47 protein-coding genes (2 of these 47 running past the window's edge) are annotated in these 57671 nt (G+C 39.8%); 6 read left to right on the top strand and 41 right to left on the bottom strand.

The genetic code is table 11. From position 1 onward, the window contains the following. The 13 genes from FDK13_RS17930 to FDK13_RS17870 form a co-directional block, all read right to left on the bottom strand. Nucleotides 1-311: the start of a glycosyltransferase gene (locus tag FDK13_RS17930; protein ID WP_137341390.1), read on the bottom strand. It extends 580 nt beyond the left edge of the window; 311 of the gene's 891 nt are visible here — the first part of the coding sequence; the start codon lies at nt 309-311; its stop codon lies beyond the left edge, outside the window. A gap of 516 nt (nt 312-827) precedes the next feature. Next, a complete protein-coding gene (locus FDK13_RS17925; RefSeq protein ID WP_137341389.1) occupies nt 828-2063 on the bottom strand; it encodes a M57 family metalloprotease in 1236 nt (411 codons plus the stop codon). 908 nt (nt 2064-2971) lie between these two features. Further along, on the bottom strand, nt 2972-3895 hold the full coding sequence (locus FDK13_RS17920; protein ID WP_137341388.1) for a phosphatase PAP2 family protein: 924 nt from the start codon (nt 3893-3895) through the stop codon (nt 2972-2974). Next, nucleotides 3888-4523 (bottom strand): sterol desaturase family protein, encoded by a 636-nt coding sequence (locus FDK13_RS17915; protein ID WP_137341387.1) that lies wholly within the window; start codon nt 4521-4523, stop codon nt 3888-3890. Before FDK13_RS17915 ends, FDK13_RS17920 begins: the two co-directional genes overlap by 8 nt. A gap of 9 nt (nt 4524-4532) precedes the next feature. Next, nucleotides 4533-5102 carry a DUF4833 domain-containing protein gene (locus FDK13_RS36140; RefSeq protein ID WP_137341386.1) on the bottom strand — a complete coding sequence of 190 codons (570 nt, stop codon included), beginning with the start codon at nt 5100-5102 and terminating at the stop codon, nt 4533-4535. Continuing rightward, nucleotides 5080-5811, bottom strand: coding sequence for a CDP-alcohol phosphatidyltransferase family protein (locus tag FDK13_RS36135; RefSeq protein ID WP_137341385.1), 732 nt, complete (start codon nt 5809-5811; stop codon nt 5080-5082). Before FDK13_RS36135 ends, FDK13_RS36140 begins: the two co-directional genes overlap by 23 nt. A gap of 16 nt (nt 5812-5827) precedes the next feature. Next, nucleotides 5828-8386, bottom strand: coding sequence for a DUF5686 and carboxypeptidase-like regulatory domain-containing protein (locus tag FDK13_RS17900; protein WP_137341384.1), 2559 nt, complete (start codon nt 8384-8386; stop codon nt 5828-5830). A gap of 74 nt (nt 8387-8460) precedes the next feature. Next, nucleotides 8461-8832: a GtrA family protein gene (locus FDK13_RS17895; protein WP_137341383.1), complete on the bottom strand. Its 372-nt coding sequence runs from the start codon at nt 8830-8832 to the stop codon at nt 8461-8463. A gap of 1 nt (nt 8833) precedes the next feature. Next, nucleotides 8834-9292 (bottom strand): phosphatidylglycerophosphatase A family protein, encoded by a 459-nt coding sequence (locus FDK13_RS17890; RefSeq protein WP_137341382.1) that lies wholly within the window; start codon nt 9290-9292, stop codon nt 8834-8836. Nucleotides 9293-9492: 200 nt separating this feature from the next. Beyond that, nucleotides 9493-10485, bottom strand: coding sequence for an NAD-dependent epimerase/dehydratase family protein (locus tag FDK13_RS17885; protein WP_137341381.1), 993 nt, complete (start codon nt 10483-10485; stop codon nt 9493-9495). Beyond that, nucleotides 10482-11609: a GNAT family N-acetyltransferase gene (locus FDK13_RS17880; RefSeq protein WP_137341380.1), complete on the bottom strand. Its 1128-nt coding sequence runs from the start codon at nt 11607-11609 to the stop codon at nt 10482-10484. The genes FDK13_RS17885 and FDK13_RS17880 overlap by 4 nt, the downstream gene beginning before the upstream one ends. Next, on the bottom strand, nt 11606-12814 hold the full coding sequence (spt, locus tag FDK13_RS17875; protein ID WP_137341379.1) for a serine palmitoyltransferase: 1209 nt from the start codon (nt 12812-12814) through the stop codon (nt 11606-11608). The genes FDK13_RS17880 and spt overlap by 4 nt, the downstream gene beginning before the upstream one ends. A 754-nt stretch (nt 12815-13568) precedes the next feature. After that, a complete protein-coding gene (locus tag FDK13_RS17870) occupies nt 13569-14168 on the bottom strand; it encodes a TetR/AcrR family transcriptional regulator (protein WP_137341378.1) in 600 nt (199 codons plus the stop codon). Nucleotides 14169-14605: 437 nt separating this feature from the next. Between FDK13_RS17870 and FDK13_RS17865 the strand changes: the two genes are divergently transcribed. After that, on the top strand, nt 14606-14794 hold the full coding sequence (locus tag FDK13_RS17865; protein WP_137341377.1) for a hypothetical protein: 189 nt from the start codon (nt 14606-14608) through the stop codon (nt 14792-14794). 1134 nt (nt 14795-15928) lie between these two features. Beyond that, a complete protein-coding gene (locus tag FDK13_RS17860; RefSeq protein ID WP_229216091.1) occupies nt 15929-16750 on the top strand; it encodes a DNA-3-methyladenine glycosylase family protein in 822 nt (273 codons plus the stop codon). 13 nt (nt 16751-16763) lie between these two features. Here the strand turns inward: FDK13_RS17860 and FDK13_RS17855 are convergent, their stop codons facing one another. Beyond that, a complete protein-coding gene (locus FDK13_RS17855; RefSeq protein ID WP_137341375.1) occupies nt 16764-17039 on the bottom strand; it encodes an Ada metal-binding domain-containing protein in 276 nt (91 codons plus the stop codon). 206 nt (nt 17040-17245) lie between these two features. Between FDK13_RS17855 and FDK13_RS17850 the strand changes: the two genes are divergently transcribed. Continuing rightward, a complete protein-coding gene (locus FDK13_RS17850; RefSeq protein WP_137341374.1) occupies nt 17246-17767 on the top strand; it encodes a DinB family protein in 522 nt (173 codons plus the stop codon). 72 nt (nt 17768-17839) lie between these two features. Here the strand turns inward: FDK13_RS17850 and FDK13_RS17845 are convergent, their stop codons facing one another. From FDK13_RS17845 to FDK13_RS17830, 4 genes are all read right to left on the bottom strand, one after another. Next, nucleotides 17840-18841 (bottom strand): PAS domain S-box protein, encoded by a 1002-nt coding sequence (locus tag FDK13_RS17845; RefSeq protein ID WP_137341373.1) that lies wholly within the window; start codon nt 18839-18841, stop codon nt 17840-17842. Beyond that, the gene (locus FDK13_RS17840) at nt 18841-19278 is read right to left on the bottom strand and encodes a response regulator (protein WP_137341372.1); all 438 of its coding nucleotides are present in this window, start codon (nt 19276-19278) and stop codon (nt 18841-18843) included. Before FDK13_RS17840 ends, FDK13_RS17845 begins: the two co-directional genes overlap by 1 nt. After that, nucleotides 19275-23762, bottom strand: coding sequence for a PAS domain-containing protein (locus FDK13_RS17835; RefSeq protein WP_137341371.1), 4488 nt, complete (start codon nt 23760-23762; stop codon nt 19275-19277). The genes FDK13_RS17840 and FDK13_RS17835 overlap by 4 nt, the downstream gene beginning before the upstream one ends. A 497-nt stretch (nt 23763-24259) precedes the next feature. Next, nucleotides 24260-24712, bottom strand: a complete 453-nt coding sequence (locus FDK13_RS17830) for a hypothetical protein (RefSeq protein ID WP_137341370.1) — start codon at nt 24710-24712, stop codon at nt 24260-24262. Nucleotides 24713-25259: 547 nt separating this feature from the next. On the opposite strand from FDK13_RS17830, the gene FDK13_RS17825 reads away from it, so the two are divergent. Then, the gene (locus FDK13_RS17825; protein ID WP_137341369.1) at nt 25260-25535 is read left to right on the top strand and encodes a hypothetical protein; all 276 of its coding nucleotides are present in this window, start codon (nt 25260-25262) and stop codon (nt 25533-25535) included. A 124-nt stretch (nt 25536-25659) separates the two neighbouring features. On the opposite strand, the gene FDK13_RS17820 is transcribed toward FDK13_RS17825, so the two are convergent. The 5 genes from FDK13_RS17820 to FDK13_RS17800 are packed head-to-tail and all read right to left on the bottom strand — an operon-like array spanning nt 25660 to nt 30306. Further along, nucleotides 25660-26916: a hypothetical protein gene (locus FDK13_RS17820; protein ID WP_137341368.1), complete on the bottom strand. Its 1257-nt coding sequence runs from the start codon at nt 26914-26916 to the stop codon at nt 25660-25662. 36 nt (nt 26917-26952) lie between these two features. Beyond that, the gene (locus FDK13_RS17815) at nt 26953-28263 is read right to left on the bottom strand and encodes a hypothetical protein (RefSeq protein ID WP_137341367.1); all 1311 of its coding nucleotides are present in this window, start codon (nt 28261-28263) and stop codon (nt 26953-26955) included. A 25-nt stretch (nt 28264-28288) separates the two neighbouring features. Further along, nucleotides 28289-29200 carry a hypothetical protein gene (locus tag FDK13_RS17810; protein ID WP_137341366.1) on the bottom strand — a complete coding sequence of 304 codons (912 nt, stop codon included), beginning with the start codon at nt 29198-29200 and terminating at the stop codon, nt 28289-28291. A gap of 9 nt (nt 29201-29209) precedes the next feature. Beyond that, the gene (locus FDK13_RS17805; RefSeq protein ID WP_137341365.1) at nt 29210-29785 is read right to left on the bottom strand and encodes a hypothetical protein; all 576 of its coding nucleotides are present in this window, start codon (nt 29783-29785) and stop codon (nt 29210-29212) included. 11 nt (nt 29786-29796) lie between these two features. Further along, nucleotides 29797-30306: an RNA polymerase sigma factor gene (locus FDK13_RS17800; RefSeq protein WP_137341364.1), complete on the bottom strand. Its 510-nt coding sequence runs from the start codon at nt 30304-30306 to the stop codon at nt 29797-29799. A 266-nt stretch (nt 30307-30572) separates the two neighbouring features. Between FDK13_RS17800 and FDK13_RS17795 the strand changes: the two genes are divergently transcribed. Both FDK13_RS17795 and FDK13_RS17790 read left to right on the top strand, forming a co-directional pair. Next, complete coding sequence (locus FDK13_RS17795; RefSeq protein WP_137341363.1) at nt 30573-31076, top strand: RICIN domain-containing protein; 504 nt, start codon at nt 30573-30575, stop codon at nt 31074-31076. Nucleotides 31077-31079: 3 nt separating this feature from the next. Continuing rightward, nucleotides 31080-31313, top strand: coding sequence for a PQQ-dependent sugar dehydrogenase (locus FDK13_RS17790; protein ID WP_137341362.1), 234 nt, complete (start codon nt 31080-31082; stop codon nt 31311-31313). A 199-nt stretch (nt 31314-31512) separates the two neighbouring features. Here the strand turns inward: FDK13_RS17790 and FDK13_RS17785 are convergent, their stop codons facing one another. The 18 genes from FDK13_RS17785 to FDK13_RS17700 all read right to left on the bottom strand — a co-directional run. Further along, nucleotides 31513-33624 carry an outer membrane protein assembly factor BamB family protein gene (locus FDK13_RS17785; RefSeq protein ID WP_229216090.1) on the bottom strand — a complete coding sequence of 704 codons (2112 nt, stop codon included), beginning with the start codon at nt 33622-33624 and terminating at the stop codon, nt 31513-31515. A 144-nt stretch (nt 33625-33768) separates the two neighbouring features. Next, on the bottom strand, nt 33769-34713 hold the full coding sequence (locus FDK13_RS17780; RefSeq protein ID WP_170982833.1) for a DUF4380 domain-containing protein: 945 nt from the start codon (nt 34711-34713) through the stop codon (nt 33769-33771). Nucleotides 34714-34717: 4 nt separating this feature from the next. Further along, nucleotides 34718-36283 (bottom strand): RagB/SusD family nutrient uptake outer membrane protein, encoded by a 1566-nt coding sequence (locus FDK13_RS17775; protein ID WP_137341359.1) that lies wholly within the window; start codon nt 36281-36283, stop codon nt 34718-34720. 33 nt (nt 36284-36316) lie between these two features. Beyond that, a complete protein-coding gene (locus FDK13_RS17770) occupies nt 36317-39817 on the bottom strand; it encodes a SusC/RagA family TonB-linked outer membrane protein (protein WP_137341358.1) in 3501 nt (1166 codons plus the stop codon). A gap of 3 nt (nt 39818-39820) precedes the next feature. After that, the gene (locus FDK13_RS17765) at nt 39821-40816 is read right to left on the bottom strand and encodes a FecR family protein (RefSeq protein WP_137341357.1); all 996 of its coding nucleotides are present in this window, start codon (nt 40814-40816) and stop codon (nt 39821-39823) included. Nucleotides 40817-40864: 48 nt separating this feature from the next. Then, complete coding sequence (locus FDK13_RS17760; protein WP_137341356.1) at nt 40865-41512, bottom strand: RNA polymerase sigma-70 factor; 648 nt, start codon at nt 41510-41512, stop codon at nt 40865-40867. Nucleotides 41513-41768: 256 nt separating this feature from the next. Next, a complete protein-coding gene (locus FDK13_RS17755) occupies nt 41769-45230 on the bottom strand; it encodes a PVC-type heme-binding CxxCH protein (protein WP_137341355.1) in 3462 nt (1153 codons plus the stop codon). 112 nt (nt 45231-45342) lie between these two features. Next, complete coding sequence (locus FDK13_RS17750; protein WP_137341354.1) at nt 45343-46575, bottom strand: GDSL-type esterase/lipase family protein; 1233 nt, start codon at nt 46573-46575, stop codon at nt 45343-45345. A gap of 96 nt (nt 46576-46671) precedes the next feature. After that, nucleotides 46672-47850 carry an FG-GAP repeat domain-containing protein gene (locus FDK13_RS17745; protein ID WP_229216089.1) on the bottom strand — a complete coding sequence of 393 codons (1179 nt, stop codon included), beginning with the start codon at nt 47848-47850 and terminating at the stop codon, nt 46672-46674. Between the two features lie 58 nt (nt 47851-47908). Further along, nucleotides 47909-48853 (bottom strand): sugar ABC transporter substrate-binding protein, encoded by a 945-nt coding sequence (locus FDK13_RS17740; RefSeq protein WP_137341570.1) that lies wholly within the window; start codon nt 48851-48853, stop codon nt 47909-47911. Nucleotides 48854-48918: 65 nt separating this feature from the next. Beyond that, the gene (locus FDK13_RS17735; protein WP_137341353.1) at nt 48919-49869 is read right to left on the bottom strand and encodes an ABC transporter permease; all 951 of its coding nucleotides are present in this window, start codon (nt 49867-49869) and stop codon (nt 48919-48921) included. Between the two features lie 76 nt (nt 49870-49945). Next, on the bottom strand, nt 49946-51439 hold the full coding sequence (locus FDK13_RS17730) for a sugar ABC transporter ATP-binding protein (protein ID WP_137341352.1): 1494 nt from the start codon (nt 51437-51439) through the stop codon (nt 49946-49948). 189 nt (nt 51440-51628) lie between these two features. Further along, nucleotides 51629-52081 (bottom strand): IS200/IS605 family transposase, encoded by a 453-nt coding sequence (tnpA, locus tag FDK13_RS17725; protein WP_137341351.1) that lies wholly within the window; start codon nt 52079-52081, stop codon nt 51629-51631. Nucleotides 52082-52275: 194 nt separating this feature from the next. Then, nucleotides 52276-53439, bottom strand: coding sequence for a Gfo/Idh/MocA family protein (locus FDK13_RS17720; RefSeq protein ID WP_137341350.1), 1164 nt, complete (start codon nt 53437-53439; stop codon nt 52276-52278). Between the two features lie 33 nt (nt 53440-53472). Beyond that, nucleotides 53473-54507, bottom strand: coding sequence for a sugar phosphate isomerase/epimerase family protein (locus tag FDK13_RS17715; RefSeq protein ID WP_137341349.1), 1035 nt, complete (start codon nt 54505-54507; stop codon nt 53473-53475). A gap of 111 nt (nt 54508-54618) precedes the next feature. Further along, nucleotides 54619-55836, bottom strand: coding sequence for a hypothetical protein (locus FDK13_RS17710; RefSeq protein WP_137341348.1), 1218 nt, complete (start codon nt 55834-55836; stop codon nt 54619-54621). A gap of 45 nt (nt 55837-55881) precedes the next feature. After that, the gene (locus FDK13_RS17705) at nt 55882-56931 is read right to left on the bottom strand and encodes an aldose 1-epimerase family protein (protein ID WP_137341347.1); all 1050 of its coding nucleotides are present in this window, start codon (nt 56929-56931) and stop codon (nt 55882-55884) included. 87 nt (nt 56932-57018) lie between these two features. Next, nucleotides 57019-57671 carry the 3' portion of an alpha/beta fold hydrolase gene (locus FDK13_RS17700; RefSeq protein ID WP_137341346.1) on the bottom strand. Its footprint extends 166 nt past the window's final position, so 653 of the gene's 819 nt are visible here — the last part of the coding sequence; the start codon falls outside the window, past its right edge; it ends in the stop codon at nt 57019-57021.

The raw sequence follows: 57671 nt of genomic DNA, 5'->3' as shown, positions 1-57671 counted from the left end.
CTGGAAGGTACCACAGATTTATAACCACTGCCGGCTACTCCTATTAAGCCAAGCTTTGTATTTTCAGCAAATAGCTCAACTAGTTTTATACCCCAATCCATCGTCTTAAACGCTATGTCTTCATGCATAAAACAAAGGATCTCATTCTTTGCCTTATGTGCACCTTCATTGTAAATTTCACATATTCCTCTTTTTCCATCACTATTATCAACAGCGATGATTTCATAAGGAACACCAACTGTTTCGTCGATATTTTTTGTTACTGTTAATAGATCCTTTGCATCTGCCGAACAGATTATAATTGAAATCATTTGAAAAAGCTATGGTACTAACTTACCTCCAATTAACAAGATATCTCATAAGACCTTCAAAAATCCTTATATAAATGCAAATGGACGCGGGATTAAACACAAAATTATTGAACCTAGTAAACATCAAAGACAAAGACTGTCCTTCATCAGTATTCTTCTCCATGTCGTCGAACTAATCCGACCTTATTTCTCTGAAATTATCCAGATACGATTTGTAAATGCAACTCATCCCAAATAGATAATAAATCGCTATGTTCAAACAATTAAGTAGTTGCAACTCTTAGTCAGATCACACAACATTCATTGCTAAACAAATCCTAACCTGCCAACAAGTTACTAATTATTGTTTGTAATTTATATGACGATAGCGGGCAGACATTAATATTCAGTGTAGTAAAACAAACTTTGATTAGATCGCAAAACATTTTTCAGCAGCTTAAATGTCAAATCGATATCAAATGCTATTTTATCCTTACTATCGAGTTTTCACTGCATGTTAAAGTTCAGTCAGAAGAACTAATGGGCAAAAAATACAACGTCTTCGTAGGAATAATTACCTGCCATTCCCGTAACTTCATTTTGATTTTTTGTGTAAAAATGATCATCGTAGGAACTGCTCCAGTATCTATGAACAGGTACTGAATTATTTAGCGGTTGAGAATATACATAAAATGCAATACCTTCGAACAAATAAGTTGGATCACTTGAAACATCACTCTGATTGAGTGTATAGAAATGGTCTCCCAATGAGATACCAGGTTTGGTGTGAAAGTATCGATAAAGAGGTACGGTACCCGTTACCTGCGTAGGATAAGCAAAAAATGCCACTCCTTCGAAAATGTAATCATTGTTTGATCCATTTCCAAGATCATTTGCAATCCAAGTATAATAATGATCTTGCGTAGTAGTTCGACTGAAATACCGAAAAACTGGTATGGTTCCTGCTACTGGCGGATTTTCTGGATACATGAATTGTACGGCTACAATATCTAAACTTGATAGTGCGGTCGCCCCTATTCCACATTCACCTCCGTTCATTAGCGAATTTGCATCGGTTCCTACTGGAGTACCTAATATATTTTTAGCATCATAATAGGCTTGATTACCATAAGTGCCGGTCCGGGACTCTCCAGTATTCATCCAATTAGTATGGAAAAATCCAATAGCATGCCCAAGCTCATGTGCGATAGTTCGTTGTCTCTGTGCAAAACTATTGTTGGCTATTAAAATATTATTAATATAAACCTGCCCACTTGGTAGTCCATTAATGGGAGTATACGAAGCACCACAGATTTGAGACCCTAAATCACTATTGTATATAGTTATATTTGCATCATTTGCAGTTGAAAGAGTAAAATTAACTCTGCAATTGGTGACACTGTTCCAGATAGCAATCGCGCCGGCAATTTCACTTGCATAGACATTCATTGATGGATCAATGCGAACCGTTATATTTGGCTGTACGTTATAGCCAACATAATTACTAACACCATACTGCTGCACCCGACCATTTTTAACTTTTGAAGAATCAGGAACAACAGATTTGTCGAATAACATATCTCCATCAACTAAATAGTCTTTACCTAAATCCTTTATCTCATCATCCTTAAATCCCAATGATTTAATGTATTCATAAACTTGATCGGATTTTTCAACCTGAGCTTCTTCATTTTTGATAGATTGAATCTCAGATTGCTGGCAGGAAACTAACGCTGTTAGCATCATTACAAATAATAATAGTTTTTTCATCATTTTTTTTGTGAGTATAAGAGAACTATTTCTACATCTCCAATGTAGAAATAATATTACATATCTTTTAACTCTTCAAATAATATTTTATTTAATGGCTGAGTATGCTTTAACGAGTCAGATCAAAACCTAGTTAAAATTCGGAAGAACCTATTGTGATCATGCTCCGCACGTTAATGTAACAAAGGTTCTCATACATCTTTCGCGTAAATATACTATGTGTGGGTACCTGTAGGATTAGGTTTTACTTTCAGAAGAAGCTAGACGATTTGCCTCTTATGAAAGTAAAAACCTTGTTCTAGTTATCAAACGCTTCAAAGCCTAAATGAATCAAATTATTCTGCATATGTGAGTGGTGGATGGTGGATTGCTTATACAAAAGCATATCAACTTCACTCGGATCAATATTTCTTCTGGTATTTGTGCAGCACTTCTTTCAGAGGATCTTTTTCCGCAACCGATGTTCCAACATCAAATTGCTGCCAGGATCCAAGCCTTGCAATCGGAAGTTTTTATCCCGAAACAGGAATTGTCCTGGTTAACATAGATTGATCTTTTCGAGCAAATGATATATTTAAATTCGTCAATCCCGCGCTACGAGCTAATCCCAATAATTTCATAAGCGACGCCTATGGTTTCGTCAATATTCTTTGAAACTTCTCTTAATTCTTCGGCGTTGGCTGAGCAGATTATTATCGATATCATTAATTTTTCAGGTATTTTCAAAAAAAGCAACTAGTATTGAAACGGAATATTTCCCGTTTTCTTATCAATTTGATGACAACCAAACTATCATCAAGGTTGGAAACACTATTCTATTTCCAAAAAAAACTTCTTTGTTCAAAAAACAAAAAGTTGGAAACATCTCCTGTGTCAAGACGTTTCCAACTTTCATTTTTTCTTTTTCAGGTTTATTTACTCAATCTTTTAGCTGCAATCAGGTTTACTATTATAATTCCAGTAGTTGCACAGGCAACGCCGGCAATGACATCAAGCACATAATGATGACTTGTGTAAACAGCCGCAAACCAGATCCCCGGCATTGTAATTCCAATTACAATCGCCAGGCCGGCATTAATTTTACTTTTGACAGCGTAATACAGAGCAATAAGTGGATAAGAGGAATGTAAAGAAGGCATTGCAGCAAATACATTCGAACTTTTCTCGTAAATCGATTTAAAAATACCCACATTGAAAAACGCGTCAAACCTGGAAAGTCCAGCGGTATTTCCTCTTGTATTTGCAATGAATTCAAAACCATATTGCTGGCTGTACCAGGGCGGTGCGGCCGGATAAAGGTAATAAATCACGAAACCGATCATATTGACCAGTAAAAATGTAAAGGCGAAATTGAAAAACTGTGTTCTGTTTTTGTAAAAAAGATATCCCGCCAAAGACAAAGGAAGTGGAATCCAGGTCAGATAAAATACGCCGGACATCACATCCAGAAAAGAATGCTGATGCAAAATCCAGTACTCATTCGGTGTTATAATCGATGTTCCGGCATTGATCCCAAAAATCGATTTTTCCAGATCGTACAGACTTTTAATATGTACTGTGTTATAACTATAATTCGGGAATGCCTTCATATAATCAAACAAAATCCAATAGACGATGAAGATCGAAAATGCAGTTATGAATTTACGTGTTGTTTCGGAAAAAAAGTAAAAACTATTTGTAATAACCAATAACACAACCTGATCACTCCGAAATCCCACGAGATAAGCAGACAACACCAAATAAGCAACCGATATCAGCAACATGGTGATGATCGGTTTTAACCCATAAAAATCGGTTTTTGGAATGCTTACCGCACTTTCTAAATTGTCAATCATTTTTATTTTTTAAAAAATCGGAGCTGAAAACTTTGTCCCACAGCGGTGAACTGACTCCGTATCCTTTTGACGCGTCGTCGTAATGGTGTAACATGTGATGTTTTTTCAGCTTTTTCCAGAATTTATTTTTAAAGTTAGCATGATGCAACGCATAATGTGTCATATCATAAAATAAATATCCAGTCATAAAAGCAGAAAAAAATGCTGCCAACGGACCTGTTCTCAAAAAAAGAGAAAACAGATAATAAAATGCCGCTGCCAGAGGAATACTTACTGAAGGCGGCATTACCAGTCGGTGCGCATCACTTGGATAATCGTGGTGAACACCGTGGAAAACAAAATGGATACGTTCCAGTGTTTTATTCCCTTTTTTTGGTTCAAGATGAAAAATGAACCTGTGCAAAACGTATTCTGTCAAAGACCAAACAAAAAGTCCTAACAGGTAATATCCGGAAAATTCAACCGGGGAAAGCTCCTGCTGCCAGATTGCCTTCCAGCCGAAATAAAGAATTACAGGAATGAAAATGAAAAGAGGCACTGAGAAGTGCACTTTTGAAACCGATTCGAGGATATCGCTTTTGAACATCCGAACCGATTCTTTGGAGTTGGATACATAGTTCTTGGCCATGACGAAACATCAGGAAAATTTACTAATTCTTTCTACTACTGTTTTACCTGTTGCGGGATCCGTTCCCGTAACTTCAATATACCTGACATTCGGGACCCAGAAAGTTCCGCCTTCGATCCTGACAAAAATCTTTGTCAAAACACATTGTTTCTGGTTGATTGCCATGTATACCTGGTACTTGTTGTTTGTACCTTTTTTAAGATATAGCGGCGTTTTTGAATAAGCGACTGACTTTAACTGAAAATAATCCTTGCCCGCTTTTTTTACAATGATTCCGTAAGCGAATTTTTTTTGCAAATAATTAAGTTCTTTACGACCTCCTCCTTCCGGATATCTGATCCAAAACGGATGAACAGGATTTTCTTCGTCCAGTTGCCCTTTATCATTTACATTTAATTCATAACAGATCGTATTGGTATTCGGGTCTCTCTGAATATAAAAAAGGAGGTTGGGCAATTTTGGTACAGGAAAAGTATCAACTGCTGCTACTGCCAGATTTTCCTTACTTTTTTTGTCTGCGAAAGTGTTGCTGCCTGTTGCAAGAATTGCAATCAGACTAGCGATTAATAGAAATCTCATCGGAATCTTTTTTATCCAATATTTTTTTTACACTTAATAAACGGTTTACCGCGGTGATATTGGTCAGAACAGCCATGACGGTAATCGGGATTGTAAAAATTGACATCGTTTCAAAAACATGAAAAGGGATGCCAGGAATAAACAATTTATAATCACCACCAATGTAATTAGACGCCACACCACAGGAAATAGCCGAAATACCAACCAAAACCACACGTTCCGGCCTTTGCATTAATCCTTCCTTGCATTCAACCCGAAGACCTTCCGCTCTGGCTCGTGTGTAACTTACCATAACAGAACCGATCAGCGCTATAAATGCAAAGAGTGAACTGAAAAAATAATGATGGCCAACGAGATAATAACATATCCCCAAAAACATCACCATTTCACTGTATCTGTCTAAAACAGAATCGTAGAAAGCTCCAAAAGTTGAGCTCATATTGCCAAGCCTGGCCACCTGCCCGTCGAGCATATCAAATATTCCGGCAAAAAGTACCAGAAAACCTGCCCAGCCCACATAAGTCAAATCTCCGCGATTACCTTCTTCAACACCGATTATAAAAATTACGGCCACACCAATATTTAACACCAAACCGATGGTAGTCACCATATTTGGTGTTAATCCGGCTTTGATAAGAAACCTTACAAATGGATTGATTACCTTATAAATGCCTCGCTGTAAAGCAACGCGAAACTCGTCTTTGTTCATTTTAAACTCTTTTAAACTAGAAATCCAACTTAACCCTCGCCCTGACTCCCCACTCTGCAACATTAGGATTGTCAAGATAGTTGAACCGTTTAACCAAATCAACTCGTAATAACTTAAAAATGTTCGCGATCCCGACACTTCCTTCCATGTAAGGTTCTTTATTCAGCGAATAAGTAGCCGATGTTCCATCGGGATTTGTCAAAAACTTATACAAATTCGGATTATAAGCAGGGTTATTTTCATTTCTTAAACCACCATACAGTCCTCTGAATGCTACAACTTCTCTAAGTTTCAGTCTTTTCAATAACGGTATTTTGTTAAAAACAAATCCGTTCAAATAGTATTCCACACTCATGCTGGCGTAATGGTCACTGACAAATTCCAGGAAGTTCATTAAGTTATACGAACTTAACTGATACGCATAACTCTGGTTGGCTCTGTGAATGGTAAGCAAAGGAAATGGAATGTTTTTCCCAACTATATAGCCGCCTTCCGCAGTCACGTCAGCATATCCGAACTGTGACAGGAAAAATCTTTTTGCCACATTACCCGTAATATTCTGATAATTGGTTTCTCCCTGCAAAAGCCCTTTAATGCCTTTGCTGTATCGCATCGTGAAAATCGGATATTTATTAGGAATCGGCGTGCGATACAATTTCCCCTGATAATATTGTTCATGCGGGGCATATCTCAATTCGAGACTTACTTCCGCATTTGACAATGAATTAATATTGATCAAACCATCACTTCCAGCATCATAACGCTGGTAAACCAAAGCACCAGCCGGGGCTTGTTTCCATTGTGTAAATCCAAATTTGTAAGACACTCTGCTTGGAAATTCCCGAACGTATTCGAATTTATAGATATCATTATAGAGCCACTTGTCATTATTTCCTCTTTTGAAAGATAAAAGGAAATTGTCTTCCTGCACAAACTGCAATTCCTGACCGGGAATTTTGGTATCATGCTGATAGCTCAACCTGAAATAATGCAGCGGGAAATGGTAAATGGATTTATTGTTCAATGAATAAGTACCGCTGGCAAAGTATTTCCATTTCTGATCTTTAAAACCATACGCGGCATAAGTTTCAAAATAAACACGTTTGCTGAAAATTGGCGTAGTTCTGCCGCCGAAACGTAACCTCAAACCTTCCACCGGATTGAAACTGTAAAACGTATTTACAGGCCCAATTTCAACCGGGCCAAGTGCTTTATAACCTGCCAGTAAAAGCGTTCCGATATCCATTGTACGTCGGAAAGACTTTATTGTCTGTAACGTATCAACATTTTTATAAATCTCGACTTCACGGTGTTCCAAAGGAATGTGACGGGAGTTAGTCCAAAAGTCGGGACTTTTCTTTTCACCTTCCTTATAAACTATTTCCTCCGAAGGTCCCTTGTAAATACTGTCATTCTGAGCTTTATTGATTTCATAATCTTTAAACGTCACCGTTCGCTGACCATAAATCCCGCCACCTTTATCTCCAAAGGCGAATTCCATTCCCAGCGTACTTTTGCTAAGGTGATATCTTCCATCCGAACTTTTTTCGAATTCAAGTTTCGCTTCAAGATCACGCATGAAGTTCAGGTTGATATCTTTGTTGACCGTCAGATAAGCATGCTGAACGCCATAATGGCCATCCAAAGTAATATACAATTTCCCCTGAAAAAGGAGATCTGTTTTATTTCTTGGAATAAAACTCAATTCAATAAGCCACGGCTGCTGTGTTTTTACAGTGTCTGTGATAAAGAATTTGTAAAAAGTAGGTGCAGAGCCAGCAATGGGGCTAAGCAAAAGATTGGTTACAACCGAAATATTATTGTTGTAGATATTTATATCTTCATAAAGTCTGTTGAAATAAGTGCTTAAACCGTCGTTATCGATGAACCGTGAATCATATTCTGCACGCTGGTCTGCCAATACGCGCTGTTTCTTTTTGTAGGGATCTTTACGGAAATAAATCTGTGAAAGTCGTTCTCTTAAATAGGCCGGAAGCATGTTTTTCCCTCCGATCGTACTGGAATCCTGCTCTGTGAACAGAAACTGGTAATTTCTAAAAATCCGCTTTTCCCGAAATTTGTCAGATAAATTACTCAGCGCCAGAGAAATTTTCTCGTACTGTTCGTACTGAACAAAATCATTGGCATCCATCTGATTTTCCTTTTTGTGGTCGATCACTTTTTGGATCAGTTCAACGGCAGGATTGTTCCGGTTGCGGTAACGTGCTTTTCCTTTAATGACAACTTCTGTCAGCATCGATGCATTTACACTAAGCTTTACGTTAATTACCTGATCAATACCTGGCGTAATGCTTTTGACAGAAGTATTATAGCCAATGTAACCGAATTGAATTTTGGAATAACTACCATCCAGTTTGATTGAATAACGGCCTTCGTCATCGGCGAGTGTTCCAATCGTGGTACCTGGTATCTGCACATTGGCATAAGGCAAAGTTTCCTTCGAAGCAGAGTCCGTAAGTACTCCTCTGATAATTGTAGTTTGCGCACGGACAATGCCTGAGCCAAACAGAATCAGAAAGAATAGTATACCTGCTATTTTAAATTTTACTAACATTTTTTATTTTTTTTAGCTTCCCTGGGCTGCTGAGTTAATTAAGCCAGGAAAAACTCATTTAAGTTCTGTGACGATCACCTGAAAACCAGTTTTTTCTGAAACATATAATTGTATCCAAAACCAACAATAATGGCTACCATAACTTTGGATATAACATAATTAAAATTTGTTTTTTCCAACAGCAAATACATTCCTCCTGCATTTAAAATCAGATTTCCGACCCAGACAACGAAATATTTTAATACTTGTCCACCAATTTTATCCTCTGCCGCGTCGAATACCCAGTATCTGTTAATCGTAAAATTAGCTACCCCACCAAAAAATGTTCCTGCTATACTTGAACTAAACGGTTCCAGTCCAAAAAAGTTCACCAGAACGATTGCAGTCGAAAAGTCGAGAAATGTAGCAATCAATGAAGAGGCCTGCGCCTTGATAAACGTTAACATTTTACAAGAGATTAAATCTGAACGCTATTTGTAGAAGGATGTTTGCACAAATACCGGCAAGCACATCATCAAGCATCACGCCATACCCACCGGGTAATTTTTCTGCTTTTCTGATGTAGAGAGGTTTAACAATATCGAAAAACCTGAACAGTATAAGTCCTGTTATAATATAAGCACCTGTTGAAGGCAGAAATAATAAGCTGATGCACATACCTGCGACCTCATCGATCACTACTTTTTTATCATCTTTTCCCCAAAAAGGCTCAACTGCATCCGAAGAAATTGTCCCAATAATTGTAATAAAGAGTGTTATTCCAAAACCAAACCAGATTGATGGTGTAAAATAAATTTGCCAAAAGTACCAGCAAATACAAGTAAATACAGCTGCGACTGTTCCGCCACCTTTCCCTACATATCCTATCCCAAGGGATGTTGCAATTATTTTATGCAACTGACTCATTATTTTCAGGTTATTTCAATTCTACAAAATCCTGATTTACAAATACATGCAATCGGACCAACTATTTTATCCCTGACCTTTCAATTAATTATTTATACATCACCAGGCTCCAAGTCAGGAAAGCACGATGTTCGTTTTACAATCCTGGCAACCCAACATGCTGATCTTTATCTGTCATAATCTTCAAATTTAGAGGTGATTTAAAGCCACTTTCCCTTTGTATACCACTGCATGGATTCCGCCAAACCTGCTTTTAAATTGTAAGCGGGACTATAATGCAGGTCTTTTTTTGCTGCTTCAATACTACAAGCCCAGTTTGGGGCTGTAAGTTCATTCAGCTTTTCTTTATTAAGAACCGGCGTGTTTTTAGAATTCATGTAAGCCAGTTCTAATACGTTAGCCACTACTTTTACAATGCCTTCGGGAATATGGAAACGTACTGTTTTATTTCCGAGCAGGTCTTTAAAAGTATCAGCAAGCTCGTAACGGCCATAAACATTGCCGTCCGATATATTATAAGTACGTTCTGTTTTATTTTCAGCACTTAATGAAAGCATGATAGCATTCACCAGATCCTGCACATAAACAAAACTGAAACGTTGAGGTTTTTTTCCAATATACATATCCAACCCGTCCTGCAACATTTTGAAAACGATATGTAAATCCTTTTCGCCAGGACCGTACACCGCTGTTGGCCTCAAAATAGCAATTGGCAAAACGCTGTCGGATAAATATTGCTCTGCTAATAATTTACTTTTCCCGTAAGCCGTGACCGGATTGGGCTTTCTGCTTTCTGTAAAAAGTTTTACGTCATCATAATCAGAAGGGCCAATAGCGGCCAGACTGCTGACAAAGACAAACTTTTCAAGAGGAATATTTGCCAGCGTCGCTGCCAGAGCCAGATTTCTGGTATATTCCGCGTTAATCGTATTATATTCTTCTATACTTTTCGCTTTGGTCGCACCAGCCGCATGAATAATATAAGAATATTGCCCTGCTTCCAGATTGCTGACCAACGATTCTTTCGAACCAAAATCAAGCGTTACAAAATCAGGCGCCAAAGCATTCAAATGTGATAACTTGCTCGATGAACGTACTGCGGCATCAACCTCAAATCCGGCTTTTTGCGCAGCCTTTACAAGATGATATCCTATAAATCCACTCGCACCAGTTATCAAAATCCTTTTACTCATATTTCTTTTTCAAGCAATCTGTAACGCTTGTAAATTTCTCCGTTCATCTGATCCAGTGCACGGTTCATCATATGATTATCTTCCAGCATCCACGAGCACTCTCCACCTTTTATTTTAGTCCCCCTTGAATTTTTGATAATTCCACCATACAAACAGGCTTCAATACCCAACTTGCGGTAGCCATCAATAACGCCAAGTGTTAAAATCCGCAGCATGTCAATATTCTTTTTCAGAAAAAGAAGTTTAAAAATCCCTGTAGGCAATAATCTTCCCTTTTTGATTTTGATCAGAATTTGATTGATATCAGGTATCGCCAATACGAAACCTACAATTTTACCTTCTTTCTCTGCAAGCAAACAATAATCCGGATTCAGGATCATCTTTAAATCCTTTGCCAGGTATTCAAACTCATGCTCCGTCATTGGTACAAAACCTAGATTTTCTGCCCAGGCGATGTTATATATTTCCCTGATTTTAGGAACCTCATTTTTAAAATCTTTGATATTTACCTTTCTGATAACGATACCGTTTCTTTCGAGTAATCGCTTCTGAAGCAAATCAAGCATTCTTATCGATTTGTCGTTTACAGTTGCGTGCATCACTTTGTAAGCCAGCAAATCTGTTTTTTTTGTAAAACCGATATTTTCAAGAAGCGTCAGGTAATAAGGAGCATTGTAAGGCATCATCGCAACCGGAGGCGAGTCAAAACCATCAACTAAAAGTCCGCAAACATCATTTGTTGTTGGACTCGCCGGACCCTGAATCCTGTTAAGCCCCTGATCTTTAAGCCACTCCGTCGCCTTTTCAAAAAGCAAATTGGCAGTTTCCTGATCATTAATAGAATCAAAAAAACCAAAAAAACCATCTTTTGCCCCTACAAATTCATTATGATTCTTATTATGTATAGCAGCAATTCTACCCGTTATCTTACCATTTTCGTCAAACGCTAAAAAACACTGCGCTGATGAATGCTCATAAAAAGGATGTTTACCAGGAGAAAGCAAATCTTTTTGCCCAATAAATATTTCCGGAACGTAGTTTACATCATCCTTATACAAGTCATGAGGGAAATCAACAAAACGGTCCAAATCCTTATTAGAGGTAACGGGTAAAACTCGGGTCATACACTTTCAGAAATAATAGGGTAGGAATATATTTGTTTGTAAGCCTTAGTCATTTTGTCTACTGCTTCTTCAATCTGAGCGAAAGTGTGGGTTGCCATTAAAGAAAAACGAATGAGTGATTCCGTAGTATGCACAGCTGGCGATACAACAGGATTTACAAAAACACCGTCTTCATGCAAAATCTTGGTGATCTGGAATGTTTTTTCGTTGTCCCGGATATATACAGGAAGAATTGGACTTTCAGTTCTTCCCAAATCAAAGCCGCTTTCAAGCAATAATCTCTTGGCATAATGTGTATTAGCCCAAAGTTTTTCAATATGCTCAGGTTCATTTTGGACAATTTCAAGAGCAGCTAAAACAGTGGCAACAGATGAAGGTGTCATACTTGCACTGAACATCAAAGCACGTGCACGGTGTTTCAGATATTCAATTGTTACCTCGTCTGCCGCGATAAAACCGCCAAGTGAAGCAAATGATTTGCTGAAAGTACCCATGATAAGATCCGTCTTATGGGTAAGACCAAAATGAGAAGCAGTCCCTGAACCGTTCACACCTATAACACCCAGACTGTGAGCGTCGTCAACCATAATATTTGCACCAAATTCCTCTGCGATAGCGGCCATTTCAGGAAGTTTGACAATGTCACCTTCCATACTGAAAATACCATCCGTAGCAATCAGCTTTATTGCGTCCTCAGGAAGATTTTTTAGTTTATTTCTCAAATCATCCATATTATTATGGCTGTATTTGACCACTTTTGAAAAGGACAAACGGCTCCCATCAATAATAGAAGCATGATTTGCATCATCCAGAATCAGATAGTCATTTCTTCCGGTAATACTGGAAAGTGCTCCTAAATTAGCCTGAAAACCGGTACTGAAAAGAACCGAAGCTTCTTTTCCGGTGTAAATTGCCAATTTCCTCTCTAACTCTTCATGGATATCCAGCGTACCATTAAGAAAACGAGAGCCTGCGCACCCGGTTCCGTATTTGGTAGTTGCCTCACGTGCCGCTTCCACTACCTTAGGATGATTTGTCAAACCTAGATACGAATTAGAACCAAACATCAGCACTTTTTTGCCGTGAATGATTACCTCAGTATCCTGACCTGATTCAATTGGCCTAAAATAAGGGTAAAGCCCCCTTTCCTTAATTACCTTCGAATCTCTGAATTCAGAAACCCGGGCATGTAGTTTATTCCCCATAAATATTTAGTGTCAGAAACATGCACCTACTTCCTGATTTCCAGTTAGTTCCAGTGGGTTATGCATTTTTTTCATCATTAAAAAAGTAATTTAAGCATATTACGGCAATGTTAAAGCATTGTTTCGCCTGCATTACCTAACATGTTAACTTCAATAAAGGTTTTTACTTGAATTAAATTATTTAAAAAAATTTATAACAAAAACAGTTTTTTTAAGTTGAAGCAAGAATTAAAACCTATTCTTATGAAAACTTTATGAAAAACCCGATTTTCTTCCAAACTCTCCGATATTCCTTTTAAAGTTATCAGGCAAGGATATTTCACTGTTTTCAATGGATATACCCTCCTTCTTGAAAATTTAAAAACCGATTTTATTATATTTTTACAAAGATATAAAAATTGTATTTTTAAAACTTTCTTTCCTTAAAAACAGTCAGCTTTTTGTCTTAAATAGAATTATTATTTCCACCAACCATTAGAGTCTGGCAAAGAAAATATTTTTCTGCTAGTTCTTCACCCCTTCTTTTTCAATATCTGCTTATTTTAATCTTTATTTAATTTTTTGTTATTTTTTTGTGAAGTCAGGATTCCTCATAACAACAAACATGCCTGGTTATTCTAAAATGATGTCAGGTTGTATTAAGTGATACAATTCCTTAATTTTCTGACAGTTATTACGACAGTTCAGATTCCAGAACAGGCTTATTTAAAATTAAGGACTAATAACGTATCAGAGTCGATGTATGATCCCAACATTATTTTTTCAGTCCGTTCATCACCAGCTGCATAAGCAATTGCAGATAGTCATGCATCTCATCAAGTTTATCATACATGATAAGATCAAACTCAATACTCCTTTGGGCACTCGTCAGAACAAATGCCAGTCTGTTAAGTTCGCTGTCCGATAATATCCTGAACTCCCCACTGATCATACCATATTCCAGGATACTTTTCAAAATCACAATCTCCTTTTCGTCATATTTTTTCCGCCAATGACAGTCCCCTCCGGTCGCAAACATTGCTTCCCGGGTTTCTGATACCAGTACAGTGTAGAGATTTGCCATTTTTTTCATCATTTCAAAACGCTTAAGATAAAAGGTCTTGAATTTTTCCCAGGCTGTTGGAGATTTGGCAATTTCGCCTTGGAGCATCAGAAAAAAGTCATCCTTTTCTCTGCTGATGATGGCTTGAAAAATTTCTTCTTTACTTTTAAAATAATAATAAAGCGTGCTTTTCCCCTTCCCCGCATCCTTGGCAATATCTTCCATGGTTGTTTTATTCAAACCATATCTCTGAAAAAGTTTGTTAGCCCCTTCCAGAATTTTTGCCTTAATTATTTCATCTTTATTTAACATCTTCTATTAATTATTTTTCGACTAAAATCGAATAATGGTCCAAAATTAACCTATGCTCTTTGTACAACAACATTTTATTCCAAATAATTTTAATATTCAGAATAAAATACCAAACCATCTTAATTAATTTAAATACTGATGCATAGATTATTCCAATAAATGCCTTATTTACAAAGGGATCTTTATTTGTTATTGAGAAAACGACAGAGACTTGCGCTTTATGAAGGATATAAAAGGCGAGAATTAACTGTTAATAAAAAAATCAGGATAATACATGATTTTTTTATGTAAAAATAAAGAACTTATACTTGTATTTATTTAACGGTTAGGGCTTTAAATTTAATTCAAATATCATTGGCCCGTTATTTAAATTCCTCAGTATGGTTGTATACACCAAGAATTCAATAACTATTTTCACACATATTTAACCCAGCATCATGCAAACCGATTCAGAATCATTAACGGAAATCAGCCGGCTGCTCGACATGTATATCAACGAGATACAGTCGTCAGAATTAAAACCACTGGCAGCCAACATTTATCTTACCCATGCCAAAAACTTCGTCCGATGGATTGAAGGAGAATTTGTACCAGGAGGCCGGCTGGAAAAAAACAAAGCCAGGTAACAGACCACATTTCCACAGGGTCTAAATCCGAAGTACCCAACAATCCGGTTTTTCAGCACTACTTCACACACTATTAGTTCTTCACTAAAATTTCCTATAAGCTTTTCTTCTACACTCAATTGATTTGCTCCCGCAATCACGTAAACTGGTTTTTTTTAATTTAATAGCTCTCGCCACAACTGATCAAAACATCAACTTCTTTTTTAACTTAATTATAACAAAATATAAACCATACCGATATAGTTTGTGTTCTCCACACCTACTTTTAAGGTCTGCGTAAGCAATTTTTAAAAGCTGATTTGAAATGATACATGAGAAACGACGGACCATTGATGGTCGGCAATGAGCAGCAAGTAATTGACAAGATCATGTACCAATACGAAATATTTCAAAATACCAGGTTCCTTGCACAATTAGTTACAGGATATACCTCATCAAAAAGTATTAAAAGCAATTGAGCTTTATGGAACCAAGATAGCGTCCGGTCATCCGAAAGGAAACAGGAGGAAATTAAGGAATTGGCAGAGTTAAAAAAGTGATCAATTGAATATCTTCTTCAAAAATCGTGACATGTAAGAAATATTCAACAGTTCGAGACAAACTTAAATCCAAACCTAATAATTTTAGGGATTAACGACAATTCCCAAAATAAAAATCTCAACCTACTTCAGGAAGTAAAGCAATTTTTCCCCGCAACCAGAATTATTATTTATGATGAAATAGTTTATGATTTTAAAACTCTTCCATACCTTGAATTTGGAATTGATGGCTATTTGTTGAAAAACAAATAGCCAGACGAACTTATCAGATGTATTGAGATTGTATTAAGTAGCAAACTGTACATTTGTAATGAAGTATTGCAAAATCTATTTAATGGATTCTTATTGGAGAATACAGCCTTGGCAAGAAAACAATTGTTATTCAATTTGAGGAATCCTGTTTGAATGGTTTTTCAAAAATCAGCAAGATCCGGATTGTTTGTAAAATTAGCCTCTGCTACTTTTACATTCTTTCAATATCCTGAAAGCCTTATCCGAAATCATAATGGGCGACAATATTATTTCATTAGCCATAAATTCAACTTTCAGTTTCAGCGAATGCCTATGGTTTCTCAATCGTAATTATGATGACTGCATGCATTCAATCGTTGATAACAGAATATTGAAAGCTGTGCTCATCGATGAAAAACCTTTTTTGTTAGGAATATCTCAAAAACCGGGTTCACTGGAAATAGAAATCCTTGCCGGTGAACCTGATTCGGAAACCAGTTCTGCCGTTAAAACCTATGTAACTGAATGGCTGGATCTTGGCCGGAATTTACAGCCATTTTATCAATTACTTAACCAGCATAGTCAACTTTCCTACATGGCCGAGGAATTTGAAGGTTTACGCATTATTGGCATTCCTGATCTTTTCGAAGCCTTATGCTGGAGTATCACCGGGCAGCAAATTAATCTGACTTTTGCCTATAAACTTAAAAGAAGACTTGTTGAAAAATATGGCAGCCAAATCGAGTTCGATAATGAAATATTTCACATTTTTCCGTCTTTTCAAGTACTTGCAGGAGCCGAGTCGAATGATCTAAGGGCAATGCAGTTTTCCGCAAAAAAAGCAGAATACATTATTGGCATTGCAAAACTTTTTACTGACGGAAAACTCAGCACAGAAATACTAATGTCTCTCCCCGATTTAGAAGCCCGGCAAAAAATGCTGATGTCTGTTAAAGGTATTGGTATCTGGACAGCAAATTATGCCCTCATGAAAAGTCTGAAAGAACAGTCCAGCATTCCGTATGGTGACTCAGGTATGTTACAGGCATTGTTATTACACAATATTATAATGGATAAAAAAGATAACGAAAAGGTTCAGAATTTTTTTCTGGGAATGACAGGCTGGGAAAGTTATACCGTTTTTTATTTATGGAGGAGCCTGGCAAAAAAATTACCACAAGTTTGATTGGCATAAACTGTCAGCTGGTTTTCAAATCTTTACTTAATTTCCAAAGTCTATATTTTGCAGGCATACAATGTGCGCAAGGCCGGTAACCTTCTGAAATAGCTTCTAATTCGTCTTTAAAAAAAACGCGGTTTTCAATTTTCATCTTTTTCCCGGAACGACAATTTAAAGTGCCATAAATCTTCGTCTTCCTATATCCTCCAACGGTAATATCTCCTTTTCTGATCAGGTTTCCGAGAATCTTCTGAATTTCTATTTTACTTATTCCCAGACTCGTATGGAGTATCATAATTTAACAGATTTCTTTTTATTTCACCAAAATTATGATTCCGGTTTTTTATTAAAAACCTGATTCTTGCTTTCGGGTTATCGGGATTTATATTTATTTAACCTTGAAAAAATATTTTCAAGGTTGAAAAACTTACTGACATAGGGCTGTCATTAGCTAGTGTTTCCTTTGCAGTGGAAATAATAAAAACATAACCTTTTAGCAAAATGGAAAATAACACAAGTGAGGTAAAAGAACTTTCGGCATCTGAGGTATTCATTACGATGGATGCATTGCTGGAACACTGGCAAAGCCACCGCAGGATTACACGCCGGGTAATTGAGGCATTTCCTGAAGATAAATTTTATACATTTTCTATCGGAGGCATGAGGACTTTTGCAGAACTGGCCATGGAGATCATGGTACTTTCCGGACCCGGAATTCATGGAATTTTGTCAGGTGAGTGGACTTACGGCGATCCTCCACTAAATTTCACATCACAACCGCCAGCCACCAAACAAGAAGTTCTTGTACTTTGGGATAAAATTACAGAAGAAATCAACACGCTCTGGCCACAAATTCCCGTTTCCCGTTTTCATGAATCAGATGCGGCTTTCGGCCAATATGATGGGCCGGTTTATTTTACTACTTTATATATTATTGACAACGAAATCCATCACCGAGCCCAGGGATACGTTTATTTGAGAGCGCTTGGCATAGAGCCGCCGGCATTCTGGGATCGGAGTTAGGAAATTATACTATTGGCCATGATTAAATAAATTCCTCATATTAAAGTCCGACCGATTTTAATACGGGGAATTTCAAATATGCTTCGTCTTATTTGCAATATCCCTGATAATTCCATCTAATTCGTTGGCGGAAATAAGGATATGATCGAGCAATTCATTTTGTTCGTTTTCGGAATGCTGGTAATTTTTGATCAGGTCAACAATGCCCATCAGTCTGGCAATTGGCGCACGTACCACATGTGACTGAAGCCAGGCGATTTCCTGCAATTTTTGATTTTGACGTTCAATAGCTTCAACATAACGGAGCCTTTCGGTAATATCATTGATCAAAACCACCCTTGCCTTTCTGCCATTAATATAAATGCCGTTGCTTTGAATTTCGGCCTGAATTATATCCCCGTTTTTCTTCCTGTGCCGTGATATCCCGTTGTAATGAATGGTAGCCGTTTTTCTGGTAAGAAATAAAGTTTCGTCCAATTTGGGCAACTCTTCAACCGGCCGTATATCCCGTATCGTCATGTCAAGAAATTCTTCAAGACTATAACCATAATGCCTGATGGCGGCATCGTTTACGTTCAAAAATTGTAAAGTTTCCAAGTCATAAACCCACATCGGTTGAGGACTAAGCTGAAAAAGATCGCTGTATCTTTTTTCAGATTCTTCCAGTTCCACCGATTTTTTCTTTCGTTCAATACTGTAAAGTATGCTTTTGTATAGATTTGAAGCAGATAGTTCGTCTTTAAGTAAATAATCGGAAACTCCGAGAGAAAGTGATTTTACACTGAAAGAGATGTCAGGATAACCCGTCAGTACAATTATCGGAATCCCTGCACTCAGCGCAACAATTTCCATGATCAGATTTTCACCACTTTTATCAGGCAGGGAAAGGTCCAGTAAAATAACATTTACAACCAGTTTTTCGTCAACCAGCAAAGACCTTCCTTCCCGGAAGTTTTTTGCCTGGAAAATTTCAGGAGAATGCATCTGCTCATCCAGAAAATCCTCTATTAGCGCAAAATCTCCAGGGTTGTCTTCAATGACCAGGATTTTATATCTGTTTTTATCCTTTTCCATCAATTTTTGTTTACAGATGGCAGGGCTACAATACTAATCCAGAAATTTTCAATCTGTGTAACCACATTTAGAAAACCTTCTAATTCAACAGGCTTGGTGATATAACAATTTGCATGATTTTGATAGGAAAGGCTGATATCTCTTTCCGAGGATGACGTCGTAAGCATGATAACCGGAATATGCTTTATATCATCACTTTTCTTAATATATTGAAGTACTTCGTGTCCGTTCTTTTTTGGCAGGTTCACATCAAGCAGCACCAGGTCAGGCTGTTCGGCCAGGGTATGCTTTCCTTTTCGGTTTAAAAAATCGATGGCTTCCTGTCCATCTCTGACAACACTGATTTTGTTCAAAACCCGTCCTTCCTGTAAAGCTTCTGTCGTGAGTAAAATATCCCCTTCATTATCCTCAACTAATAGTATATGTATACTTCTCATAACGTTGTAGGTTGCTGTTTTGCAATGCTAAAATAAAAAGTGCTTTCTTTTCCTTCGACTGATTTTAACCAGATCTTCCCACCCAGATTTTCAACAATTTTTTTTGTAATCGCCAACCCCATTCCAGTACCGGAGTATTCGTCTTTGTTATGCAACCTTTGAAAGATAATAAAAATCTTGTCGAAATACTGTTCGTCAATCCCAATTCCATTATCCATGACGGCAAATTCCCAGTGCGTCCCGGTATCTTTTGAAGAAATATGGATATGTGGAATTCTTCCTTCGGGCTGATATTTCAATCCGTTACTTATCAGATTCTGAAAAATCTGCCTTAACGGTGTCTTAAATGTAGTAAGTGCGGGCAGCGCAGAGAAGCTGATGCCAGCGTTTTTTTCTTCTATATTCTTTCTGTAAAGAAGAATTATTTCCTCTATCAATTCATTTAAATCTATTTCTTCGAGTTTCTCTTCCGATTTCCCGACTCTTGAAAAATCAAGCAGATCCAGGATAATCTGGCGCATTCTTTTTGCTCCGTCAACAGCAAAAAAAATGTATTTTTTTGCCTTTTCATCCAAGGATTCGCCATATTTTTTTTCGAGCAACGTCAGGAAGCTGGTCACCATCCGCAAAGGTTCCTGCAAATCATGAGAGGCGACGTAAGCGAACTGTTCAAGTTCGGCATTTGAAATCGCAAGGATTTTCAGGTTAATTTCCAGTTCCTGATACAGCTCTTTCAGCTTTTCCTCAGCAAATTTACGCTCTGTAATATTTTTAAAATAAACAGTTAAACCTGCCGTTGCCGGAAAAGCGCTAACTTCAAACCACCTGTCTAAAGGAGCAAAATATTCTTCAAAACGAACCGGTGTATTTTCTTTTAAGGCTTTGTTATATTGATAGTAAAATTTCGATGGAATTACCTGATTATAAATATCCCAAAAGTTGTGATTAACTATTTCTTCCCGTTTTATGTCAAGCAGTTTTTCGGCTTCCTTATTCCAATAGGTCACCGTCCAGTTTTCATTTACAGCAAAAAAACCATCCTGGATACTTTCAAGCGTTTTGTTTTTTTCTTCAAAAGCCGCCAATAGTGCTTTATCTGCCTCCTGACTTTCAATTACTTTCGCCAGGTTAACCGTAATGGTTTTTAAGAACGAAATTTCATCCTCATCCCAGGATCTTTCCTGCCGGCAATCATCAAACCCCAGATAACCATAGAATTTATTCTTTACAAAAACCGGTAATATCAGTATCGATTTTATATCCTGCTGCAAAAGATCAATCTTGAAATCTGAATCGGGAAGCTGACTTATGATTGCATTAAACGGCTTATTTTCATTGAGCGGATTCATAAGATTAGCCAGCGTATCGTGCGGCACATTCTGCAGCCGTGGATTATCAATTTGAGAATCAAAAGTACCGGCATTCCATTCAAATTTCTGACTTGCGAATTTTTGCCCGGAACTGGTATCTGTATAATTTTCAAAATAATAAACCCGGTCTGCAATTACTGCAAGCCCCACAATGCCAAACGATTTATCCAATGCCTCGGACCAGTCATTAAATTGTAAAAGACTATTATTTACTTCTGCAATAGCAGCAAGAAATTTCGACTTCCTGAGAAGTTTTATCTGCGTTTGTTTTCTTTCGGTTATGTCCCTTAACACGCCGATCATCCTCACTGCTTCTAAACCGGAATTTCTAACTATAAATCCCTTTTCCTGCGTAAAGGCATAAGTGCCGTCCAGCTTCCGGTAGCGATACTCTGCCCACCAGTTTTGCTGCGTCTTATCTTCAAGTGCCTTATTTAGATTGTGAGTAACTGCATCTAAATCATCCTGATGAACATTGGAGGACCACTTCTCAACCGGATATCTTTCGCCGGTTACTTCATAGCCAAACAAACGGCGATAACCGTCCCCCCAGGCAATGTGGTCGGTGTTTAAATTCCAGTCGTAAATCGCGTCGTTGGTAGCTTTGTTTACAAGTTCATACCGCTCATTACTTAGTTTCAGGGCATCTTCCGTTTTTTTCCGGTCCGTTACGTCCAGTCCGGTACATTGGATTTCAGAAGATTTTCCGTTAGAGTCAGCCAAACAAATAAAATCCCATAAGGTCGAAATAATTCCACCTCCATTTCGAATTTTATCAATCTCAACCTGATAGATTTTACCCGGCTTTTGTTTACATAAATCAGAAACTTCTAAAAACCGGAAATGATGCTCAGAAATGGTGGTATCAAGACAACTTTCACCAATCAGATTTTCATCAGCAAAAAACCATCCGAAATCCTGTTGATACTTTTTGTTATAATAAGTATAACGACCTGTCAGATCCAGCCTGACTACATAATTTGTCTGGGCATCCACCAGACTTCGCAAACGGGATTCACTCGCCAGCAATTCTTCCTGTGTTTTCCGGCTTTCGGTAATATCCAGGCAGGCTCCTATCATTTTCAGCGGATTACCTTTTTCATCGGTTTTTAACCTACCCCATGATTTGAGATTCCGGATCTCCCCTGACGGACGAATAATTCTTTCTTCAAAAACAATATCTTTTTTTGTTTGTAATACGCTCTGAATTAACTGATAAACACGCATTTTATCATCAGGATGCAGCATTTCCTGATAGCCTTCAAATGTGGCCTTAAATCCGGACCGGGTTAAACCATAAATGTCATAAAGTGTATCCGACCAGCTTACCACATTATTTACAATATCCCACTGCCAGTTACCAAAATGTGCCAGTTCCTGGCCCTGGTTCATCAAAAAGAAAGTCTCTTCCAGTATTTCGGAACTTCGCCGGTTTTCCAGAATGACTTTTAAAATAGCATTTGATTTTTCTACAACTTTAAGTTCTTCATCGATCGGCTCTTTCACCTCGTGATAGTAAATACCAAATGTGGCAATTACATCTTCCTCCGAATCTAAAATCGGCTGCGACCAGCAAGCGCGCAGATTGAATTTCAAAGCCAAATCTTTGTAGTCTATCCATCGAGGGTCATTTTCTATATCACTTACAATGACCGGTTCTTTCAGAAAAGCGGCTGAGCCACAGGAGCCCGTATTTATCCCGATCGCCAAACCTTCGATAGATTCTACATAATCAAGTGGCAACGACGGCGACGACCAATTGTACAGGTGACCATTTTTGACATAAAGAATGGAGCATTTCATATTTGGAAAAATCGCTTCTATGCCTGTAAGATATTCCGTCAGAAGATCCTGAATAGCTATTTCCTTGTGTGAGTTTAATTCCAGTACTTTTCGTTCCAGATGTTCCAGTTGGACAAACCGCCTGCCCTCCGAAATATCCATCATGATACCACGCAGCAGCGCTGGTTTGCCATTTTGGTTGATCACCGAAACAACATCCTTTATCCAGACAAGACTTCCGTCTGAACGCATCATTCGGTAATCAAACGTATGGTTTCTGCAATCCTGGGTTGAGCGCTGACAATAGGCAACAGCCTCTTCACGGTCGTCCGGGTAAATATGGTTTGCCCAAAAATCAGGTTCCCCCAGCCATTCCTGCGGTGTATAACCAAGAATATTTATGACCTGATTGGAGATAAAAGAAAATTCAAAAGTTTCCGCATCCGCCTCCCAAACTATCCCGTCAACAGTCTGGATCAGTGATTCAAAGCGATTTCGTGAAATCAGAAGTTCTTCTTCATTGATTTTATTTTCATTAATATCCTGGATTGCGCCGTAAATCCTGGTACAAATTCCATCCTTTAATTCTGCCTCGCCCGTTAATCTGATCCACCGTTCATTTCCTTTTGCTGTAATAATCTGTAATTCCAGGTCAAATCCTGAACCATCTTCAATTACCTTATTTACAGCGGCTTGAAATAAATCCCTGTTTTTACCTTCTTTATAAAAATGCACCGCCGAATCCTGATAAGGAAAATAATCTTTATCCACTTCATGTATTTCTCTTACCACATCCGACCAGGTGATCACCTTGTTAACCAAATTGGCTTCCCAGCTCCCAATCCTTGCCACCCGTTGTGTCTCTTCAAGAAATTTTTCATTCCTGGCAAGGTTATCACTGACTGCCTTTTCATTTTCTTTTACAGCTAGCATTTCGGTAACATCGGTGATCGAGCGTATAATAAATTGTATCTCATTGTCCGCATCTAAAATCGGGGTTATGGAAGTTACCAGCTGTTTTACTACAAAATCAAAAGTTCCTTTTATTGGTACCTGATAATCAAAAACCGGTGTCTGGAGCGTGCGCTTTTCAATGATCGCTTTTTGCAAAAGATCTTTCCAAAGGTGTGCTTTAAAATAAGGTTTGCTGCTGAGCGCTTCAAAAAAACCATTACCTACAAAATCTTCTCTTGCAATATTGGTAATTTCAAGATAAGCTTCGTTTACGTCAATGACCGTAAATTTGGGAGAATCCGGAAGTAATACTACTCCGGGCGTGGGCAATGCATTGAATACTTTATTAAGATATTTAGGGTCTACCATGTTGAGCATGCCAGTCTTTTTATTAGCAATCCTAAATATAGCATAATGTACGGCTTGTGCACTATTGTCATATACAATACAATAAAATTATTGTTCGGTATATAATTTTTATTTTATCAAACTTTATTTTTATGAAATTTTCTTCGCAGCCCTATTGAAATATTGACATGCCAAAAACTCCAGTGGCAAAGTGTGACATGAAATATCAGTTCCTCGTCCATTCATGATCGCAACCACTTCCGCGTCAAAGCTGTGGATTTCTACCCCTGCGCTATATACGGCCAAACCTTTTTCGGTATTTTTTTATTTAGTTCCAACTGTTTTACTTCTTCGTTCAGGCAGATTTACGAAATGCCGGATCACATTCATTTGCCCGCGTTTTTCGCAGCATATGTTTTCGTAAATTTCACTACTCTAAAGGCATTCGAAAGGAATATACATCGAATATTACGACCTATATTCCTTTCTGATTTAATAAATATTTGCTTCAAAAACATTCATGAAAGCTATCTCCGCGCTTCACCGACAAATTGGTAAAAATGGCGCACAGTATCTGCTTTTTCAGAATAATCCTTCATTAACTCGCTGGTTTCCAATATTTGTCCACCTTTAAGATAATATTTTACAAATCCCTCAGGATTAAACTTCATCAGAAAAATCAGGTTTTTCTCATCAGCTATGGCACCTGTCCTGCTCTGAACCATCGTTGAGGTAAGGCTATCGCCGGTATAAAACGTAACCAGATCACTTGACTGATTATTGAAGAAATTAATTGTCTTGGATTTTGCATTTTCTCCTTCCGTTATCGTCTTTGTAGGTGTCGTTGTTTTGAACCACTTCCATTGTCCCTGTAATCTGGTTTCAAACGGAGGAGCCACACAACCGCACAATTTATTGTCATTGCACGACGAGAGAAAAATGCAGGATAATAAAAAGAGAAGAGGTTGAGTGATTTTCATAAAATTGATCGATGAGTTTTTATTATGACACCAATACGCAGGCAAATCGTTGCAAAGCTGTTAAAAAATTTTATTGACAACTAATTTTAATACAAAACGTTCATTGATTTTAACAATTTGATACCATAAAAAATAATTATAAATGAGGTGACATTGACTATCTTGAAATTATAAAACTCACCAAAATCCAACCGAAATTGAAACTCAAATCGAGAATCCTGACTGGTATATACTAACCGCGCCGGATGCCAGACCGATTGAAGGCGTTTACGGAGACATCGATAATTCGCTGGTTATTACAACGGGGCTCAAAATTTACAAAACCGATGATAAAGGAAAAACCTGGCAAGCAGGAAATTACAATAAACCAATCGGAATTTTCAGTTTTACACAGGTAAAAGATACGCTGCTGGTCTTTAACACCAAGTCTTTCAGATCGAATAAATTAAATGAGCAGGCTATTTATGCAACAAGTCCATCCTTTTATAGCATAGATGGACTAAACTGGTTGCCATACAATAATGTAACTTATTCGGAAAAAGACCCAATGATTTTACTTAACAAAGTATACACCGTTACGGGTACTGAATACAAAACTGATCAGGTTAGCATCGGAGGAAATCCTGAACCTGCCGGGATAATCACTTCAACGGGACAGAAAATAAGTTTACCACAAAATCATCAGATCAAAAGTCTTTATTTTGACAAAAAAGATCGTCTTTATGTATCAGCTTCTGCTGCTTTTTGCGTAGGCGGAAATAATTTTTCTTTTTGTAAGGGAGAAAATGGTGTGCTGTATGTTTCGAAATTAAGTAAAAAATAATCTTGGTTTGGGACCAAAAGACTTATGCTATAAAATAAACGCTCTTTTGAAGTTATAAGATGTGTTAAAATCAAGAAATCCATGGCGAAAAAATCTTTGCTGAAAGCTTTTTTCCACACTTTACTTAAAAAGTAAATCCTAAACCAATCGTCAGAAACCAGTTTCTTGACCCATTTCCGGTATCTATTGAACCTTCCCAGCGGGTCAAGTCCGCGTTTATGAAAAATTTCTTTAAGATTCTCTGCTGGTATCCCCCGGTAATACCGGTTCTCCATCTATCCTTAGATGTTGATAGCTTATTAAAATTCGCACCTCCATTATCATAGTAAAATGAGTAATTTCCCCGAAGGCCCACATAGGGTCCAGAAAAATTCGCGCCATCCTTACCTTTTAATATTTTTCTTTTTTGAAGAAAATAATACCGAAACTGTAAACCCGTCGACATGGAAATCTCTGTGATGTTGTAATCACTGGAAATTGAACTTGTTGGAAGCGAATTATAGCTCATGGTTGTCTGTACGCTGTTATAAAGCATGCCACTCCACTCTAAGCTGGCGGAGAAAGGGCTTTTTCCAATTTTTCGCTCATAGGCAACACCAGCTTTAACCGACTGCCCCTTTAGCCCGATCCTGATGTCCGGGAAATTCACTTTCCACTGATCCTTTATCTGTTCATCACAAACCAGCGCATCGCATATTGGAGCAGTAGAGGTATTTTTCCAGTCACCAAATGCTAATCCCAGCATGACCTGTGTATTAATTGTAAAGTTATTAATTCCCCTTAGCATGGTTGGTCTTCTGTAAGTTAACCTGGAAATGCCCACCGAAAAATCAACATGTCCTTTGTTCAGAAACCTGCTTTGGAAACCATATTGTAAATTGAGCTTATGCAGGCCGCCGTACGAATAAATCCAGCTAGCATGGGCATGGATCGATTCTTCCATAGATAAAGCAAGATAACTTCCACTGAAATTATTAGCACTAAGCCCAGTTTTCATTCTTTTATTCATGTTGAAATACCACCGGGCCTTCGCGTTAAACCATAAGCTCTGTAAATAAAAACGGTCTTTAAATGTGTCAACAGTCAGACCATTTGCGTCACTGGACGTCTGAACGAAGACACCGGCTTCCAATGAAAAAGCACGCAAAAACTTATACTCATAAGCCAGATTAAGTCCGGTTCCCTTACCTTCAGAAGACAAATAATCAACTTTAAATATGTGGCGGGTCGGAATTTTTGTCATAAATACATTTTCATACCTATCTATAAAATGCTGCTTGACAAGTGTGTCTCCTTCTTCGCTGTACGTTATTCTGGTTGTATCCTGGGCATAGGATGCATTCGCCAGAATCATTAAAATGGAGATAAGAATTTTTTTCATCGCTGTGAACTCAAATTAGTTAAGAGAAAACCATTCTTAGAAAACAAAGCCAAAGCCGACTTTAAAATTCCAGGAATTCTTATTGTCCATACCCACTATCGGTACTGCATACTTCCGGGAGAGGCTTCTCAAATAATAAGCGTTGGCGTCAACAAAGAATTTTTTGAGAAATCTTAGCTGATATCCGGTAGCCAGACTTGCAGTCCAGTTGCTACCAAATCCCTTCTGGACATTGTTTTCGTGAAAAGGCGAATGATATTCTGTATAATTTTTCTGGTATCCGCTTCCAACGCTGAAATAGGGCCCCGAAAAATTGGCTGATCCTCTTCCCTTTCTGATTTGCTGTTTTTGAAGATAGTAATAGCGAAGCTGCAATCCGCCTGTCAGAGCTCCATTCTCGTTCCAACCTTTAAAGCTGTAATTGTAAGGGCCAATAAAATCGTCAATGTTCCGATAAATTATTAAATTCAAATCACCGGTTATGGAAAAAGGGCTTTTCCCAATTTTTCGCTCGTATGCAATTTGAGTTACAGCTTGCTGCAAGCTGGTTCCTATGTATAAATAAGGAAAGTTCAGCTTCCATTGATCGTTAATATCTTCATCACAAACGAGTATCTCACAGCTTGGTAAAGTAGATTTTTTCTTCCAGCTACCAATCCCCAGACCAAAATTCATTTGTGTTGCAATCTTAAACTTACTGAGCTGATATTTACTTTTATGATCACTGAAATTATAATCTTCATAAGAACCTGTCGGTCTATGAAAAAGACCTACGGAAAAATCTACAAAACCGTTGTTCAAAAACCTGCTTTGAAAGCCATATTGAATACCTGTTCTGCGCTGGCTGCGCCCGGGATGCGGATACCTATTTTTGAATATAAAAGACTGTTCGTAAGAGAAAGCGAAATAATTTCCACTAAAATTGTTTGCATTTAATCCACTTTCAATCCTGCTTTTCATGTTATAATACCAGCGGGCTTTGGCGTTAACATATAATTCGTCCAAAATCGTATTTTCAGCCCCTCCTCTGTTAAACATGCCTCGTGAGATTCCCTGCTCATTTGTCACGTTTTCAAAATACCCTCCTGCTTCAAGAGAAAATGCAGGCAAGACCTTATACTCGTAACCAATATTAAGGCCAGAACCTCGAACCAGGGAAGTAGCATATCCAACTTTTATGATATGGCGGCTAGCCACTTTTGTCATGAACACATTTTCATATCGGTCAATAAAATGCTGCTTGACCAGCGTATCCTGCACTTCCAAAAACGTGACTTTTAAGCTATCCTGCCCGAATGCAGAATTATTCAGGAAAAGTATAACTGAGAAAAGTATAAATTTTTTCATGGCTAATAGTTAGGGGCTAGCAGTATTATTTTATTGTCAGATTTCCGAATTCTGCACTGATCTGTATGTTGGCTATCTGATTTTTGGAATAAAATGCATCCTTAAAATCGGTTGTATTGCGTTTCCACTTAAAGCCGTTGGGAAGCTTCATAGTGGTATACGCACTGTTGATATCGTAATCAAATTGCTGCCAGTTTTTTGACAACATGGAGACAACAGCCTTTTTTGATTGAATGGCCAGACTCGTCAAACCGGAAGACGGCTGAATTTCCACATTTCCATACAATGTATTCATCCTGACAGCACCCCCAATATTTTCCAGGCGCAGGTTGGTATGATCACTTGTGAAAGAAAAATCACCAGAAATTTCGATTCCTTTCAGTTCTCCAAATGTGGTTTCAAGCAGTCCTTTTCCCTTGATATTCAGCAGGGTAGTTGTACAAAAATCTGCGTTTAGTTTAAGATTATTCGTCAGTCCCTTCATTTGAATAGTACCAAAGGTATTTTTCAAATCAATAGCACAGGAAGCCGGTAAATGAATGGTGTATCGTGCTTTCAGGTTGGAGAGCGGTTTGCTTTCTCCTTCTTTGAGCAAAATATAATTCCGAAGAAAATAATCCTTCCCGCTTCGGTCGGCAATGTATTGGACCTTGGCCAAATCAGTGGTTGCCGTCGCTCTGTCGGGATGCCTGGCCGAAAGTTCCATTACGATGGAAATTTCGGTTTTATCCCAGGCGATCAACTCTATATCAGCCTTTTCTGCATTAATGTGAAGTGTGCGTATAGCAGGGGCTGCCACGGTTTTCTCAATAGCTTTGGTCGCAACCTGCAACACATTTTGCGCCGTAACCAATTGAGTACCATTTGAAACAACCCAATAAAGGAGGATTGTAAAAAGCGGTATTTTTCGAAAAATATTTTTGTCTGTCGATTTCATAATTTTGTCCTAGATCATCTTAGCCATTTCATTCAAAACCTCTGCCTTTTCCTGCTCCACGATACTAAACTGACGGGTCAATTCAGGCTCTGTATTATAATTCCCCATCGCCTTTTGCAATTCCTGAGTCGCCGACCGCAGCGTTTCATACTCCTGTTTTAAACGTTTGAAATTCTTATCATTACAAACAACCGTTTCTGCTTCACAATACGATACCAGTTTTTCATATTCCTGATCCGTAACAGGTTCTGTTTTGGTTTGTAAACGGGTATCAATTACTTCTTGTGAATACGAAATCTTGGAATCTGTCTTATGGGTATTGTACAAAAAACCTGTAAAACTGATCGTTAGAATCATTGCGGCAGCATACCACCACGCGCTATTATTCTTATAAGTTCCGCTGATTTTATTTTCAATATTATCCCAGATAAAATCAGCCGGTTCCTGCGTGGGAAGACTTTTTAAAGCATTCTGCAAAGGCTCTTCATTTAGCTTCCGGTCAATTTCTGTCCAGATAAAATCGGCTGGCTGAAAAGAGGGAAGTTTTGCTAATGCGTTCTTAAAATTATTTCTATGATGTTCCATATTTTTCAAGATCATCTCTGGGTTAACATGCTGCGTAATTTCCGCTTCGCATGAAATAGCTGCGATTTGGACGTACCTTCCGAAATATTGAGCATCACCGCTATTTCCCGGTGTGTATAACCTTCAATTTCTGCCAGTACAAAAATGGTCCTGAAACCATCGGGGAGAGCCAGAATCGCCGTTTGCAAATGCGCTACATTGATGTCTATTTCTCCCCAGTTAATACTTTCTCCTGTTTCTTCTTCCACATTTTGCCAGATTACGATCCGCTTCTTTTTTGTGGATTTCCGGACAACAATTTGCTTGATCCATGCACCCAGTTTTGCTTCTCCGCGAAACTGGTCCAGATGACGAAAAACTTCCATAAACGAGTCCTGCAACACATCGTTAGCATCATCGTAATCACCGGTGATCCGATAAGCAAGCGTGTACATAGCATTTTTGTAACGATCGTACAAGAGCCGTTGTGCTGTTCTGTCATGTAATAGGCAACCCGTAATCAATTCTGCCTCCGTCGTCATAGGAAGGGTTTAGATGTATTTGTATTAAAGAGGCAAGTTAAGGATGGAATGGTTGTATGACAGGGAAAATTTACTTCGGCCGCCGGCAATAGACTTTCGGCAGGATTGCGCGGATTTTGCTTTTTGTTTCTTACAAATTATTACCGGATTAAGCCAGATCTTGTTTTTATGTTAAATCTGAAAGCCGATTACCGAAAGCCAAAGTCATTTTGCAATGTAAATTTATTCTTGTAACTTCTTGTTTTACTGTTCCTAACAAAATTCTTATGAAAAGGAAATATCTGATTTTGGTTGTACTGTTAACCATTTTTTCGAGTGCATTTTCGCAGAATATCAAAGGAAATTATGCGATTAAAAATGTAAAAACCGGAATGCTATTGCGTGTAAAAGACGCCGCTTCCAAAAATGGAACACCACTCGTTGCCTATAATCCGCAAAACTGGAAATGTATGACCTGGGATTTTATAAACACTGGCGCGAATACATATCAATTGGAAAATTTGCTGACACATAAGACTTTCCAACCACAAACCGCTGCCGCCAGCGATGTTTCTTTGGAAGAACAACCTTTGATCGCCGGAAACAGCAGTCAGGAATACGAATTTATTGTAGTCAAAAAAGACATTTATTTGATTAAATTAAAGGGGACAGACTTATACATTACGCCATCTGATCCGGACGGACAAGTAAATACCTCGATTATTCTTGCTAAAAAGAGAAATACCACAGAGCAGCAATGGACAATTTATCAGCAGTCACCAACATTGTAAGTGATGAAAATAAAATCTTGTATTGTCGCGTTTTGCTTCATTCCGATTTCTTCGAGCGCGTTTATTTTTAAATCTAAAACCGTTTCAGAATCCATTCCAGGGGATGGTTATGTTATCGATACACTAGCCGAAAACCTTCGTGTTCCCTGGCAAATCGCTTTCCTGCCGGATCGAACAATGCTTTTCACCGAGCGTGATGGACGATTAAGAATTTACCGGAATGGAATCCATTCTTGACATTACAATGGATAAGGAAAAAATCATTAGCCAGAATGTGATGTTCAAAAAACGATATGGCCGAATCAGATCGCTTGTGAAAATGATATTGAAAAAATTGCAGATTATATTTTGACAAAAAAAAGGAATCGGCAGGAAAATAAAAAACAGTCCGGACATTTGCGACTAATGTCCGGGCTAATCAAAAGATTTTTAGAGATCAAGGCAATTTAAAAGCCATAATAAATCCGGAAGGATTTTCTTTATTTCCTCCCACAGAAAGTGCCACATACTGTTTTCCGCCAGCCATATATGTACACGCCGTTGCGTTGGCTACGCCAGGAAGGACAGTTTGCCAAAGTAATTTCCCTGTCGATTTTTCAAAAGCCCGTAGTTTTTTATCATTTGTTCCGCTAATGAAAATCAATCCGCCAGCCGTAGCAATCGGCCCGGCAGAACCTTCCTGCCCTGTTTCAGGCCCTCCTTTTTCTTGTAATTTTTCATTATTACCCAACGGAACCTGCCATTCATAATCTCCTGTGGTCAAATTGATTGCGCTCAATGTTCCCCATGGCGGTGTTAAGGCAGGATTTCCATCAATATCCCTGAAATGACCATAGGCTGTCAAATTCAAATATTTGTCTGCACCGGCTTTGGTTTGCATTGTTTCCAATTTTGTCGCTTTCAGAGAATTTTGCTCCTTTTCGTATAAAAAAGCAATAATCCCCTTTTCCTTTCCTTTGACGATACTCGCAAAAGCAGGCATCTTTCCGCCTCCTTTTTTGATTTTATCCAATGCCGCTTCCTTTGTCATCCTGGATTTGAGTGACACCAGTGAAGGATAATTAGGCTCATCTCCATTTTTATCTTTGCCATGACAAGTCGCGCAATAAGTCATATAAACGGATTTTCCCTGCTCAAAAACCGTTTGATCTTTTGCTTCTTTTTCTTCATCCATTTTTTGCATGGATTCAATTTCCGGTGAATCGTTTGATTTAACAAAAAGAACACTCGTCCCGGGATCGTAAGCCGCTCCACCCCACTCAGCGCCACCGCGCGAGCCTGGCAGCATCAATGTTCCTTTTAAATCCGGCGGTGTAAAAAGGCCTTCGTAACGCATCGAGCGGTATTTTTTTACCAATGAATCATGGCCTGCCTCTGAGTAATGTGTTAAATCCTGTTCTCTGAAAAGCTGCCTGGCGAAAGGTTTTGGCTTTAAAGGAAAAGGCTGTGTCGGCCAGGATTTCTCACCGGGAATATGCGAAACAGGTACTTTTCGTTCTTCAATCGGAAATAACGGCTCGCCGGTTTCCCGGTTAAAAACAAATACAAATCCGTGTTTTGTAATTTGCGCCACGGCATCAAGATCTTTTCCATCCCTTTTTACCGTAACCAGATTTGGCGGCGCTGGCAAATCGTAATCCCACAGATCGTGATGGATCGTCTGATAATGCCAGATATATTTTCCGGTAGCTGCATCCAAAGCCACGACGCTGTTTCCATACAGATTTTTCCCCGTTCTGTCCGCTCCGTAATAATCGTAAGACGGCGAACCCAGGGCCAGAAAAACAATACCGCGTTTAAGATCCAGGCTCATCCCCGACCAGTCATTTACGCCACCGGCATACTTATACGCGTCTTTCGGCCAGGTTTCATAACCCGGTTCGCCCGGAAGTGGGATGGTGTGAAAAGTCCATTCCAGTTTTCCGGTTATACAATTGTAAGCACGAATATAGCCCGGCTGGGCTCCGTACAATTCTGAAACTTCCGCGCCCATGATCAGCAGATTTTTGAAAACAATTCCCGGTGAAGTTGGAATTACAGAAATGGTTTCAGGATCATCCCGCAACCCGACATTCAAATTAACATAGCCTCCTTTTCCAAAACTTGAAATCGGCTTCCCGGTTTTCGTGTCAAGTGCAAAAAGTTTATCTCCGCCCGTTACCAGAATTCTTTTATCATTTCCTTCTTCGTAATAGGTCACGCCGCGACTAACACCGCCACCTTCCGCCCCGTCAAACGGATCGAAAGACCAGATTTTCTCCCCTGTTTCTGCATCTACTGCATAAACCCAGTGTTTGGCGGAAGTTGCGTACATTACGCCGTCAACAATGATCGGATTACATTCACTGCTTCCGGAACGTGCGCCTTCTTTCATATCTTTCAAAGCGAAAGTCCAGGCAGGTTGCAGCTGCGTTACGTTTTTTGTATTGATCTGGCTTAGTTTAGAATAACTGGTGCTTTCATTATCCGCTTTATAAATGCTCCAGGTACGGTCATCTTCGGTTCTGGTCTGGTAGGCAACCAAGCCTGCAAACGCAAAAATGAGCATTAATGGGACGAAATTCTTTTTTGAAATCCTGTTCCGAAAATTGTCAGTTTGAATCATATGCGAATGAAAGTAAACTTTGCGGAAAACGTTAGGGAGCTGATTTATTTTACTTTTTGGCTAAGGTTACAAAAGAAACTGATGTAGTTATTTTACTATTTTTCTTGCATAATCAATCAGACCGGCGTTACCAATTTCCGGTTTTAGTTTAAATGGTAATTTCCTTAAAAACCAGGTTGTTTCCCAGCTTGAAGATTCGCCTGGTTTCAGTTCCAGATACGGCCCCTGATGTTCAATTTCAACATAACCAGGATTTGCAGCAGTTACCTCACTGGCAAAAAGTTCGACTTCACCTTCCTTCGGCGCGGTAAGTTCTAAAGGAATATCAGGGAATTTTTTGATTAAAATAACATTATCATTAATCTGCGCCAGCCAGCCTTCCGAACCGTCAGCATAAATCTGTCGATCGCCCTTTACGGGTAATTTTTCTTTTTGGTATTGATAATAAAAAATACCGTTTTTTATGGAAGTTGAGGATAAAAGTCCGCCCCGGGCTTTATCTTTTCCAATCGGAAAAAATGATAGTCCGCCGGATTTTACGCGTGTTACTTCCCAGGGAGCTACTTTTTGATTTTTATCAGACTGATTTGTAATGATAAATTTCAAAATGAAAGAACTGTTTTTCTTATTCCCTGAAATCTCTTTGATAACCCGCAAACCTGTTTTCGGGTCTTTCTGACTAACCATTCTGATGACGTTACCCCGCACAGAAATGTTATACGGTTTGTTGTCAATTTCCGCAGAAGGCGGCCAGTTCCAGGCACTCTGAGGACTGAGCCAAAAAGTAGATCCCCAGTTAAAATCATTAATCGTACTGTCAGTGAGAAAATCCTTTCCATCGATTTTAAGCGAAGTAATTCTTCCACCAAGCAACGGATCAATTTCCATCACCTGATTCTCAATTGTAATAAAATATTTACCGGATTTCTCAACCGAAATAACCCGGTTAAGTTTCTGAGCGCTGACTTCCACAATGAAAATCAGCGCTGTTAACAGAAAAATCGGAATAGAAATTTTACGATTCGGTATCATGATATTAATTCCAGTCATTGGCAATATCGGCCGCCAAGGCAGCATTGGAATTTCGTTCTGCAATCGGAATCGGTAGTAGTACGTGTTTGTCAAGGAACGGACTTTGTCCCAGACTTGCCGGATGCTCCTGATTTAACACTTCTTTGGCAATTCCCCAGCGGTTCAAATCAAACCATCTCGATTGTTCACCCGCCAGTTCAATACGACGTTCTCTTCTCAAAGCGGTCCGTGCTTCAACCTGTGACAAAGTCGTTGCATAATTTTTCGCCATCACACTCGGACGATTTCTTACCTGATTGATATAACCAATTCCGGTGGCAATATCAGGACTGGATTTTTCAATATTCGCCTCGGCCAGCATTAGTAAAATATCAGCGTAGCGCATCACGTGTGTGTTAATTCCGCTCATCGGCGCTTCCGTATATTTTTGATATTCATAAGGTTCGTACTTACGATACCTGTTGCTGTAAAAGTCAAATGGAAACGGAATTGCTCCAGCGGCGCAGGCATCACAATATTCAGTATCACCGCCATTTGCAGTACTTCCGTAATAGGTGTAAGCAGCTCTTGGATCTATGTATCCGGCCGCGCCCGTTTGTGGATCGGCATATTTGTGGGCAGCAACCAACGCGTCAGAAATCGTTACATTTTCCCAATCATTAAATCCATATTCCTGCGCACGGCCTGTGTGGAACGTTTTTCCATCTTCACCTTCGTAACCGCCGAACATATAGTATTGTGTGTTGGCCGTCGTATAAACGTGATTTACAGCAAACAATACTTCCGGCGTGTTGATATTATCTTCGCCAAATAAATGGTCGTAAACCGGATCAAGGGAATAGGTATAAGGCGATTTCGTCAACTTTGTAAGCTCTGTAACAGCCTGATCGTATTTTTTCTGGAACAAATAAGTTTTGCCAAGAAAACCGATCGCGGCTCCTTTGGTAGCGCGACCTAGCTGATCGTCGCTGTATTTAACCGGTAAGTCAGGAATGGCCAGGGAAAATTCACTTTCAACAACCGCCCAAACTTCTGCGACAGAAGCTCTTGGCGCAGCATTAACTTTCGATTCGTCATAAGTCATTTTCAATGGTACTTTTCCCCAATTTGTTACCAGATTGAAATAAGCAAAACCACGCAGCCAATGCGCCTCAGCGATATATTGCGCCTTCAAAACTTTCTCGCTGTCGTCCACGGGTTCCCAGCCATCCATCACTTTCAAAGCAAGATTTGCCCTGAAAATCATCCGGTAAAGAGAAGCCCAAAGGCCCACGATGTCATCATTGTTATTGGTAAAACTGTAATCTGTCAATTGCAACTCGGTACCAACCAAGGCACTTGACCTTTCCGCTTCGTTCGCCAAAAGATCGAAAATGAAATACCATTCCCGCGACATCATACCCATGTGACTAAACACCGTATAAGTTGCTATGATCGCCTCATTGAACTGAACCTGGGTTTTGAAATACGATTCATCTGTATAGGTGTTTTCATTTTTTACGTCAAGCAAGTTATCGCTGCATCCCGATAGCAATACCATGGTGAATAGAAATATTTTTATCCTTTTCATTGTTGTTGTCTTTTGAAAAACCTGAATATTATGTTAGAATCCCAGCTGTATACCGAACATGAAAGTTCTTGGCTGAGGCACCTGACCTGTATCAATCCCTCTTCCGAAAATAAAACTGCCACTGCCCGTTACTTCCGGATCGTAACCGGAATAATTTGTGAAAGTGAAAAGATTTTGCGCCGTTACATACAACCGGATGCTTGACAAAACATTGCCAGTCAGCGGTTTAATTTTAGAACCCGGCACTGTATAACCCAAAGTCACGTTTCTGATCCTTGCATAAGCTCCGTTTTCAACAAACCAGGAAGAATTTCTATTGTTGGCAGCTGTACCGTAATTCTGTCCGGCACGGGCGATATCAGTCACATCACCAGGATTTTGCCAGCGATTCAATACCGTTGTTTTTGTGTTAAAAGGAAGGGCAATTCCCTCCAGGTAGTACTTCGTTCCGTTGATAATATCCACGCCGGTTGTCCCTTGCAGAGAAGCCATGAAATCGAAATTTTTGTAGTTAAGATTGATATCCATTCCAAAAGTCACCTTAGGAATCGGACTTCCAAGAAATGTCTGATCAGCTTCTGTAACTTGTCCATCACCGTTTACATCAGCAAAAATTCTGTCGCCCGGAAGTAAACCAGCCTGATATTCCGTGGTTGCGTCTCCCGTTTTCGCACGGGCAATGGCGTTATATTTTTCAATATCTGCCAGGTCAATCGCTACGTGATCATATTTGTAGCCGTAAAATGCTCCGATCGGATGTCCAACTTCCGTACGTGACATCGGAGGAACTGAATAAAACGCTCCGCTGATAATGGGAACGGCACCTTGTGTTCCCAGAGAAGTCACCTGGTTTTTATTGTAAGCACCGTTTACATTAATGCTGTATTTCAAGTCTTTGGCCGTTCCGTTATAACCTAATGTTAATTCAAAACCTCTGTTATAAGCAGATGCCGCATTAATTAACTGACTACTTGATGCGCCGCTGACACCGCCATAACCTGTGGACAAGGCAACCGGCACATTCACTAAAAGATCCTTATTTTTTCTGTTATAGTACCCCGCGCTCAGACTTAGTCTGTTTTTGAAGAAAGTCGCATCCAGACCAAAATCCATGGTTGAAGTTTCTTCCCATTTCAAATTCGGTGTAGACGGAATAGCGATAGTTGCTCCGTTAACCAAAGTTTCCCCAGGCCCCAGAGGATAAACTACGCTGTTTCCTGAACCGGTCCAAACAGTGGATTGGTAAGAGAAACCGGCAATATTGGAATTACCCGTTTTCCCCCAGCTTGAACGAAGTTTCAGATCAGAAATGATGGGAACATTTTCCATAAATTTCTCATCCGAAACTCTCCATCCTAAACCCACAGAAGGAAAATAACCGACGCGGTTGTCCTTGCTAAAAAGGGAAGTTGCATCACGTCGTCCAGTCAGTGTAAGAATATATTTTTCTTTGAAATTATAATTTACACGAGCGAAATAGGAAATAAATCTGGCATTGGAATTCGCCAGGGCAGAACTTAAACTAACTGTTTTGGCAACGCCGATCTGATGAATTTCCTCATTGGCAAAATTACTTCCAACCAATCCGACAGAGCGTGACAAGCCACCGTCTCGGTAAGAATTCCCAGCGGTCACACCGATATTATGTTTTCCAAATGACTTATTATAAGTGAAGTAGTTTTCAAGAATATAACTCAAACTATAAGCATAACCTTCCGAAGTCTGCGCTTGTGTAACCAGCTGATTTCCTGCATAAGTCGGATTATAGGAATAATTCTGATTGAAATTAAAGGTTCCACCAAACTGCGAACGGAACTTCAAATCTTTGAAAATGTCAATCTCAGCGAATAATTGCAGGTAATTGTTCAGGCCTCTTGCTTTGGTGTCGTATAGATTTGGAATGATCAGAGGATTTTGAGAATCATTTCCATCCAATGCACTTGTGGCGATTCCATATCCACCCAATTTATTAGTTGGATCCAGAACAGAAATGTAAGGCGGCATTCGCAATCCTCCCAAAATATCCGAAGTTTGTCCATCCGTAACATGGTATCGAACATTTAATTGCTGACCCAGTTTGATTCTTTTTCCAATATATTCCTCTATGTTGAACCGGAAATTGGTTCTCGTGTAATCCATTTTCTGTACCTGACTTTCCTGTTTGGTGTACCCGACAGAAAAACTGTAATTCACGTGCTCCGTCCCGCCGCCAATGTTAATATGGTGCTCCGTGATTTTCGCCGTGCGAAACATTTCTTTTTGCCAATCGGTTTTGGTGATATTGGCATCGGCTGTGGCCAGTCTTGGCGGTAATGGCTGACCGTAATTGGTATACCATTCTTTCACCAGATCTGTATACTGCTCAGCATTAAGCATATCGAATTGTTTCCATGGTCTGGAAATTCCGAAATAGCCGTTGTAGGTAATTTTTGTTTTGCCGTTTTTTGGCAATCTTGTCGTCACAACAACAACACCATTTGCACCCTGTGCTCCATAAATTGCGACCGACGAAGCATCTTTCAAAACACTGATGTATTCAATATCATAAGGACTTAACGAATTGAAAATCGTCGCATCACTCTGGATACCATCAATCACATAAAGCGGTGCCGCACTGGTAAAAGAACCTGTTCCCCTGACAACGATCTGCGCGCCGGAACCAGGCACGCCGCTGTTATTAATCACCTGAACACCAGCAATTTTTCCTTGAAGTAATTGTGAAGTATTACTCACACCCACATCTCCAAAATTCTTTCTACCCAAAACACCAACCGAACCGACGAGGTCTTTTCTGGATTGTTCTCCATATCCGATTACGACAAGTTCTTCCAGCGCATTTACATTTTCTGTCAGTACAAGATCGACGGTTGATCTATTGCCAACCGGCACTTCCTGACTTTTAAAACCCACAAAACTGAAAATCAGAATTGCCGATTCATCATCCACGAAAATCTGGTAGTTTCCGGAAATATCTGTTGTAACACCTTTGTTTGTACCTTTTACAACGATGCTTACACCCGGTAATCCATCACCTTTCGAATCGAGCACACGGCCTTTGACCGGAATTACAACAACTTGTCGCTCAGTTGAATTTTTATCTTCAACCGCATTTAGTGGCAATGACTGAACTGGTTCACCTGGTGTTTTATCTGTTTCTGATGGTTGTTCAAAAGCGGTCTTTTTACCTGATTTCTTTACAATCAGATATGTACCTTTTCCCGATCTTTTAAATTCAAGATTGTTTGGATTCAATAATGCTTCGAGCCTTTTTTCAAGCTTTTCGTTTCCGGATTCATTAGCTGAAGAAATTGTAATTCCCTGAACCGTCGATTCTTCAAAAACGATGTTAACCTGGTATTTACGGCCAAGTTGGAGCAGGATATCTTTTAATTTCTGAGCTTCGACGGCTGGTTTATGAGCTGGCGGCTGACTCACAGTTTGTTGAGCAAGAACAATGTTTTGGGCCATACTGATTCTGCTTAACACAAGTGCCATCAGAATCAGCCCTGTTCTTTTCAGGTATTTGTTTGACATAAATTAAGGAAGTTTAGGAGTAGACAGTTCTATAATATCTTCTTTCTGAGTAATTTCTATCCGCATCAGTTCTGATAAGATCTGCAACAAATCATCAGCCTGTTCAGCTTTGTAAATGCCGGCAATTCGTTTGTTTGACAGTAACGTATCTATTATACGTACTTTGACATCAAACTGCTCCTGAATCTGTAAAGCGACATCAGACAGCCGGGTATTATTGAAATAAAAAGTCTGGTCTTTCCAAGCTGTGTACGGGCGGGCGTCTACTTTTTCTACCAGATTGAACGTCCCGTTTGGAGATGAAACAAAGAGATTTCCCGGTTTCATGTACAACTGTTTTCCTTCCGGAAGCCTGAGTTTCACTTTCCCATTTTTCAGAAAAACTCGTTTTCCTCTTGCTCTTGAAAAAGCAACGAACTCAGTTCCAAGCACTTCAATCTGATAATCCTTACCCATTGACACAATAAACCGGTCATTATTTGCCGTATGCGTCACTTTAAATTCGGCTTCCCCGCTCAGGAAAACTTCTCTGGTATTATCACCAAAGCCAAAACGCGGAACAAGCAATGTAGAATTTGAATTTAAGATTACTCGCGTACCTTCTGAAAGACAATACGTTGCAGTCTTCCCGGCAGCAGCTTCATAAGCTTTGTAGAGAATTTGCTTTTTGAAAATAAAGCAACTGACCAACGTTATACAAGCAGCCGCTGCAAATGATTTCCACCTGCTAAACTGAAATTGGCCGGTGGAAATAACTTCTTGAAGCACATTAGAGTTGTCTTGATTTTTTCCATTTAAAACCGATTGGAAATTTGATAATGCCGTTTCGTGGTCAGGAGAAAACTGCGGATGTGCACTCTCCCATTCGTCCAGACACTGGTAATAAATTTCCTGGTTAGTAGCGTCCAACAACCATTCTTCGATCAGCTTTCGCTGTATGGATGTGGTTTTTCCGTCAAAAAAATCAAATAGTAATAATTTGATGCGTGATTCCTTCATAAGTTGAATTGATACTGAGGTAAAGAGGAAGTGCTGACTTTCTGCCGTTTATTGATAGAGAAGAAAAATCAGTATCCAGTGCGCGGACAATTCTTTTCTCAGTCTGACTAAGGCACGACTTACCAATGCTTCCACAGCTTTGGCGCTGATTTTCAATTCTTCTGCTATCTCGCTGTATTTTTTCCCTTCAACCCGCTTTAACAAATACGCTCTGCGGCATTGGGGCGGCAAATCCCGTATTATGTTTTCGATTTTTTGGTGAAGCTCGGTATACTGAAGCGCCTCGTCCGGATTTGGACTATTTGATGTCTGAATAAAATCTTCTGCGGCATGAGAAAATTTCATTTGTCCTTTCAAATAGTTAAAGGAGCGGTTTCTAACGGATTGATAAAGATAGGCCCGGTAAGAAGTATTGACCTGTTTGAAAATCTGGTTTTGCCAGAAAACGGTAAAAATTTCAGAAACGATATCTTCAGCTACTTCTCTGGAATGGACAAACCGGATGGCGTGATTACAAAGATTGACATAGTATCTTCTGAAAAGCAGCTCACAACCTTTTTCAGGATCTAAATCAAACTGATTTCTCAGCAGCATTTCGTCATCGGTGACGACAGTTTCTACCGTGATTTTATCAAATGTTCCGGAAACATTTCCTGATAAATCTTCATTAAAACCATTTAAAGAAAAAGCAGTCATCTGGGGTGGTTCAAGGTGCCGTCTTACTAATACACCAACCAGACAATTACATACTACTTTTCCCTACACTGCAAATAATAAAAAAGTAAAAATCTTTTAAGCAGAATATATTAACACACCAAATGAACAAATGCCAAATATTCATATAGTACATATTTACGCATCCTATAAAACGATAAAGAGCTATTTTAAATCAAAAAAAGCAGAGGTCAGCCCTTTTGAGCTAACCTCTGCTTGTCAATCGAGTTAAATATTTTTATTTTCCCATAACCAATCGGGTCTGGGCTGGACCATTTTGTGCATCTTGTAACTGAACATTTAATGAGCTGTCTTTAAACAAACTTCTGTTTACAGCAAGTGTAATAGTATGAATACCCTGAGAAAAATCTGCTATGGCTCCACTTTCAGCAAGTTTTAGCGGTTTTCCATCCGTCCAGGCAGTAATTCCTGCCGTCGAACTAAATGCCAGATCAACATTTCCCTTCGTCAGTACTTCAATTTCAAATCGTACGAAACTGTATTTTTTATCGGCACCTGCGTCGATAACAGGTAAATCTTCAAGGGGCAAATCACCCGCAACTTTGCTATAAACAGGCTGGAAACTTATTTTCGATTTATCCTTTACAACATACCCGGGGCCTTCGGCCAGAATCCTTTTCGCTGTTTCTTTACTTGCTTCTACTGTATTCCATCGGCGTACAAATCTTGTCGTCGGAACACGGAATTTGCCGGATTCTCCCATTTTCGAAAGAAAACCGATCAAATCAACAAACTCCTGTTTATCCAGGCTGGCAGTTAATCCTGGAGGCATCAGAGAGCCCGGCACTTTTTCCATCAGCTGAACCTGACTTTTGGCAATGGAAACCTCTTTGCCCGTCACATCACGAATCACAATTTCCGACGCACCATCGCTGGCAAGATACCCCAGTAATTCGCTGCCATCTTTCTTTACAACACGCTTTAAATCATAGCCTTCCTTAATAGATAAACTTGGATAAAGCACAGAACGAATAATGGTCTCAACGGGAGAACTTGTACCCAAACTGCTTAAATCAGGACCGATTCGGCCGCCTGCACCACCAATCGCGTGACAAGTTGTACAACTTGTACCGGCCCTTCTGAAAATAATCTCTCCCTTTACAGGATCAGCCTGATCAGTGACCACTTTTGCCAGACTTGCAATCTCCTTATCATTCAGATCCTGTTTCATATTCTGAACCGGTAAGGTTCCACCAGAAGCTTCCAATGCTTTATTCAATGCTGTGATCTGATCTATTCTCTGACGGTTCCAGCCAGCGCGGGTTTGAACAAGCTGCCTTCCTGTCTTCGCTGCTGCTTCCGGAATCTTTTTTGCCGCAATAGCATCTGCCAAGGCAGATGCGCCAAGATTATTTGGAATAAATGCCATGAAAAGATCAGTAACATCCGCATCCGCAGGTAAAGTGCGCATTAGTTCCGTAGCAGTTTTCGCCCCTTCCGCAGGATTTAAAGCTGCAAGCTGTGCCGCAGAAATAATTCGCACTTCGGGAGTATATTTAGGACCCGTCATTTCTATCATCAGCTTCATCGCCTTCTCCTTGTCAATGGATGCCAAAGCGCCTAATGCAGCTTTTTTAGTCGCAGGAGTTCCGGTCTTAATCAGACCTGTAAGGCGATCGTTTAATGTTTCCAGTTTCCACAAACCCGCAAGACGGATCGCGCTCAAACTAACGGCTTCATCTTCATTTCCAATAAAATCAGCAACGCGTTCCGGATTTTTGTCTGGTTTTGCTTTCCGCTGACGGGCAGCATCTTCCAAAGTTGCTAACTGAGGAGTTATATTTTTATCTTTATTTTCAACAGTTAAGTCAAGCAGCATGTTCAGATCGGCAGTTTGTCCGGATTTGGCTATTGCGTTAAGCACATCTTTTTGATATTCCTGAGGCACCTGTCCTTTTCCATATAAACTGATCAATTGTGTAACCGCTTCTTGTGAACTCAAAGATTTCAGAGCATAAACCGTCTTTTTAGCGTCGCCCAGATAATTTGGATCCGTTTTCAGCCTGGCCATCCAAACCGGCTCTAATTCACGAACCGTCTGCCAAAGTGCATAATCGAGGAACTCATCCATTTGCAAATCCAGAACAGAAAGTGCAGCACGGGCAGCTTCCGGTGTTTTCGTTTTGCGAAGGTCAATAACAGCTTCCATACGAACCTGAGCATGTTTATCTGTCACCGCTTTGGCAAGAATGCCTGGCACATTATTAATTCTGGTATACCAGAATCCCAGCGCACGCAATCCTGCCGCACGCGCATTGTGACTTTCTGCATTGATCAGACTTAGTAAAAGAGGTTCGTTAACAGTATCCAGAGCCTGGAATACCCACAGAGCTTCCAGCAAATTGTGTTCGTAATCCTTATCCTTTTTATCCAAACCATTTACCCAGGCGCGTAAAGCCGGAATTACTTCTTTGGCTCCACGTTCTTTTAATACTTGTTTTACGTTTGTGCGGGTAAGTTCTTCCGGTACTTTCAGGGCTTCCAAAAGTTCGGCAACAGGTGCTTTATTTAATTTTGGCACTTTTACCAAAGGTCGGTTTTTAGCGGTAATTTTCCAGATACGTCCATGTTCCTGATCACGACGCGGGTCAAAAAAATCTACCTCACCATGCTGAATAATCGGGTTATACCAGTCGGCAACATAAATTGCTCCATCAGGACCCACGTTAATATCAACCGGACGAAAAGCGATATCGTCCGTCCACATCAAATCTTCCATTTGTTTTGAAGCATAACCGCTCCCCTGTTCTTCAAGTTTGAAGCTATTGATCCGGTTTGCTCTGAAATCATTAGCAATCATTCTTCCTTGCCATGCATCGGGCAAATGTCTTCCTGAAATTACATCCAGTCCACTATGTTTTGGCTGACCAGGGTTTAATCCTCTAATTATTCTTTCTGCACCTTGGGCGGCAGCAAATGCGGCGCCTGGAAATGCATAATTAATACCTTCACCACCAGCGCCGTCGGTCAGGAAGGATTGGCCCCACCGGTCAAACTGCAATCCCCAGAAGTTAATACCCCCGCGGGCGTAAACATCTATTTCCAATGTTTTTGGATTTAACTGCCATACCCCACCCGCTTCCAGACGTTTAGTTCCAAAGGGTGTTTCAACGTGGCTGAAAATATAGATCGACTGATTAAAATACAACTTTCCTTCCGGTCCCCAACGAAAAGTATGGATCAAATGATGCGCATCTCCTGTTCCGAAACCGTTCAGGATTCTGCGCTTTTTATCCGCCTTTCCGTCACCATCCGTGTCAGAAAAATGTAAAATTTCCGTTGAGTTAGCCACGTAAACGCCACCGTCACCGGGCAGAATCCCTGTTGGGGTTGTTAAACCTTCTGCAAAAATGGTAGTTTTATCAGCCTTACCGTCACCGTCCGTATCTTCAATCACGAAGATTTTGTCATTAGCCACTTCTCCTGTTTTCAAGTGAGGATAAGCGGTACTGCTCACAACCCATAAACGGCCATCAGCATCCCAGTTCATTTGAATAGGTTTTGCAACAAGTGGTTCGGCTGCCCAGAGTGTTACCTCAAAACCGTCGGCTACCTTGAAAGACGCCAGTTCTTTCTTCGGATCCGGATCTTCATATACATTTTTTTGATTTACCGATGAGGTCATAAGCAGGACAAGCGGCAGAACCATTATCCCGATAAGTAGTTTTATTGCTTTCATATTTTTTTAGCTGTTGGCTATTAGCCGCGCGGCGAACCGTGGTTAGCTTTTAGCCTTGTTTCGCCTGAATTATTTCCTAATTTAATTAAGTTTTGATACTGTGAGCTAAAAGCTAGTTGCCAAGAGCCGACAGCTTATAAACTATTTCTTTCGGCATTCTTTGTAAAGCAATCTGCCCTTCCAGCCATTTGATCAAAATGTTTTGATCCTCCAGATCCTTCACATGTTTGCCTTGCTCGTATGCCCGGAATCCGATGATGTAGGTTTCGTTGATCGGTCTGTATTGAAAAAAATGCAGTTCATTTTTTTTCAATATCATATCCCTGATTTCCGCGGATTGATAATACGACGGGCCTTGTTTGATCTCAACACCTTTTTCCCAGTCTTTTGCAGATGCTGTTACGATCTGATCGTCATTCGCCGTAAGTGCATAAAAGCCTTTTTTCAATCCTGTCACTTTAAGTATTGGAGCGACATCCGCCAGCTTTTCAGTTTCCGGAGAAGCCGGCAATGGAAGGAATTTTTCAGGAATTATAAATTGAAGATTTGCCAATTCCTTATCTGATTCCAGTATTTTGGCATTGGCGGAAGCTTCTGCTCCTGTTTTGGAAACAGAAATAGTTGTTGTTTGTTTTTCGTTTTTCAAACCTAAACCATTTTCCAAAACATTAGCCAGATAATAATATCCGGTTTCGTTAAGGTGAACCCCATTTTCAATAATGGTCGTCTTTTTGCTGGCATCCATAATGGGTTTGTAAATATCAATGAACTGTTTCCCACGATCCGCCGCTATTTTCGCAATAGCAGAAGCATAAAGTTCCAGATCTGCGTTGCGTTTTGAAAGATTGATGGAAGTATCACTGGACACTACCGGAATCGTTGAAAGCAAAATGGTCTTCGCACCCAGCGAGTCAATTTTATTAAGCAGATTATTTAATCCGTCTTTAAAATGCGCTAAACCTGCTTCACCTTCCTGCGCTTCCACGCCTCCATAACCAAGAAAAACTACGGTTGGCTGCGTTTTGGCAATGTTTTGCATAAGATGTTGGTAAGCAGTAGGCGGATTGGTAAAAGTACTGCGTCCGTCTCCCCAGACATCATCACCTGACCATCCCAGATTACGGAAAGTAACATTTTTGTCGGGGAAACGGGTCGTAAGCGCCAGTTCCAGATAACCGTATTGGAAATCATTCTCAAAAAGCGAATTCCCAAGAAAAACAACCCTATCTCCGTCTTTTAAATCAAAAGCGGACGTTTTTGATTGCGCCTCGACTTCAACGGGCTTGTAAAAAATTGTAAGTAACAATAGTAAAATATGGCCAAAAGTGACCGATACCTTTCTCATGCATTTGGGGTTTAAGTAATTATGTCAAAAATATATTACAACAATGGACTTTTTTAATCCAATGCTGCCACTGAAAGATTAAATGAACATCAAAACTTAGTTATTGCCCTGATTGAAAAAAACATACAAACCATCTTTTCCGGCTACAATGATATCCTTGCGGCCACTTCCATGCAAATCCGCCGTTGAAAAATAAACACCAATTCCTTTTCCAACGCCATAAGTACCGTGCGAAATTACCTGTTTAACAAAAGACTCACCGTTCCATTGAAAGTAGTAAAGACCAACCAGATCCTTTTCTCCCGGATCGTTCCCGTTATGTGCGCGGTATCTTTTCCCGGTCACCAATTCATTTTTCCCGTCATTATCAAGATCAACCCATTCCATAGAATGAAATTGCGAATTAAAGGGATCAATAACATGTTTTATCCAATCAATTTTACCCGCTTTGGTTATCTGCTCGTACCAATCGAGCCCGTAGCTATGCGCCTGTCCCACAATGATATCATTTTTCTTATCACCATTGACATCAACAACTAAAATAGGAACGCTGGCGGTACCAAGCTTAAAATCATTGTGAGCAATCCATTTATCTTTCAATACATCTTTTGGAGCTTCCAGCCAGCCCGTACTGATAATAAAATCACCCCTTCCGTCTCCGTTTACATCACCAAATCCAACACCGTGGTCCTGCTTTTCAGCAACTTGAATTTTGGTAAAAGTTCCGGTCGCTTTTCCCGATTTGTCTCTTTCTAATTTGTAAAATTTGAAAGGAAGATTCGGGTTATTGGGGACAATTTCCGGAAAGCCGTCATTGTCTATGTCCCAGGCTCTTGCAGTTTCAACATTACCGGTTTCATCGATTAAGTGATCTTTCCACGGACCGTTATTTCCCGGATTTTCACGCCAGATCAGACTTTTATTAAACCAGCCGCCTGTTATAAAATCCATATTTCCATCGCCATTAACGTCCATTGGAATGGTTGCAAAATCATCCCAATATTCACCGTGACGTTTCACTTCTCCAATGTAGAAACGATCAAAAAATTCAGGGCCTTTATACCAGAATTCACCTGAAACAAGATCCGGCTTACCGTCATTATTTACGTCAAAAACCGCTACCGATTCATTGCTTTCAGACGCAATCTGTTTTTTTTCAAACCGGACGGGCGTTGCTTTCTTTTCATTTTGCTGCGCATTCGCAGATGTAAGAAAACAGATTCCCAAAAGGATTCCCGATAAAGCGACTTTCATTTCTCCGGTTTTATTTTTCATGGTTCAGGATTGATTTCTTGTACTTTTTGGCAAATGGAATTAATTGAAAAATTTGATTTTATTTCAAAAACTCACTTAAATTTTCTTTTGTAACGAGCTGAAACGGGATCAAAACTTCCTTTTCAAATGCTTCACCTTTGGCTGCTTTTACTGCATTCTCAATAGCTTTGCTGCCCTGTTGTTTTGCGTTTTGATAAACGGTTGCATCGAGTGTTCCTTTTTTTACAGCCTGCAATGCATCAGGAATAGCATCGATACTTACCACGATTATTTTATTTTTCAATCCGGCTGCTTCCAAAGCTTTTACAACCCCTAATCCCATTTCGTCATTTTGGGCGAAAACAGCATTGATTTTAGTGCCATAAGACTGAACCCAGTTTTCGGTCAATGACATTGCTTTAGCGCGGTCCCATTCTCCTGACTGTTCTGCGAGAAGTTTTAATCCCGGATTTGCTTTCAGAATTTCTTTTGCTCCTTTATCCCTTTTTATCTGAGCGGCTTGTCCCATATAACCATGCATCATGATCACATTACCCTTTCCACCTAACTTTTTGACAATATAGTTCATCGCAATTCTGGCAGACTCAACGTCATCAGAACCAACAAAAGATGTTGGTTTTGCAGTGGTTTCAGAGTTTACATTGATGATTGGAATTTTAGCATCCAGGGCAAGTTTCACAGCGGGTGAGCTTGCTTCTACCTCACAAGGATTCATAACGATGGCATCCACACCTTGTGCGATAAAACTTTCAACCTGTTCAACCTGCTTCAAAGCAGAACGTTCGGCGTCAACGGTAATGAGTTCAACACCGAGTTCTTTGGCTTTTGCTTCCATTTCATCACTCACATTGACAACGAACTCGTTTTGCATACTTAACATCGTGCTTCCGATGACAAGTTTTCGCGTGCCATCCTTTGTCTCTGATTCGGAATTTTTGGATTGATTACATCCAACAAAAACAGAAGCAATAAGTACAAATGAGCAAATGGAATTCAGTTTCATAAATATTTTATTCATTTTATTGGAAACAAAAGGCAATGTTAAATATGATTCAGGCTTTATAAATCCTAGCTTTTTTCTTTCCCCATACTATCTAAAACCACCGCACCGATGATGATAGCACCCATAACAACCTGCTGATAATAAGAAGTAACATTCAGCAAATCAAGACTATTACTGATGACGCCAATTAACAAAGCACCAATTAATGTACCTGTCATGGTGCCGGTGCCGCCCGATGTACTTGTACCGCCAATAATGGCTGCTGCAATAGCATCAAGCTCGAAACCAGCTCCGGCGTTAGGTTGGCCTGTTGTAATTCTTGAAGTTAATAGAATTCCACCCACAGCAGAAAGTAATCCGCAAATAGTATAAACCCACATTTTGACATGATTAACCCGAATTCCTGAGGCGCGGGCAGCAGGCTCATTTCCACCAACCGCATACATGTAGCGACCAAGAATTGTTTTGTTTAAAATCGCCGAACAAATCAGGAAGGCCAGAACAAGAATAATAATTGGAAACGGTATACCCAATATATTTCCGCCACCAATGAAATTGAAAGAATCAGATAAATTAGAAATTGGTCTTCCATTGCTTAGAATCAAGGCTAAACCTCTTCCAATTGTCATGGTTCCCAATGTTACTATAAAAGGTGGGACTTTACTTTTTGTAATAACCAATCCGTTAAAAGCTCCGATGGCCAGGCCACCGGCAAGTCCGATAAAAACCGGCACAATAAGAGGATAAGTATCAGGATGTGCAAAAGAGGCTGCCAAAACGCCGGTAACCGCGACCATAGATCCCAGCGAAAGATCGATACCTCCGGTAATAATAACAAAAGTTACTCCAAAAGCCAATAAAGCATTGATCGAAACCTGTGTTCCGATATTCATTAGATTTGATACTGTGAAAAATTTGGGCGTACTAAAAGCCAGTATCAGGCAGATGATAACAAAAGCCAGAAAGATACCGTATTGGCCAATATCACGAAATCTCGAAGTAAGTTTGTTTCCCAATTTATGTTATTTAAATCTATCTCTTTTTCTAAATGAACACTTTAAAGCAATGATTTACCTGGTAAATTTTATCAGTTCACTGCACGGCATATTTCATTATTAATTCCTGTGTCGCTTCTTTCCTTGACAAAATTGCCGTCTGAATTCCTTTTGACAAAACCATGATGCGGTCACTCATTCCCAAAACCTCGGGCAATTCGGAAGAAATCATAATGATTGCAATTCCCTTCGCTGCCAGACTATTTATCAGTTTGTATATTTCAAATTTTGCTCCGACATCAATTCCGCGAGTAGGTTCATCCAGGATAATAATTTTGGGAGAGGCCGCAAGTACTTTACCAATAACTACCTTTTGCTGATTTCCTCCGCTCAAATGTGTGACTTTCTGATTTCGTCCGGAAGCTTTGATTTTCAGATCCGCGATCATTTGATCTGCCGCTACATTTTCTTTTTGATTATCGATGAATATCCCGCGACAATGTTCGGTTAAGCTGGCGAGTGTAAGATTTTGCTTGACCGATAATTGAGGAATAAAACCTAATCTTTTCCGGTCTTCACTAACATAGCCAATGCCATTTGCCACTGCATCCTGGGGAGATTTTATTTTAATTTCTTCTCCATTTATATGGATAGTACCGTTATCTGCCGGCGATAATCCGTAAATAGCTTCTGCAATTTCAGTCCTGCCAGCACCCATGAGTCCGGATATTCCCAAAATTTCTCCTGCACTAACATCAAAACTGATCGCCGAAAATTTTCCTTTTTTATTCAGGTTTTTTACGGAAAGGATAATTTCTCCTTTTTCCAAAACAGGCTCCGGGAACATATTATTTATTTCCCTTCCTACCATCATGGCAATCAGGCTGTTTTTATCCAGTTCAGAAGCGCTTTTCGTAGCGATATATTTCCCATCACGCAATACAGTAATTGTATCACAAATTTCAAATATCTCATCCATCTTGTGAGAGATGTAAATGATGGCAACGCCTTTACTTTTAAGATCTCTGATTATTTTAAAAAGTGCAGAAACCTCTCTGTCGGAAATGGCCGATGTGGGCTCATCCATTATAATAACCGTGGCATCGTTCGAAACTGCTTTCGCGATTTCTACCATTTGCATCTGTGCGACGCTCAGGTATTTCATTTTTATATTTGGGTCGATATCTACACCAAGTTCTGACAAAAACTCGGCAGCTTTTATCGTGATGTTTTTATCATTAAGCCATCCACTTTTATTTCCCAGTATCTCCTTTTCCCGTCCCAGAAAAATGTTTTGCGCCACTGTCAATTCAGGAATAATCAAAATTTCCTGATGAATCATTGAAATCCCTCTTTTCGAAATTTCGTTTACTGTACTGTTTTTAATAGTATTTCCTTCAAAAACGATTTCACCCGAATCAGGACTAAGTAATCCTATCAGGATTTTCATGAAGGTGGATTTCCCTGCTCCATTTTCTCCCATCAACGCATGAACCTCTCCTTTTTTTATCGTTAACTGAACATCATCCAAAGCCTTAATCCCGGAAAAGGATTTGGTAAGGTTTTTGATTTGGAGGATGGTTTCGGTCATGGATAAATCTAATATCCCAATAATCCCAGGGCGATGCCCCGGGCTGAGGTATAACGCCCTTTCAGGGCTAAATAATTTTGTAGCCCTGAAAGGGCGTTATATTTTAGGATGGGGCACCGCCCTATCGATGCGATGCGATCCGCCCCAATCGGTCGATCGATCAATTCATATCATTTATGTATTTCCATATTAATCCCAAACATATCGTTCATCATATTCCATATTATATTTCCTCAAAAAACCCCGGTACTCATCCTGGAAATTTTTGTTTTCATGATGCAGTTTTTGATTAGAAATGTATTTTACGACTATATCCAATTCCGAAGGATTAACCGAAAATATTCCATAACCATCTTGCCAATAAAAACCTTCATATTCCTTTCCTTTGGTCTTTATCCATCTGGAAGAATTCTTTTTTATTTCTTCCAAAAGCTTCATGATGGATATTTTTCTTGACATGACACATAGAATATGAATGTGGTCTACATAACCTCCAACCTTGATTGGTATACATTCAAATTTATTACATATTCCTCCCAGATACCTGTGGAGCTCATTTTCAATTTTTTCATCAATTAATGGCTGACGATACTTGGTGCTGAACACAATATGTGTGCATACTTTTGCTAACGATTGTGACATTTGTGTGTATGCCCTTTGGGCTTATATGTGTGTATATGTGTATGTTACCCCACCTCGATAGATAGGGCATTGCCCCATCCTAAGATATGTTGCCCTTTCAGGGCCTCGCTAATTGCGAAAACCCTGAAAGGGTTATTATTTTAGCATAGGGCATCGCCCTATGTTTTCGTTTATATTTATGATTTCGTTTATTTTCAAGAACCCTCCCATTCAACCCCGGTATCCTTCCAACTCTTTGAAGCCGCAGAATCCAAAACCGCCTCACAAACTTTCTGAGTTTCCAGAGCATCTTTAAAAGTCGGAGCACATTCTTTCCCAGTTTGCAAACTTTCAAAGAAATCAGCTGCCTGATGAATAAAGGAATGTTCGTAACCAATACTCGTTCCCGGTATCCACCATCTTTTCATATAAGGCTGATCACTGTCAGTCACCAGAATAGATCTCCATCCACGAACGATAGAATCATCCGAATGATCGAAATATTCAAGACGGTTCAAATCATGCAAATCCCAACGGATAGAAGCATGTTCACCATTAATCTCGAAAGTATAAAGTGCCTTATGCCCACGCGCATAACGTGTTGATTCGAAAAGACCTAGTGATCCATTTTCAAAATGACAGTGAAAGATACAGGCATCATCAATACCAACTTTCTGAACCTGACCACTTTCCTGATGCACGCGTTCTTTGATAAAAGTCTCAGTAACAGCGGAAACATCTTTAATTCCGCCGTTGATCCACATCGCCGTATCGATACAATGCGCCAGCAAATCACCGGTTACACCGGAACCAGCAGCCTCTGCATCCAAACGCCATGTTCCCGTTCCACCTTGCGGAACATCCGGATTGATAGTCCAGTCCTGAAGGAAATTGGCGCGATAATGGAAAATACGGCCAAGCTTACCCGAATCCACAATTTGCTTGGCCAAAGTCACCGCAGGTACCCGGCGGTAGTTGTACCAAACCGTGTTTTTCACACCCGCTTTTTCAATAGCATCCACCATTGTTTGCGCTTCTGCCAAAGTTCTTGCCAAAGGTTTTTCGCACAAAATCATTTTGCCGGCAGCGGCTGCAGCAATAGCAATTTCCGCATGAGTATCGTTAGCCGTGCAAATATCCACCGCGTCAATATCCTCTCTTGCAATTACTTTTTTCCAGTCGGTTTCAAATGATTCGTAACCCCACTGTTCTGCAAAAGCCTTTGCTTTTTCCGCATTACGGGAACAAGCAACTTTCAAAACTGGCGTATATTCCAGCTCCGGAAAAAAGTTATCAATTCTGTTATATCCATTGGAATGCGTACGGCCCATCAATCCCGTACCGATCAATCCAATTCTGAGTTCTTTCTTAGTTGACATAATGTAAAATGCGTTATTTTTTCAATGTTATCATTAAGCCTCATACCAGCCATGCGCCGTGCGAACATTAATCATAGCCGCAAGGATATCATTCCATGTTTTCTGATTAGTCATTACTTCGTTCGGGAACATGCAGCCATCCCAGCAGATATGGCGGAAAGCTTTCGTTAACTCTCCGTTTTCATCACGAAGCCAATAGCCCGCATCATGCGTAATGTCAAGTTTCCCATTAGGGTCCGTAGCCAGACAATGTCGCCCTGTTTTATCATGAGAACCAGTCCCGTGTACTGTTCCATCATTTTGTGCTACGTGAAAATCCAGCGTCCATGGACGTAACGCAGCAGTCATTTTTTTCAAACCTTCTTCCAATGCAGCACGGTCGCTCCACTCAAAATCAACCGGAAGAACACGATCTTCCGGACGGTTGTATCCTAAAAGATAAAGGAATGTATGCGACATATCAGCCTGAAAGCCCATATTCGGACGATCAACTTGTTCCATCGTATCAATCATGGTTTTCCAGCTTTGCATGCCACCCCAGCAAATTTCACCCTCTGCCGCAAGTTTTTCGCCATATTCAGCCGCTATATCACAAGCTGTTCTGAAAGTTTCAGCAATAAGTTTTGTATTATTTACAGGATCAAGCGCCCAGTCTTCCGGTTTGCTGGACGAATCTATACGAACAATTCCATTCGGACGAATTCCCAGTTTTCTAAGTTTCTGACCAAAAATGGAAGCTTTTTTTACCTGCAAAACAAATTCATCACGGGCCTCTTTGCTGCCCATTGCTGAGCCGCTCCAGATCGGAGCAACCAGACTTCCGATTTCAAGGTTAAGTCCGCCAACTTTGTCAACCAGTTTTTTGATACCGTCGTCACTCATATCCAGATCAATATGAGGATCAAAAAGACCGATATCGATACCATCGAATTTCACTCCGTTCACCTCAGCGGCGGCAGTTTTTTCAAGCATCGTATCAAAAGAAATAACAGGCTCCGAATCGGATCCTTTTCCTACAATACCAGGCCATGTGGCATTGTGTAACTTGGGATAATTATTTTCTGGCATAATTGAAATTGGATTTTAGCGATTAGCTGTCAGCCAGAAACTGACTGACAGCGCGAAAAAGTTAATTACTTCAATCAAAATTTATGGTTAGTCAAAACTTGCGACTAACGCCTACTCAATAATTAAATCAGGATTTAAAGGACCAAAATGTTTCAGGATAACGATCGGATCATTTGCCGAAGGATTGCTGATTACAACACCTTCCTGCGCCGCTTTTTCACTTACAAAAAACTCATCATTGGTAAGCTGTCCGTAGCGAATAAGTGCAGGCGTTTCAATATCCCAAACACCGAACTTACCATGTCCCTGCATGACGATCAATCCGTAAGCAGCGGCATCACTAATGGTAACAGTTTGTCCTGGAAAAACTGTAAGTTCTTTGGCACTGTAAGCTTCGTTTTTATAACAAATCCAGTTTTCACTATATCCTTCTGCCGCCATCTCCTCAACATCTTTTACCGGTTTAGGACGCATGAAATGCTTTTCCATTAAATTGGGATTCACATTCAAATCCCAGTCGATCACTTCCATTAACAGGTCGTAATCTCCAATTCTGTCTTTTGGTGTTCCTTTCCAAAGCAATTCCTCCGGAATAACCGCTTCATTCACAAGCGATTGATACATAGCAAAAATATCGGATGCTTTTTGAGGTTCATAGGTACACAAACTGCCAGGAGCATGTAACATCCCAGGAGGAACATCCCATCCTGTTCCGGGCTCCAGACGAAACGCCTGAGAGTAGTTGGTAATTTTATTATCACCCTTGGTAAAGTTCATCAGACACTCCTTAATCTGTTCCTTTGAGGTGCCGGGAGCTATACCAATGAAGGTATATGGAAAATCACCCCCATGGTTATTGAGTTGTGGAGGGAAATAATATGCTTCCGGCTTTCCGTTCTGACCAACCATCGCAGCGTGCTCATCTCTGTGGTGAATATGGTGAGGCAATGGACCCATGTTATCAAAAAACTTGGAATACATTGGCCAGCTTTTGTATTCATCCCAAAGACGATCACCTATAATTTCGCCTTTCAGCTCATCTACCGCATCCTTCAATGTCACTTTTTGAACACCTGACTCATCTTCAAAAACGATCTGGCTCAAACCTTCATTTTCGCCGGTAAGCGGACCGTTCTCCGCCGGTGTTGTGGATGAAAACCAGCGTTCATCAATACCGCCGCGCTCTCCGCCCAAAATATAATAATCGTCAGGATGCAATTTTATTCTTCTACCAGGCACACAAAATGATCTTGGCACCCATGTTGGAGCCAAACGTAATATTCCTTTTCCCTGTTCTAATGCCTTTTCAGCTATACTTGAAAGTCCCATTGTTTGAATTTGAAAATTTGGTTTAGTTATAATCTGTTAAAAATTCTATATCGTCACTGCACTATTTAATACTTCCAGTTCGAGGTCATAGTACCTGGTTTCGCCCGGTTTTATAAATATAAGTGATCCGTTTTCTCTTGCTTTTGCCTGTCCGATTAAAGGATTGGTAGTAGGTTCAAGACCTGTTACATATTCACCTTTTCCCCAATGCTGCCAATTGGCAAACCATGGTAATTGTTCTTTTTTAAATTTCAACAAAGCGGCCAGTCCGATTTTTGGATTTGATAATCCGCAAATACTTTGTCCCGCATTATCAGCTTCAATATCTACTACAACGACTTCTTCTCCTCCTCCCAAATGATCATCCAAAGGTGCCGGACATTTTTTGAAATCATTTCCTTCTCTGAAAATTTTAGCATTTTCTCCGCTATTCGGATACCATTTCCCTTTCCAGAGAATATCCGTTCCTTCATCAGCCAATGGCCAGCCGAAATTAAAATGGTACAGCAACATATGTGGTGCAGGCGTGTTTCCTTTGTTGACCACCTCATCATGAATATGTATTACCGCTTTTCCGAGCGTTACAGATATCGTTCTTTTCAATTCCAGACTTGGGCCAAAAGGTTTTGTTTCCCTGATAATCCCGGTAATGCTCATTTCCAGATTTCCTGTACGCGGATCCGGTTGTATTATTGAAATGATTTCTGCCGGCGTATTACTGATTTGACCGTGTAAACCTCTTTCACCGAATTCATCAGACTCAGGGCCACCAACATGGCTTAATCCACAGGTTGTCAGCAATCCGCCTCCAAAAGTTTTCAACCAGTTGATACCATGATCCGAAAATGGCTGCGGGGAAGTGATACCTCCGTGACTCAACCAGGCAAGGCTATGCTCATTGTAAAAAGCGTCGGCAATATCCATGGCGCGATCTATCACAACTTTAAACCGCAAACCCGTTCCGGTATTAATCCATGCAATCCTGGTTCCTCGTCCCGCACCGTTATCTAGTACCGATGTTTCAATCCCGCCTATCTGTGCATGATTGGATATCTTATCTCTCCAGCCCTGGTTTACTTCAACGGTATCCTTCATTTACTTTTATTAATTAAAAATATTATCCTAATAGAAAAAGGCCGTATTCTACCTTATTTAACCTGATTTTTTGATATTTAAATAAACTTAGTTGTCCAATAACCAATTTCTTACCCTTGGATTAAAGTCGGCAGTATTCTCAAAATGAAACGCGTGACCAAGATTTTCGTACAGAAAAAGTTCCGATTCAGGAATTCCGTTTGCAACTTCCTGAGCCATCCATACCGGCGTAAAAATGTCCTGCCGCCCTCCTATGACCAATGTTGGTTTTTCAATTTTCCCCAAATCAGCCAATGCATTATGATTTATGCAAGCGGCGGCCTGTCCTTCCAGCCCGTGAAGTGGCTGGGGAAATGGGTTTACGCTATCCTGTTTTCGCCCGATTCCCAGTTCTTCATATTTTTCAGAATTGTCCCAGGTTGATTTTGAAAAAATAAGCAACTGGATATACAAACTAAATTCCTCCGGCCGGAAACGCGCTTTACAATTCATGATGTGCTGAAACAATGATTTTGCATAATTGTCGCAGCGCGCCCATGGACACATCAATACCAACGATTGTACTTTATCAGGATGACGAATCGCCAACTGCTGCGCGATAGTACTTCCCATTGAACAACCAACAACTCTTACTTTTTCAACCTGAATCGCATCCAGCAAACCGGCATAATCATCTGCCATTTGCTCAGATGAATAAGGACCAGAAGGTTTGTCAGAAAGTCCGACACCACGATTATCTC

It is taken from the genome of Dyadobacter frigoris (assembly GCF_005280585.1).
GTDB lineage: Bacteria > Bacteroidota > Bacteroidia > Cytophagales > Spirosomataceae > Dyadobacter > Dyadobacter frigoris.
The sequence above is the reverse complement of the archived record's forward strand: the minus strand, read 5'-3'. Positions and strand labels throughout refer to the sequence as shown.

What these genes read in the sequence shown, in the direction of transcription:
- FDK13_RS17925 (WP_137341389.1), bottom strand. Translation starts at nt 2,063, where the DNA reads ATGATGAAAAAACTATTATTATTTGTAATGATGCTAACAGCGTTAGTT.
- FDK13_RS17920 (WP_137341388.1), bottom strand. Translation starts at nt 3,895, where the DNA reads ATGATTGACAATTTAGAAAGTGCGGTAAGCATTCCAAAAACCGATTTT.
- FDK13_RS17915 (WP_137341387.1), bottom strand. Translation starts at nt 4,523, where the DNA reads ATGGCCAAGAACTATGTATCCAACTCCAAAGAATCGGTTCGGATGTTC.
- FDK13_RS36140 (WP_137341386.1), bottom strand. Translation starts at nt 5,102, where the DNA reads ATGAGATTTCTATTAATCGCTAGTCTGATTGCAATTCTTGCAACAGGC.
- FDK13_RS36135 (WP_137341385.1), bottom strand. Translation starts at nt 5,811, where the DNA reads ATGAACAAAGACGAGTTTCGCGTTGCTTTACAGCGAGGCATTTATAAG.
- FDK13_RS17900 (WP_137341384.1), bottom strand. Translation starts at nt 8,386, where the DNA reads ATGTTAGTAAAATTTAAAATAGCAGGTATACTATTCTTTCTGATTCTG.
- FDK13_RS17895 (WP_137341383.1), bottom strand. Translation starts at nt 8,832, where the DNA reads ATGTTAACGTTTATCAAGGCGCAGGCCTCTTCATTGATTGCTACATTT.
- FDK13_RS17890 (WP_137341382.1), bottom strand. Translation starts at nt 9,292, where the DNA reads ATGAGTCAGTTGCATAAAATAATTGCAACATCCCTTGGGATAGGATAT.
- FDK13_RS17885 (WP_137341381.1), bottom strand. Translation starts at nt 10,485, where the DNA reads ATGAGTAAAAGGATTTTGATAACTGGTGCGAGTGGATTTATAGGATAT.
- FDK13_RS17880 (WP_137341380.1), bottom strand. Translation starts at nt 11,609, where the DNA reads ATGACCCGAGTTTTACCCGTTACCTCTAATAAGGATTTGGACCGTTTT.
- spt (WP_137341379.1), bottom strand. Translation starts at nt 12,814, where the DNA reads ATGGGGAATAAACTACATGCCCGGGTTTCTGAATTCAGAGATTCGAAG.
- FDK13_RS17870 (WP_137341378.1), bottom strand. Translation starts at nt 14,168, where the DNA reads ATGTTAAATAAAGATGAAATAATTAAGGCAAAAATTCTGGAAGGGGCT.
- FDK13_RS17865 (WP_137341377.1), top strand. Translation starts at nt 14,606, where the DNA reads ATGCAAACCGATTCAGAATCATTAACGGAAATCAGCCGGCTGCTCGAC.
- FDK13_RS17860 (WP_229216091.1), top strand. Translation starts at nt 15,929, where the DNA reads ATGCATTCAATCGTTGATAACAGAATATTGAAAGCTGTGCTCATCGAT.
- FDK13_RS17855 (WP_137341375.1), bottom strand. Translation starts at nt 17,039, where the DNA reads ATGATACTCCATACGAGTCTGGGAATAAGTAAAATAGAAATTCAGAAG.
- FDK13_RS17850 (WP_137341374.1), top strand. Translation starts at nt 17,246, where the DNA reads ATGGAAAATAACACAAGTGAGGTAAAAGAACTTTCGGCATCTGAGGTA.
- FDK13_RS17845 (WP_137341373.1), bottom strand. Translation starts at nt 18,841, where the DNA reads ATGGAAAAGGATAAAAACAGATATAAAATCCTGGTCATTGAAGACAAC.
- FDK13_RS17840 (WP_137341372.1), bottom strand. Translation starts at nt 19,278, where the DNA reads ATGAGAAGTATACATATACTATTAGTTGAGGATAATGAAGGGGATATT.
- FDK13_RS17835 (WP_137341371.1), bottom strand. Translation starts at nt 23,762, where the DNA reads ATGCTCAACATGGTAGACCCTAAATATCTTAATAAAGTATTCAATGCA.
- FDK13_RS17830 (WP_137341370.1), bottom strand. Translation starts at nt 24,712, where the DNA reads ATGAAAATCACTCAACCTCTTCTCTTTTTATTATCCTGCATTTTTCTC.
- FDK13_RS17825 (WP_137341369.1), top strand. Translation starts at nt 25,260, where the DNA reads ATGATTTTACTTAACAAAGTATACACCGTTACGGGTACTGAATACAAA.
- FDK13_RS17820 (WP_137341368.1), bottom strand. Translation starts at nt 26,916, where the DNA reads ATGAAAAAAATTCTTATCTCCATTTTAATGATTCTGGCGAATGCATCC.
- FDK13_RS17815 (WP_137341367.1), bottom strand. Translation starts at nt 28,263, where the DNA reads ATGAAAAAATTTATACTTTTCTCAGTTATACTTTTCCTGAATAATTCT.
- FDK13_RS17810 (WP_137341366.1), bottom strand. Translation starts at nt 29,200, where the DNA reads ATGAAATCGACAGACAAAAATATTTTTCGAAAAATACCGCTTTTTACA.
- FDK13_RS17805 (WP_137341365.1), bottom strand. Translation starts at nt 29,785, where the DNA reads ATGGAACATCATAGAAATAATTTTAAGAACGCATTAGCAAAACTTCCC.
- FDK13_RS17800 (WP_137341364.1), bottom strand. Translation starts at nt 30,306, where the DNA reads ATGACGACGGAGGCAGAATTGATTACGGGTTGCCTATTACATGACAGA.
- FDK13_RS17795 (WP_137341363.1), top strand. Translation starts at nt 30,573, where the DNA reads ATGAAAAGGAAATATCTGATTTTGGTTGTACTGTTAACCATTTTTTCG.
- FDK13_RS17790 (WP_137341362.1), top strand. Translation starts at nt 31,080, where the DNA reads ATGAAAATAAAATCTTGTATTGTCGCGTTTTGCTTCATTCCGATTTCT.
- FDK13_RS17785 (WP_229216090.1), bottom strand. Translation starts at nt 33,624, where the DNA reads ATGCTCATTTTTGCGTTTGCAGGCTTGGTTGCCTACCAGACCAGAACC.
- FDK13_RS17780 (WP_170982833.1), bottom strand. Translation starts at nt 34,713, where the DNA reads ATGATACCGAATCGTAAAATTTCTATTCCGATTTTTCTGTTAACAGCG.
- FDK13_RS17775 (WP_137341359.1), bottom strand. Translation starts at nt 36,283, where the DNA reads ATGAAAAGGATAAAAATATTTCTATTCACCATGGTATTGCTATCGGGA.
- FDK13_RS17770 (WP_137341358.1), bottom strand. Translation starts at nt 39,817, where the DNA reads ATGTCAAACAAATACCTGAAAAGAACAGGGCTGATTCTGATGGCACTT.
- FDK13_RS17765 (WP_137341357.1), bottom strand. Translation starts at nt 40,816, where the DNA reads ATGAAGGAATCACGCATCAAATTATTACTATTTGATTTTTTTGACGGA.
- FDK13_RS17760 (WP_137341356.1), bottom strand. Translation starts at nt 41,512, where the DNA reads ATGACTGCTTTTTCTTTAAATGGTTTTAATGAAGATTTATCAGGAAAT.
- FDK13_RS17755 (WP_137341355.1), bottom strand. Translation starts at nt 45,230, where the DNA reads ATGAAAGCAATAAAACTACTTATCGGGATAATGGTTCTGCCGCTTGTC.
- FDK13_RS17750 (WP_137341354.1), bottom strand. Translation starts at nt 46,575, where the DNA reads ATGAGAAAGGTATCGGTCACTTTTGGCCATATTTTACTATTGTTACTT.
- FDK13_RS17745 (WP_229216089.1), bottom strand. Translation starts at nt 47,850, where the DNA reads ATGAAAAATAAAACCGGAGAAATGAAAGTCGCTTTATCGGGAATCCTT.
- FDK13_RS17740 (WP_137341570.1), bottom strand. Translation starts at nt 48,853, where the DNA reads ATGAAACTGAATTCCATTTGCTCATTTGTACTTATTGCTTCTGTTTTT.
- FDK13_RS17730 (WP_137341352.1), bottom strand. Translation starts at nt 51,439, where the DNA reads ATGACCGAAACCATCCTCCAAATCAAAAACCTTACCAAATCCTTTTCC.
- tnpA (WP_137341351.1), bottom strand. Translation starts at nt 52,081, where the DNA reads ATGTCACAATCGTTAGCAAAAGTATGCACACATATTGTGTTCAGCACC.
- FDK13_RS17720 (WP_137341350.1), bottom strand. Translation starts at nt 53,439, where the DNA reads ATGTCAACTAAGAAAGAACTCAGAATTGGATTGATCGGTACGGGATTG.
- FDK13_RS17715 (WP_137341349.1), bottom strand. Translation starts at nt 54,507, where the DNA reads ATGCCAGAAAATAATTATCCCAAGTTACACAATGCCACATGGCCTGGT.
- FDK13_RS17710 (WP_137341348.1), bottom strand. Translation starts at nt 55,836, where the DNA reads ATGGGACTTTCAAGTATAGCTGAAAAGGCATTAGAACAGGGAAAAGGA.
- FDK13_RS17705 (WP_137341347.1), bottom strand. Translation starts at nt 56,931, where the DNA reads ATGAAGGATACCGTTGAAGTAAACCAGGGCTGGAGAGATAAGATATCC.